This window comes from Paraburkholderia bryophila, assembly GCF_013409255.1.
Classification (GTDB): Bacteria; Pseudomonadota; Gammaproteobacteria; order Burkholderiales; family Burkholderiaceae; genus Paraburkholderia.
The window spans coordinates 1,202,499-1,259,384 of the sequence record NZ_JACCAS010000002.1 but is presented as its reverse complement, the minus strand read 5'-3'; the positions used below and the strand labels follow the sequence as shown (position 1 = coordinate 1,259,384).

The following is a 56,886-nucleotide window of genomic DNA, read 5'->3' as shown; positions in this document are numbered from 1 at the left end:
CGCGAAAGCGCCCGACGAAAGAAAATTAGTGGAGTATTGAGCATGACCGCACCAACCAGCCTGCCCACGCTGCAGAGCGAACCCCCGAAGAAAGCGAAGTCGATCGGCACGCGCCTCGGCTTGTCGAACTACCTCGGACTGCTCGGCGCACTCCTTGGCATGATCGTGCTGTTCTCGCTGCTGAGTTCGCACTTCCTGAGCTACGACACGTTCAGCACGATTGCGAACCAGATTCCCGATCTCGTCGTGATGTCGGTCGGCATGACCTTCGTGCTGATTATCGCGGGCATCGATCTGTCGGTCGGCTCCGTGCTGGCGCTCGGCGCGGCCCTGACCAGCGTCGCGGCCTTGCAGTGGCATTGGCCGGCGCTACCGTCGGCGCTGCTCGGCATGGCCGGCGCAACGCTGACCGGTTGCGTGACCGGCGCGATCACCGTGGCGTGGCGGATTCCGTCGTTCATCGTGTCGCTCGGTGTGCTCGAAGCGGCGCGCGGCGTCGCGTATCAGCTCACGAATTCGCGCACCGCTTATATCGGCGACGCCTTCGATTTTCTGTCGAACCCGATCGCGTTCGGCATTTCGCCGGCGTTCCTGATCGCGATCGCCGTGATGGTGGCCGCCCAGTTTCTGCTGACGCGTACGGTGTTTGGCCGCTACCTGGTCGGCATCGGTACCAATGAAGAAGCGGTGCGTCTCGCGGGCGTCGATCCGCGGCCCTACAAGATTGCCGTGTTCGCCATGATGGGCCTGCTGGCCGGTCTCGCCGCGCTGTTCCAGATTTCCCGGCTCGAAGCCGCGGACCCGAACGCCGGGCAAGGCATCGAGCTGCAGGTGATCGCGGCGGTGGTGATCGGCGGGACGAGTTTGATGGGCGGGCGCGGTTCGGTGACGAGCACCTTTTTCGGCGTGTTGATCATTTCGGTTCTGGCCGCGGGCCTCGCCCAGATCGGCGCGACCGAGCCGACCAAACGCATCATCACGGGGGCCGTCATCGTGGTGGCCGTCGTGCTGGATACTTATCGAAGCCGGCGTCGCGCCGCATAATTCGACCATTCGCTGAATGGTGAGCAGGAGAATGAACGTGTCAAAAGAGACGAAACAGGGCCGCGTCCTGGTGGTGGGCAGCATCAATACCGATCTGGTCGCGCGCGCGCCGCATCTGCCGCGTCCGGGAGAGACCATCGGCGGACATGAGTTCTCGCAGGTCGCCGGCGGCAAAGGCGGCAATCAGGCCGTTGCGGCCGCGCGGATGGGCGCGCAGGTGGCCATGGTCGGCTGCGTCGGCAAAGACGCGAATGGGGCCCAGCGGGTCAAGGATCTGGAAGCCGAGGGTATCGACTGCAGCGGGATCGAGGTGCATCCGACCCAGCCCACCGGCGTCGCGATGGTGACGGTGTCGGACGACGGGCAGAATACGATCGTCGTGGTGGCGGGCAGCAACGGCGAACTCACGCCTGAAGGCGTCGCTCGCCACGAAGCCGCGATCAAGGCTTGCGACATCGTGGTGTGCCAGTTGGAAACGCCGCCGGATGCGGTTCACGCGACCCTCGCGCTCGCTCGTCGGCTCGGCAAGGTCACCGTGCTGAACCCGGCGCCGGCCACCGGTCCGCTGCCGGCGGAATGGCTGCCGCTCGTCGACTATCTCGTGCCGAACGAGGTCGAGGCCGCTATCCTGGCCGGCCTGCCGGTCGAGTCGGAAAGCGGCGCACGACGGGCGGCCACCGAATTGCAACGCGGCGGCGCGCGCAATGTGATCGTCACGCTGGGCGCGCAGGGCGCCTATCTGCTGGTGGACGGCGGCGAAGGCAAGCATTTTCCCGCACCGCAAGTCCAGGCCGTCGACACAACCGCAGCCGGCGATACCTTTATCGGCGTGTTTGCCGCGCAGCTCGCTGCACGCCAGCCTCTCGAAGGCGCCATCAGCCTCGCGCAACGCGCGGCATCGATCTCCGTGACGCGCGCCGGTGCGCAGCCGTCCATTCCGAATCGCGCTGAAGTGGATAGCGCAGCCTGACACGGGCGCCTGTTGTGTGATGTGAGGCTGTCCGTACCGCCACCCTCCCCGGGTGGCTCGACGTTGATTTATCGACACCCTCCCGCGAGGGCGTTGCTTCGTTAATCACGCTCTAAACTGGACGAAAAACATGAAATCACAATGTCTAGGTATCCTGATGGTATCGGCGGTGCTAGCCGGCTGCGGAGGTAGCGTAACGGCTACCGATCCGCTGGCCACCGCGCCGAAAATCATCATCGACTCGGACTTCAACACAATGGGCGACGACGGTCAGCTCTTCGCCATGACCACGCAGTTGATGGGGCAAGGCAAGGTCAATCTGCTCGGGCTCACGGTGGTCACCGGCAATGACTGGTTGCTGCAGGAAGAATCGGATGCGTTGAAGGCCGTGGAACGCATGGGCGTGCAGAACGTGGTGGGCGTCTACGGCGGTGCGGACTATCCGCTGCAATACGACGTAGCGGGTATTCGCGCGCAGCAGGCGGTCAATCCCCAAGGCTATTTCGGCGCCTGGAGCCGGCCTGAGCCGACTCAACAGTCGCAGCTTGTCGCGCCGCCGGACGGCTTCGCGGTATCGACGAAACTGCAGACGCAAAGCGCCGCGGACTTCATGATCCAGACTATCAAGCGCTATCCGAATCAGGTGACGATTCTAGAAGTCGGTCCGCCGACCAATCTCGCCACGGCCATCATGAAGGCGCCGGAGATCGTGCCGCTGATCAAACAGATCGTCTACATGGGCGGCGCGATGGCGGTGCCGGGCAACGCGAACGCCGTGGCCGAGCTGAACTGGTGGTTCGATCCGCTTGCCGTGCGCACGGTATTGCAGACAACGATTCCGCAGGCCGTCATTCCACTCGACGTCACGAACACGGTGCCGCTCTCGCAAAGCGTGTACGACCAGATCGTCAACAACCCGAACAAGCAGACCGCGGTGACGAAGGCGTATGGCATTGCGAATGCAGGCGCGTTCGCCGATAACACCGATCTGTTCGACACGTTGACGATCGCGTACTTTCTCGATCCGACGTATGCCACGCAGACCAGGAGCGCTTACCTCGATATCGACACTACGAGCAGCGAAAATCAAGGGCATGTGACGGTTTATCCGGACCAGCCTGCGTCCGGTGCTTCGCCGAACAAGATCACGTACGTCACGCAGTTCGACAACAACCGGTTCTTCAGTCTCTATGTCGATCTGCTGACGCGTCCGGTGCCGATTGCGCTGCCGTGACACGGCTCGCCGACTCTCTCATGCGGATTGAATACCGTGCTGTTCGTACCGACGTTGCCTGACGAAAAAGCGGTAAGGTAGCGTCGGTGGTCACGAATGGCGGTGCCAGCTCTTTTCAGGTTGGCTTAAGAGACGGTCTTTCAAAGGCGATATGAACAATAAGAAATTGCTCCGCGTCGGATTGTTTGCTTGTGCGATAACGCTCGCGCTGTGGCGATGTTCCGCCATGGCGACGGAATTCGAGCCCACGGCGACGGACCTGCATGAAACCGTCGTGTCGGTGCCGATGACAGACAAAGGATTCTTCGGCACCCGCCAGCGCGAACTCGTCGCGACGACCTACATGCCCGACGGCGCCGGTCCGTTCCCGCTGATCGTTCTCAGTCACGGCAATCCGCCGAATGCCCGTGACCGCGTGAAGGTAGGCCGTTATCGCAAGATCACGCAGATTCGCGAGTTCGTACGGATGGGCTTTGCGGTCATCGTGCCGATACGTCGCGGCTATGGCGCAACAGGCGGTACGTTCGCCGAAGACGGCGGCTCATGCAAACGGCCTGACTTCGTGGCGGCCGGCGACGCGGCTGCCCAGGATTTGCTGGCCACGATCGCCTTCGCCGACACGCTACCGCAAGTCGACAAAGCCCGGGTGATCCTGGTGGGGCAATCGGCGGGTGGGTTCGCGTCACTCGCCGCGGCCAGCTACGCTCCCCCGGGCCTTATCGCCGTCGTCAATTTCTCCGGTGGCCGCGGCGGGCGCCCCGCCACCAATCCGGGCGACCCGTGTGGGCCTGACAGAATGGCCGAGGCCATTGGGCACTATGCGTCGACCATCCATGTTCCGGTTCTTTGGCACTACGTCCAAAACGACATGTATTTCTCGCCCGATGTCGTCCGGACCTGGTTCAGCGCGTTTCAGGCCGCGGGCGGTCAGGGACAACTGGTGATCGAGCAGCCCTTTGGCCGCGATGGTCACGGCATGTTCGCCGTGGACAGTGCGATTCCTATCTGGGAGCCGGGGTTCCAGAGCTTTATTGCTTCCGTGCTGCATTCGACGAATGCGGGAAATAACGCTTCGCTGGACGCGGTCAAATCGACGCAGTAGGCTAGACGTGCTGGACGACATAGCTTGGTGATGCTGGCCCTAACCGACAACGTGGAGCCGAAACATGCAAGTAAGCACGGAAACGCTCGTTGAGATGCTGCGAGAGGTCGAAGCCGACGACCCGATCGATTACGCCGACCTGCCATTCGGAGAGCAGGAACTCAGGCAGCTCGTGATGAGTTCTCTGGTTGAGCGTCACCACCAGGTCGAAGCCGGCAGCATGGCTGTGTCCGACATTCACGCGCTTTACCTGTTGAGCACCGCCAAGCTGGTGCTGGAAAACACGGTGCTTCACGCACGGCTGCTTCTGCTTCAGGGGCAGCAGGTGGATGTCCAGGCGCTGCTGGCTCCGTTCACGCTTAGAGGCAAGCCGTAATCGGAATACGGTTGCGGTTAATTCTGTCGCGAAGAGGGCAGCCACGTAACGGCGAAGCGAACCGCTATTTCCGGATCGCCCGCCTGACCGATGCGCTGCTCTTTCTGCAATTGACGCACAAACCGAACAACACCAATCGTCGCCCCGACACCGCGAACTCGAATTGCTCCGCGACGGCTTGCTGACGCGCCTCGATTTCAGCATCGAAGAATTCATGAACGCCGCCACACGCATTGCAAACGATGTGGTCGTGCGGATTGCCGTCATTCAGCTCATAGACCGTGCGGCCGTCACCGAACGCTACGTTGGACAGCAACCGCCCGTCCACGAGTTGAGCCAGAACCCGGTAAACCGTTGCCAGACTCATGTTGCGGGAGTCTTCGTTGAGACGCACGTAAACCGCCTCGGCCGCGAGATGTTCATGAGCGTGCGCCTGAAAAAATTCCAGCACCAGGACGCGAGGAAACGTGGGTCGCAAACCGGCTCGCTCAAGAATTCTGTGAGTGTTCATGGACTTGGTGGAAACGAGGACGGCGGGGCGGAGGGCGGCGAGGCTAGGCGACGCATTCAGGGGCGTCGTCGAATCGAGGAAATCGGGGGAATACCTTCGCTCTGTGGGCAGAGGGCGAACCGCCAGTGGCCGAACTATGCGTGCCCGCTCCTTAAGGGAACCTTAAGCGAGCGTTTCGAACGGCGAAAAGCCGCGCGATAGAAAGTCGCGCGGCGCGTTGGCCGGTAATCTGTATCGATCGGCGCGGATCGGTTGAATCCGCAACTTCAGCCGGTCTTCAGGCCGCGCGTATTGAACAGGGCATCAAGCCTTACCGCTCATCCTGTCCATGATCGTCAAAAGATCAGCGAGGGACTGCTTGCATTCGGCCGCGTCCGGTGTGCCGGCGCGCAATGCGCTCAGCGCGCGGTCAATGGCTTTGTCGACGGTGTGCCAGTCCGCGGCGGCGCGTGGCTTCAGCGACGGCTCGGCATCGTCCCAGGTGAGTTCGAGATCTTTGATTCGCGCTTTGCCGCCCGCGAGATCGCCCTTGTCGACAAGCGCCTTGGCGTCGGTGGCAATCTTGCGGAATGGCGTCAAATCGCCGAGCTTTGAGGCTTTGACCGACTCAGCGGCGTTGGCGGATAAAAGGCTGAGCCCTCGCGCGTCGAGATGGCCGAAGCTGATAGCGGAAAGGGCGATAAACGAAGCGATGACCGCTTTATTGAGCGTGGCTTGATTCATGATGGTTCTCTTCTGTTTGATTTGGCTAGGATTAGCGGCGGACTATTTGGAAGCTCGTTTCGAGGCAGGCGTGCTTACGGTTCGCGCCGCAGTCGCATTCGCGGTAGCGGTAGCGCTCGCGAAGATGACCAGTACGGCGATCGCGGTGAGAAAGAGCAGGCTGGTGTTGATGGTGCCGAGTCCGACGCCGCCATACGCCTGCGACTGGGAAAGCAGATCGCCGAACGAAGCCCCCAATGGCCGCGTCAGAATGTAGGCGAGCCAGAACGTCAGTACCGGATTGCTGCCGACGTAATAGAGCGTGCTGACGAGAGCGATGAGTGCACCGAATACGACGACGCCGATGACGAACCCCAAGCCCAGCGCTTCGGTGGCGAGATCGCCTGCTGCCGTGCCTAAAGCGAAAGTGAACAACACGGCCGCCCAATAGAAAAGCTCTCTACGCGTCGTGTTGATGGTGTGAATCGAAAGGGTGCGCTCGCTGCGATACCAAAGTCCGAACACCACGGCTAGCGCCAGCGCGAACGCAATCGTGCTCGCGTACAGACTCACGCCGAGCTTGTCGGTCAACGCGTCGGTGATCTGCGTGCCGACTACGCTGACCAGCACCACGGTCAGCCAGTAGATCCAAGGCACGTACTTGCGCGTGCGAAGCTGCCCCGCGAGCGCGGCCAGCAACAACACGAGCATCATGCCGCCCGTCACCGCGGTGCCGAGGCCGACATGCACGGCCAGATAATCCGCGCCGGTTTCGCCGACGGTGGTGGCCATGATCTTGATCGCCCAGAAGACGAGTGTCGCCTCAGGCACTTTGTTGCTCATCGTAGCCACACGATAATTCGCGGTCTCTAGCAAGGTGATTCTCCCGTTGATAAGCGCTCGGTTCGACGCGGTGATTCGCGCGATCACGCTCAACCAGTGCACCGACTATGCAACGAGGAACCTTATGCAAGCCTTATGTTCGGGCGTTGGGGAGCCGTTGCTACTCGTGGGCGGCCGCCGCCTGGTCGGCCACGGGCTTTGATACGCTACGACCGTGCGATACCTGTGCGGTATATCGTTGTTCAATCGCTATTAACGCGCCGCCCGATATTGCTTAGACTGCGTCTTTAACGCCAATCACTTTTCCAATCCACTCGCCGTATGCCTCGACAGTCCAATTCGTCGCCGGTTAAACCGCGCAGAGCGCCCAGCCAGCCCCGCTCCGAACGCATGGTCGCCACGTTGCTCGAAGCAGCCGCCCAGGTCCTCGAAAACAAGGGGCTCGAAGGTTTCAATACGAACGCGGTGGCGGAGCGCGCCGGTGTCAGCATAGGCTCGCTGTACCAGTACTTCCCCAGCAAAGACGCGCTCACGTTCGGGCTGATGCAGCGTGAAAGCGAAGGCTTCTATCAGGAGGCGCTGGCGGCGCTCGACCATGCCAGCGGACCGGTCGCGCTCGATCATCTGATTGGCGTATCGGTGCGGCAGCAGTTCGCGCGCCCCACGCTCGCGCGGCTGCTCGACGTCGAAGAGAGCCGGCCGGACATGCGCGCGGCGCTCTCCACGAAGGGCTCGATACGCGCCTTGCTGACGGAAATCCTTGCGCGTGACGGTCTACCGCCGCAAGAGGACACGTTGGTCGCCGCGCGCGATCTGTTGGCGATGATTCGCGGCCTCGTCGACGCGGCGGGCGAACGGGAAGAGACGGACATGGCCGGACTCATTCGCCGCGTGACGGCCGCCGTGTTCGGCTATCTCACGATGATGTCGGCCACGGACGCCGCCTCGGCGCGCGATTCTTCGGCTCCGCGCGCGGAAGGATCGCCGCAATCTCAGGATAAACGCGAGCAAGCCCCGCGCAAAACCTCCCCGCGCGCCCGGAAACGCCCGTAGCACGGGCCTGAGCGGTCATCGGTGCAGCGTCGGGCGACGCGAGTATTGAACGCGAGCTTTTACTCGTAACATTCTCCGTACGGAACGCAACGAGCGATCCGCATCAACGGAGATCGACATGACCGATATCACCACCATGAAGCTCAATCACATGAGCTTCCCCTCGTCCGACGTTAGCGCCACGGCGACCTTCTTCGAACAACATCTCGGCTGCACGGTAGCCGGCCGCGGCGGTAGCTGGTTTCTGAAACGCCCCGGATTCGACATCGTGATCGACAACGCCGCCGACCATCCGGTTGCGTGGCCGCACAACTTTCACATCGGCTTCGAACTGGGAACCCTCGACGACGTTCGCGCGCTTCACGACCGCATGGCCACGGCCGGCGTCGTGATGAAAACCGGCGTGTTCAAACACGAACGCGGCTCGCGGTTTTTCTGCGAAGTGCCCGGCGGCGTACTCGTCGAAATCAATACCCGGTCCGATGCCGACGAAGCGTATCGCGGCACCTTCGACCTTTGACATCTTCAATCGCATTTCCGCCAAACCTAAATGGCCGCGCGGACATGCAGGAGCTTTAGCCTATGCAAGTATTCGTAACCGGAGCCACCGGATGGGTCGGGTCCGCCGTGGTCCGTGAGTTGCTCGACGCCGGCCACCAGGTGACGGGCCTTGTCCGTTCCGACGACAAGGCGGCTGCGCTGGCTGCGACCGGCGCGCGGGTTATCCGTGGCACGCTCGAAGACCTCGACGCGTTGCACAGTGCCGCGTCGGCGGCGGATGCGGTGATTCACACCGCTTTCAACCACGACTTCTCCCGATTCGTCGAGAACGCCGAGCAGGAACGGCGCGCGATCGAGGCATTCGGAAGTGCGTTGCAAGGCTCGGACCGTCCGCTTCTCGTGACCTCGGGGCTCGCGCATATCGCATCAGGCCGTGCCGCGACCGAAGCGGACGTGCCCGACCCCTCTTTTCCCCGCAAGTCGGAAGCCGCTGCACGAGCGCTGGTGGAGCGCGGCGTGCGCGCCGCGACGGTCCGGCTCGCACCGTCGGTTCACGGTACGGGCGACCATGGTTTCGTCCCGATGCTGATCCGCATGGCGCGCGAGACGGGCGTGTCCGCCTATCTCGGCGAAGGCCTGAACCGCTGGGGCGGCGTGCATCGGCTGGATGCCGCGCGGGTCTACCGGCTAGCGGTCGAGCAGGGCGTGACCGAGTCCGTCTACCATGCGGTCGCGGATGAGGGCGTGTTGTTCAAGGATCTCGCCGAGGTGATTGGACGCCGGCTCGGCCTGCCGGTCGAATCGCGCGGCCGTGAACACTTCGGCTGGTTCGCGGGTTTCGTCGGCGCGGACATGGCCGGCGTCAGCGCGCGCACGCGCTCGCTGCTCGGCTGGTCGCCGACAGGTCCGGATCTACTCACCGATATCGATCAACCCGGCTACTACGCCGTCTGACGACGTGGCGCGGCGGCTCGCACGCCGCTTTGCGCCACGACATTCCCGGCCGCCGTTCGGCGGGCCACAAAGATTCTTCAAACGGCCCACAATATCCGCGATCCTGAAACGTCTTCAGACGCATGGAACCGCAGCCCACCCCGGACACGATGAAAGACCGAGATAGCGATATCACCGCGACTGTGGTGCGTGAGCGCATGAAGCTCGGGAATTTTATCCGGCGCCGTGTGCGCGATCCCGGCGAGGCCGAGGACATCTTGCAGGACGTCTTCTACGAGTTCGTGCAGGCGTACCGGCTTCCCGCTCCCATCGAACAGGCGAGCGCGTGGCTATTTCGCGCTGCGCGTAATCGCATCATCGACCGTTTTCGCAAGAAGAAAGAGCAACCGCTATCGGAACTCACCGACGACGGAGAGGAAGCCGATTACGAGTATCGACTCGATCTCGCGTTGCCCGCACATGACGCAGGTCCTGAAGCGCTGTATGCGCGCGCCGCATTGCTCGAAACCTTGCAGGATGCACTCGACGATTTGCCGCCCAATCAGCGCGACGTGTTCATCGCGCACGAGTTGGAGGGGCGCCCGTTCAAGGCGTTGGCAGCGGAAACGGGTGTCGCGATCAACACCCTGCTTGCGCGCAAACGCTATGCGGTGTTGCATCTGCGCGCCCGCCTGCAAGTGGTTTATGACGAACTGGATCTTTAAAGGAGTCGACGGATGAAATCTCGAATCAAATGTATTGCATTAGTGCCGCTCGTGGTGGTCGGCGTCGCCGTGCTCGGATGGGCAGTGATGACGTTGTGGAATTGGGTGGTTCCGGCGCTGTTCGTCGGTGCCCGCCTGATCGATTTCTGGCACGCATTGGGTTTGCTGATATTGAGCCGCATTCTGTTCGGCGGTTTCCGCGGACACGGCGGCGGCTGGCGCGAGCGGCGGCATTGGCGCAAATGGCAGGCCATGACGCCCGAAGAACGCGAGCAATTCCAGGCGACATGGCAAACCCGTTTCGGCCGACGCGAAGGAGAATGAACATGCGCCAGAAAGCGACCGCCGAGTGCAAGCAGGAGGCGGGTGTGATCGTGCCTGTGGTCGACCTGCGCCGCTGTGAAGGCAAGGGGGACTGTCTGGAAGTGTGCCCCGAGAACGTGTTCGAGATCCGCCGTATCGACGACGCCGACTACGCGAAGCTCGGCGCAATGAATCGCTTCAAGCTGCGGGTGCATGGAATGAAAGTGGCCTACACGCCGAACGCCGACGCTTGCCGTTCGTGCGGACTCTGCGTGACGGCCTGCCCCGAACGCGCGATCAAACTGGCCAGAGCATCGTAGTTGGCGTCACGCAATCGATTTTCCTGTCGATTCGCTGTCAATACACCTATCTGATAGACGCACCTGGTCAATACGGCCATCGCAGCGCCAGGTTCGCGCCATCTAAACTGTGTATGGCCGAAACCGTGCACGAGCAACCAATTCGTTCGGAATCTTGGAGAACGCACAGCCGGCGCCCAGCCGGCTGTTTCTATTTGCGGATACCCTCTGTGCGCCAGGATGAATCTATTCCAGTAGATCGAATAGGCAGTTGAGCTTGACATCTTTGCCTTCCAGAATGGCCACTCGGCCACTCACTCTCTCGTCGTCCCAATGCGCGGTTCCCCACGCCTGAATCAACCCGATTCATTGTGTTTACGTAATAATCGCGCAGCATACCGATCCACTTACCAACAAAAATGTGCAGGTCATGGCTTTCAGCGAACCAAGGTCTCCGTTTTTTAAGTGGATCGTCTCTTCCGCTCAGAACCTGAGCGCGGACAATCGGCAGGTACTGCTTGCCAATCTGTTCACACGCACCGCGTCGATCGTATTCGCGTCGATCTGTGAAATCAGCGTTTGCGCGACGGCGTTCTATCTTTATCCCAATGCGCTCTACGCCGGCTGGGGCGTGGCTGTCGTCGCGCTGCTGATTGCCCGCCTCGCACTAATCTGGTTGAACTGCACCCGTAGCGCTCGCGGCCAGCCGACTCCTACATCCGCGTTTCTATTCGCCAGCCTGCTCTGGAGTGCGCTATTCGGATTCGGTACGCTGCTGTGCAATACGAGCGGCGACGCGACACTATTCCTGCTCGGAAACGTTTGCGCTGTCGGCGTGATCGGTGGCCTGGCGGGACGCAATGCAGGCACCCCGCGGCTCGTGTTGCTGCAGATTACGTTCATTCTCGGGCTGCTGGGTCTTGGCGCGGCGCTGTCGCCCGGCTCCGGCAAACTCGTGTTGCTGTTCCAGGCGCCATTCTGTGCAGCCGGATTTTTCACCGTGGCGCTGCGCAGCAATCGCGACACGGTCGCCTTGCTGCTGGCGCGTGAAAATAGTCATCGTCTTGCCCGTCAGGACAGTCTCACGGGCTTGCCGAATCGCGCACGGCTCAGCGAACTGCTGCTGGAGCGCACCGAATTGGGCGCGTTGCGTGAGGATCAACAATTCGCGGTGCTGCTGATCGATCTGGACGGTTTCAAGGCGATCAACGACAGCCTGGGTCACGCGGCGGGCGATCAGATCCTTCAGGAAGCCGCAATCCGCTTGCGCGAAGTACTGCCGAGCGGCGATCTCGTCGGACGCCTGGCGGGCGACGAGTTCGTCGCCATTTCAGACGCAACGGGGCAAGCGCGCGACGTGCGTATCCTGGCGGATCGCATCGTCAAAACATTGGCACGGCCGTTCGCTTTGCGTGAGGCGCTGGTGCATATCGGCGCGAGCGTGGGCGTCTCGCTCTATCCGGAACACGCGCAGACGGGGCCGCAATTGCTGATCTGCGCCGACCGTGCGTTGTATTCGGTCAAACGCAGCGGCAAAAGCGCGTTCGCGCTGTTCGATGCCGGCAAGCATGCGTCGGACGAGAGTCTGAGCTTGCTGCGCAGTGACCTGGAAGGCGCATTGCAGTCATATAGCGGCTTGCGCATGGAGTATCAGCCGATTGTCGATCTCAGTAGCGGCGCGGTGTCCGGCCGAGAAGCGTTGATTCGCTGGACGCATCCCAGTCGCGGCGAGCTGCCGCCTTCCGCGTTCATTCCCACTGCCGAGCGTACCGGCCTGATTCTGGCCTTGGGCGAATGGGCGTTGCTGCAGTCCTGCAAGGAAGCCGCGACCTGGCAAGATAAGGTCACGGTCGCCGTGAATGTGTCGCCGGTGCAATTGCGGGAGGAATCGTTTGCTTCGAGTGTGGCGGCGATTCTTCGTAAAACGAAGCTCCCGCCCGTACGACTGAATATCGAGGTCACGGAAACCGTACTGCTGAATGACGACGTCGTCACCCGGCGCAACGTCGCGAGGCTGCGCGCATTGGGTATCGGACTCGCGCTCGACGATTTCGGCACGGGCTTCTCGACCATGTCGACGCTCGTGCGCTTCTCGTTCGACAAGCTGAAGATCGACAGTTCCTTCGTCAAGGAGTCGGTGCATCGTCGCGAATCCGCCGCGGTGGTTCGCGGGATCGTTGCACTGGCACGCGAAATCGGCATTCCGACCACGGCGGAAGGGATCGAAACGCAGGAACAGTTGGACTTCGTGCGGGTATGCGGTTGCACGCACGCTCAGGGCTTTCTGCTCGGCAAACCCGTGCGAGGCAGCGAGATTGCGCAAATCGACGAACCGGTTATCGCTCATTCAGCGGATAAGGAATGAGTGGCAACGGATGTTTCGCGCCGCCTTACTGCCCGCTTTTCGCCTTGCCCCACACCAGCGATTCAGGATGCTGCTCCAGATAGTCGGCCAATGCGTTTAACGATCGAAGTGTCTGCGTCAGTTGCGTGAGCGCCTCGTGCATATCCGCTTGCATCGGTGAGTCCTGTTGCAAGACCGCGTTAGCGGCGCTGAAAGTTTTCTCGGCGGAGGCCAGCGTGTCGCGCGCCTGCGGTGTCAGTTGCGTGTCGAGTTGCCGGAGCAGACGGTCGGCATTCTGCAACGCCTCGTTGAGGTTGTGGCCGAGTTGTTCGAACGGAACCTGATCAAGTTTCTTCGCGATGTCGGCGATCTGAACCTGGAGTTCTTCGAGCGTATTCGGCACGGTGGGTAACTCAATCGGCTGCACGTTCAAGTCGACACGCGCTGGCGGCGCTTTCGGAAACATGTCGAGCGCGATATACAACTGGTTGGTCAGCAGATTGCCCGTGCGCAATTGTCCGCGCAGGCCGCTCGCTACCAGCTTCAGCAGTAGGGCTTTGCCGGCATTCGTATCACTGTGCTGGACCGATTCCAGATAGCGCCGTCCGAGCCGTTCGGGATAGAGGTTGAGTGCGACGGGCAACGTGAATTCACGCGTCTTTGGATCGAATTCGACGCCGATGCGCGTTACCTCGCCGAGCTGAATGCCGCGGAAGTCGACTGGCGCTCCGACCGTCAAGCCACGAAGGGACTGCGTGAATTTCATCACGACAGGGGCCGCGGGACCGTCGGCATGACGCATGGCGGCGGCCTCATCCTGGGCAAGCGGGAAGGCGGCGCCATCTGGCGCGGCCGTGCCGATCGATTCGCCCGGCGGGGTCTGGAATGCAATGCCGCCGAGCATTACCGCGGCAAGCGATTGCGTATTGAGCGTGAGACCGTTCGCGTCGAGCCGTAAGTCGAGACCGCTTGCTTGCCACCAACGTGTATTCGTGCCGACGTATTGCTGATATTGCTGGTCGACGAAGACATCGAGCGAAACGCCGGTGCCGTTCTTGTCCAGCATGACGCCGCTCACCCGCCCTACCTGGACGCGCCGGTAGTAGACCGGCGAGCCGATGTCGACCGAGCCGAGCGAATCACCATGCAGGACATAGCGCGCGCCGTCGTCGTCTCTGCGCACGGCAGAGGGCGTTTCCAGTCCCGTGAAGTGGGTTTCGGTCTCTCGTGAGTGCCCCGCATCGACACCGATATAAGCGCCCGACAGCACCGTGCCCAGACCGGAAATGCCGCCGGCGTCGACACGAGGGCGGACCACCCAGAAACGTGTGCCTTTTACCGCGAAGCGACGCGCGTCCTCCGTCAGCCGTACTTCAGCCACGACGTGTGAGCGGTCCGATGCGAGCGTGATGGCCTCGACAGTGCCGATCTCCACGTCACGGTATTTGACCGCTGCCTTGCCGGCTTCGAGGCCTTCCGCATTGAGGAAGCGGATGGTGATGGCGGGGCCGCGCCGGCTCACCGACTGATAAGCCAGCGCGGCACAGATAAGCGCGGCGGCGAGCGGAATCAGCCAAACGAGCGATGGAAGCCGCCCGCTCGATGCTGCGCTGGCCGCGTCACTTGAGTTGCGCGACCAGCGCATCGGCGCCCTTCTCGATGCCGGTCTTCGACGCGGCGAGCGAACCGAAGCTCGCGCCGATATTCATCGGACTCGGATACTGCTTGCTGACATACGCGTTGATGAGGCGGTTGCTCGCCGCATCGTAGATTTCGACAGCGTAGATCACCGAACCGGTGAACGCACCTTCGCGGCCGCGCACCGTTTGGACGCCGTTATAAATTCCACCCGCAATGTCGAAGCGCGACAGCGTGCTGATTACCGGCGTGCTGGTCTTCGCGCCGGTCAGCGTGAGTTTCAGGCGCAATGTGTTCGGACCGGGAGCGGTAGCGATCTCGAAGCGGCCGCGCAGTTTTTCCGCGAAGCGGGTCTGCATGTAGCTCGCGAGCGCTGCTTTATCTTCGTCACGCATATCGCCGAACTGATTGTCGGCACCGCGATAAACGACGACTGGATCGATGATCACTTTCGTGTACTGCTGCCAGTCGGTTTGCGACGAGAAGCGATACGGCACGCGACCCGAGTCGTCTTGCGGATTGGGCCTTAAATAAGGCGCCGAAGCGATCCCCGAATAAGCGACTGGCGTCACGCTTGAACAGCCGATCAGCGCGACGCAAGCGGCCGCCATCAACACATGACGCACCTTTACTAATTTTTCCATGCCTATCTCCGTTTGCGGGTTCGAGCCTGTCCTTCCTGGCCGATCCAGGCACGACAGTTCATGGCGGGCTCAAGCCTAACATTGCAATTCCAGGATGTAAACCGACCAGACGGTTTGTTTGTGACGCAGATTGTAGGACGCGAAGCGATGTCGGCGCGTGGCCGACGCGCTCTTTTCAAACTTCTTTAGCGATTTTTTTGGTGGCGCGTGGTGCGCGTGCGCTGCGTGGTTTCGCTTTCGCCGCGGGTTTCACGGCCGCGGCGGACCACTGACTATCGTCGAGCAAACGATCGAACAAACGCCCGCGCTCCTTGTCGGAAAATGGGCTAAGTCCCAGCAGGCTCGTAAACACGAGACCTCGTGCGGCGGCCCAACGCAGGAGCGCCAGGTCCGGATCGGCCGCTTCGGCTTTGATGCTTTTGACCTTCTGCGCGCTCTTTTCGTTAGTGGAGGAAAGCAGCGTAGGGTCCTCGACCAAAGCCGCGAGAATGGCAAAACCTCCCGCCTGCGGGTTCTCCGCCGCTTCGCGCATGGTCGCGATCTCGGTCGCGAGGTTCGCCTCGGGCGTTGTGTCGACGACCTTCGCGAGATATTGCCGGGAGAAATTTTCGAAGTGCTCGATGTCGTGCTCGAGCAGCGCTTTCAGGACTTCGGTTTTCGTGCGGAACTGATGCATCAACCCGCCCTTGCTGATGCCGCTTTCGCGTGAGATCGCGTCGAACGTGAGCTGACCCGGGCCGTCGCGCGCGATGATGGTCAGCGCCGCTTGAAGCGCTGCGCGGCGGGAGCGTTCGGAACGAGTTGGGTTGTCCATAAAGTCTTTAGAGCGTTGGGGCGGCCTTGCGCGAGCGACGAAGGGTACGCTCGCGCGGCGGCCGAGGCTTAGGCCGATCGATCGCTCGGGCAGAGTTCAGGCAGAGCGACGATCGCGGATACGCATTCATTTTACAGGCCACGCCCGGACGGTCGACGCAGAGCGTGCGAGGTATCCTTCATAGGTTGAACACGGCGACTTTCGCACGCGCTTACTCCGACACTCAGGCAAACATGGAATCCACGCTGCAATTTCAACTCAGAATAACGGTTGCGCCCGGACTGGCCGATACTTTGCGCGCCGACCCGACGTACGCGTCGCACGCTGCGTTGCGTGATGTTCTGCACAAACACGACGCCACGCTGAAGTGTCAGTTCGATGCGTTCGCGGATTACGTCAGCGAGGCGGAGAAACTCGGCACGGAAAACTATCCGCTCTATCAGTGGACTCGCGAGACGATTGAACATCCGCAGAAGAAGGCGAAGTACCTTCAATCGTTCACGGTCTACGTGAACGGCGACGAGATCTACGGCAAGCTGATTGCGGATGAGATAGAGGTTGATCTGTTGAAGCTTGTTAGTGACGACGGAATCAGTAGCGTCTCCCGGTTCGATACGAATCCTGCGAACAATCCTCAGCCGCCGAAGCGATAGCACATCGCCGCCGACTTATCCGCCAATCGTCATGTTCAATTTACATTTGACGACAAGCCGCCGAGTTCGTGAGAGGATGCTAATTCACTTTTTTTCGAGGAGAGCGCCATGGGACTCTTGGACGAAGCAGGAAAGATTGCAGGGGCATTTGCCGCCGTTGAAGCAGCAGAAAAAGTGGATCCGGGCGCAGGCTTTCTGACGAAAGGCGTTGCGGCTGTAGCCGGTTTCGAAGGCGCCGGTAAGCTGGAAGAAATGGTCGAAAAGAAAGACGAACCGACGCAAGACGCCGCAGCCGACACGCAAGCCACCGACGACACGGCTCCCCAAGCGTGAACGAACGCAGGCCGCCGGAAACATGATCCGTATGACGGATTCATGCCCCGGCGGCCTCGCGATCAATGCAGCACTTCGTATCACTTCCCCCCGCCCTGCGCGCGCATCAATTTCCCTTTCATTACTGTGACCACGGCGCTATCAATGTCGGTCATCTGTAAGCATTGTTCGCCTGACATCAAAGCGGCCTGTTCTGGTTCGCCATTCTCAATCGCACGCTGATTCGCGGCATTTTTCGTACGACTGTTTTCATCTGGCTGTCATAGCTTCACGGCTAGGATCGCGGGTCACCTTCGTGGTGCACATTCAGCAGCACCCTTGCCGCCTACGCAGCCGCATGGTCTCTCCGCGTATTCGCCGGCATCCTTCCACCCCGATAGAAAAATACCAGACATGTCGAACAAGAAAATCGCCAATGCCGTGCCTCCCGAACAGGGCGCTTCCATCGTTTCGCGTCGTGGGTTTTTGAAGTTTGCCGGCGCCTCCAGCCTCGCCACTGCGGCGAGTACGTTCGCGTCGACGGCGCGCGCGGCGGGTAGCACGCCCGACGGCACGCCCGAGCAGATCCACCTGACGTGGGGCAACGATCCGTCGAGCGAGGCCACCGTGTCGTGGGCGACGCTGGCGCAAGCGGTGAAGCCGCAAGTGCGTTTCGGCGCCGCAGGTGGCACGAAGCACACGGTGCATGCTGTGCAAAGCACGTACACCGACGGCATCAACGGCGAGGTGGTGTTCGCGTATCACGCGCGTTTGCGTGACCTGAAGTCCGACACGAGCTACGAATACGAAGTCACCGCCGAGAACGACAGCAACGCGGCGCAGCCTTTCACGGCAAATTTCCGCACCGCGCCGCGCGGTCGTGCTGCGTTTCGCTGGACCAGCTACGGCGATCTCGCGACGCCGAATACCGGCTGGGTCTTGTCGTCGCCGCAAAGCCGTTTCGCGGTGCAAGCGGTCGAGCGTTTCGAGCCGCTATTCCATCTGCTTAACGGCGACCTCTGCTACGCCAATCTGAACCCGATGCATCAGCCGGATGTGTGGCGCGACTTCGGCAACAACTGCCAGACGTCGGCGGCCAACCGTCCGTGGATGCCGTGTCCCGGCAATCACGAACTCGAATTTCACAACGGCGAACAGGGCCTCGCGTCGTACCTCGCGCGCTATACGCTGCCGGACAATCACACGCGTTTTCAGGGCCGCTGGTACAGCTTCCGCGTGAGTTCGGTGCTGTTCATCTCGCTCGATGCGGACGATATCGTCTATCAGGACGCCGCCGCTTTCGTCGCCGGTCCGGCCCCGCTAGTGCCGGTCGCCAGCACCGGCAATCCGCCGATTCAACCCGGCACTTCGCTGTACGTACGCGGCTATAGCGACGGCGAGCAAACCCGCTGGCTGGAGCGAGTCCTTCGCCATGCCGCCGAGGACAACGAAGTCGACTGGATCGTCGTGCAGATGCATCAGGACGCGCTGAGTTCGTCGAAGACCGGCAACGGCTCGGACAAGGGCCTGCGCGAAGCATGGCTGCCATTGTTCGATCGCTACGGTGTGGATCTCGTGTTGTGTGGTCACGATCACGACTACGAGCGCAGCTACCCCGTGCGTGGTTGCAATCACAACAAAGGCACCGACATCGCGACGGGTCGTCCGGTCGATACGTTGCAGCCGAAGCCGGTAATGTCGGCGGTCTCGTCGGGCGCGTCGACGTTCGATACGAGCCACGGCACGATTCACCTGATTCTCGGCGGCGGCGGCACGAGCGCGCCGCTGGACGTGTACGGCGTGGACGCCGGCACGGGCATGCCGCAAGCGCGCCTGTTCACGCGGCCGAACCGTCCGGTTGCGGGCACGACGGCGGGCACATTCGTACGCGCTGGCGCGGATGCGGTTGAAGACGCGATCTGGTCCGCGCAGCGCGATACCGGCACTGGCTACGGCATCGCGGTGTTCGATCACGATCCGGGCGAGCGCGGCGGCGAGACCACGATCACGATGAACTACTATCACGCGCCCGGCGCGGACCAGACGCCGACGCAGAACTATGAGCTGTTCGAGACGATCGAGTTGAAGAAGAAACGGCGCGGATAAGGCCGGCAAAACGGCGTAGATCTTTTGTTACACGTCTTACGGACGTTTGTTTGGGCGGTTACAAAACGCTTTCAAGTTGCCGGTTATACTCGGCGCCGTCCTAAACACAAAAGAGCTTTTTTATGCCGAAGAAACTCGTTCAGATGCTCGCTATCGCAGTGCTCAGCGCTGCGGCCTCTTTGCCGGCAACGGCCAGTGATATGAACAACGCCCTTGGCGGCGCGCTCGGCGGTGTGGCCGGCGCTGCCCTGGGCGGTGCGGTCGGCGGCAGTACCGGCGCTATTCTCGGTGGCGCGGTCGGCGGCGGCGCGGGCGGTGCGGTGACATCGAACCGTCGTGAGCGCACGGGCGCGATTATCGGCGGCGCGCTGGGTGGCGGCGCGGGCACCGCGGCCGGCAATGCGATGGGCGGCCGGAGCGGCGGCCTCGTCGGTGCGGCGTTGGGCGGCGGCGCGGGGTCGGCGCTCGGCGGCAACATGTCGCGCTCCAATTCGTACTCGGACGACTATTCGCGCGGCTATCGGTCGGGCAAGCGGCATCATCGGCATCGTCACTACGATTGATGCGGTAAAGGGGACGCGGCGAGGGTCACTCAGCGTCCTCGCCTGAGTGGCCAATCCGAGCGACAGGTGGCCTGATTTAGCGTGTTGTTCGTCGGCGCGTTAAGCTCCTGGCAGTGGGACGATTCACGCGGCGAATGCCGCGAAGACGTCTCGCGATTCAAGGCCACCCTTCTGGAGACGGAAAAAAATGCTACGCGTTTATTGCGCGGGTCCGCTGTTCAACGCAGCCGAACGCGCGGAAATGGATTCGATTGCCCACACGTTGGAAGCCGCGGGTTTCGCGACGTTTCTGCCGCATCGCGATGGTCTGGAATTCGCGCGACTCAAACCGGAACTCGAAAAACTCGGCGCGTCGGTTGAAGAAGCCGCGCGGATTCTCGATCGTGCGATCTTCAGTCTGGATACCTATCAACTGCTGCAGCGCTGCGATGTCGTCGTCGCTAATCTGAATGGCCGTGTCGCCGATGAGGGCACGGTCGTCGAAGCGTCGCTCGCATGGCACGCGGGCAAGCCGCTGGTGCTTTTCAAGGCCGACGCGCGCTCCATGCTCGGCGGCTCTGACAATCCGATGCTCGGTGGGCTGGGCGATTTTCGGATGGTCGATCAGATCGCGGCATTGCCGCAAGCGATTCATGACGTGATTGCGCGAGGTCGTGCGGACGGTGTCGCGCAGGCGATGGAACGTGGCGCGACGATCGCGAGGCTTCGCGAAGGCAGCGACGATTTGAATGGGATCGCAAAGATCCTGTATAGCGATTCACGGGTATAAATGCGAGTCGCATAGATGTGGGGGTATTGCACGCGGCAAGCTATTAAGGTTTGCTGTGGGCGGCCGATAATAGGTGGGCGTCTTTTGTTCGCTATCACGGAACCCACCTTTTAAACACCATGGCTGACGTATCGAATAACAAAACCACACCGCGACCCGTTGTCATTTCATTCGTCGGCTATTGGATCCTGTTCCAGGTGCTCAGCGTCGTGGCGACAGGTTTTCAGGCTTTGGCCGGCGGATATTTCGGCAAGGTGGCGCTTTACCCGGGGACATCGCTGTCGATACCGTTGCAGTGGTGTGTACAGGCAGCCATGACGTATGGCAATTATCGTATCGCGCGTGCGCTCTTCGCCGGAGATCGGCGCGCACGACTTTGGTATGTCGGGCTTTCGGTCCTCAGCGCCGGATTGATGTTCGCGTTTGGTTCGACGCTGAAGTTCGAGTTCATTGTCGCGACTTGTGCTTTCAGTGTAGCGTTGATGACGACCCTGTTCGTGGGTCCCGGTGCCCGCTACCTCGAGTCGCCGGGCATGATCGAGGCGCCCTTTGCAGCCTGGAAGACCCCGCCTGTTCTTCTGCATATCGTCGCGTCGTTCGGTGCGTATGTCGTCATCATGGAAGTCTTCTCGCGACAGTTACCGCACACGTCAACCGGTTGGCTTGGCGGACCCAGGCCGCTGATGCTGGTCTTCGCCGCACTGCTCCTGCTATCGCATTCGCTGGCGCCTCGTACGCCAGGTCTGCCGAGGGAGACAGGAATCGTGCTCGTCGTCTGGTCCGGCTTTTCGACTTATATGTTTAGCGCGAGCGATTGGATGAGCCATGCCCTGTACCCCAAAATGTTGATCAACTGGGATTGGAGCGACGTCATTCCCTGGCTGATCAGTGCTGCTGCGATTGGCGTGGGTCTCCTGGTGTCGACCTGGGCGCGCGATGGCATACCGCCGGAACAGCCCACGTTCTAGCCGTCAATCCGGCGGCAATACCAACGCCCCACACCCCGTATCCGCGACAAACGTCGCCAGCAGTTTCGCCGGATGAACCGGATCGGAATTCTCGGCGAACACGTGAAGCGTGCCCGGCGGTTCGAACCAGGTCTGGCCCACGGCGTAATTGATTGCCGCTCCGCCGCCTAGTTGCGAACGCACCGTTCCTTGCAGCACGACGGCCGTCACCGAGCCCGGATGACGATGCGCCGGCGTGAACGCGAGCGGCGGATACTCGACGGTAATCGTCGTGATCGATTTGCCTGGCGCATTGGGCAGCGCCTCGCATGACAACACCTTGATAATCGACGCCGGCCGGCTCGCTGCATTGGCGTTCGCATTTGTATTCAGCGATCCGCTGGACAGCAGCGGACCGCTGCCCTGGGTACCGCCGCAAAGCGTGGCGAACCAGTCGAACGCCGAGCGAGGCGCCGCTGGACCGAGCGACAGCACGGCCACGGCGAGCGCTGCAAATAGCGCAGGCGTACCGGCCGTCAGATTCGGTCGGTACGACAAACACGACAGACACGACAGCATGCGCGCGTTCATACACGTGCCACCCGACGCAGGCTCGCTCGCCAGCGCAACTCACGTTTTGCCTTCGCGCTGGTGACTTCCGCGTCGTCTTGCGCGATGTTGTACACACCCGCAGCGCCTTGCTGAAGCGCAAGCAATGCCGCGTACGCCGCAGCCTCGACATGCAGCGGACTAGAGCCTTTCGGCGTATCGGCTCCAGTGCCTGGACCATAGATCTGTCCATATCGCAGCACCGTGCCATTCAACGACGCGGCTTCCAGCACCTGCCGCTCCAACGCCGCGACGCCACGCACGCTGATACCGCGCGCGCCTTCCGCATCGACATCGAGCGGCGACGTTTCGTCATACGGCGTAGCGCCTAGCCTATACGCCCACGCAATACTTTGCGCGATCAGCCGGTTGCTGCCGGCCGCGATGGCGGCGGCAATCAGGTTGCGCGTGCCCTCGTCGCGTATCCGCGCGTTGTTCCGCACGGCCTCGGCCATCCGGGCGGGATCGAGCCCGGCAGGCAGATCCGTGAGTTGATGAATCACGCTAAGTGGCGCGATGAAACACAGTGCGTCCCGCAGCGCATTCGCGTCGAATACATCGACGACGACCGGCACGACGCCTGCCGCTTCGAGTTGTTTCGCGCGCTCCGCACGCCGCGTGCTGCCGAAGACCTTGTAGCCCGCCTCGATCAGCAGCGGCGTGAGCGCTGCGCCAATCGCGCCGGTTGCGCCTGCAACAAATACCTTGTGTGCCATTCCTCTTCTCTCCCATAAGCGATAGCGAACGTCCGCGACGGCAAGCCGTGCTTCCGACGAAGAGCAGAATAGGGTTGTTAATGGTCGCCGAAAAGGTCCATTATCGAGAAACAGATTGAGCCAATTTGACGAGGAAGCGAGTGCGACGGGCAGAACAGATTGAACTTGCATTGGCGCCAAGACCGGACGGCGTGTCGCTGCAGCGTTGGCTCTATGACGAACTGCGCGCAGCGATCTTGAGCGGCCGCTTACCGCCGGGCGCACGGCTGCCTTCCACGCGCGATCTCGCGGCGCGCTTCGAACTGTCGCGCGGAACCGTGCTGGGCGCGTTCGCGCAACTCGACGCGGAAGGGTATCTGGCGGGCGCGGTAGGGCGCGGTAGTTTCGTCGCGGCTGAATTGCCGGATCGGCGCATCGACAGGGGTGATCGAGGCGAGCCAACGTCGATCAAGAAACGCGACGGACGCTCTTCAGTACGTGAAAGCAAAAGCAAAAACAAAAGCAAAGACGACGACAGCGGCGCGCAGCGACCCGCCGTGGTGCTTTCCAATCGCGGACGCCTGCTCGCCCGCAGCGCATTTCAACTGAGCGGTCGCTCGATCCCGGCGCGCGCTTTCCGCGCGAGCCAACCGGACCTCGACGCGTTTCCATTCGAACTATGGGCGCGCATTGCGGCCAAACGCGCGCGCCGCACCCGGCGCGATCTGCTGGGCGATGGCGAAGCACAGGGCTACCGGCCACTACGCGAAGCGATCGCCGGTTACGTGGGCATGTCGCGCGGCATCGCGTGTTCGGCGGATCACGTCGTGATGCTCGGCAGCGTCCAGCAGGCGATCGATCTGGCTGCGCGTCTGCTGCTCGATCCCGGCGACGCCGCGTGGATCGAAGATCCCGGCTACGTTGGCGCGCGCTTCGTGCTCGAGGCTGCGGGCGCACGCGTGATCGGTGTGCCGGTCGACCCGGGCGGCCTCGATGTGGAATGGGCGCGCCGGCATGCGCCCGACGCGCGTCTCGCATTCGTGACGGCCGGGCGGCAAGCGCCGCTGGGGCCACCGCTCGCGCTCGAACGCCGGCTGTCGCTGCTCGAATGGGCGCATGAGCGCGGCGCGGTCATCATCGAAGACGACTACGACAGCGAATACCGTTTCGCGGGCAATCCGCTCGCCGCGTTGAAGAGCCTCGACGACGACGGCCACGTGATCTACTGCGGCACGTTCAGCAAGCTGCTGTTTCCCGCGCTGCGGACCGCCTATGCGATCGTGCCCGACCGCCTGGTCGAGCCGTTCGTGGCCGCGTTGTCGTTGACGGCGCGACATGTGCCGCTGGATCAGCAATCGGTGCTGCACGAATTCATCGCCGACGGCCATTTTGGCCGGCATATCCGGCGCATGCGTGTGCTTTACGGCGAGCGAGCTGAGGCGTTGACGGCTCACGTGACGCGGCATCTTGCCGGCTTGCTGGAGGTGCCGCCGATCATTGCCGGACTCGACGCGCCGGCCTTCTTGCCGCGCGGCACCGACGACAACGAAGTAGTGCGTCGCGCGGCGCTCGAAGGCATCGAAACGCGAGCGCTGTCGCGCTACGCGGTCGACCGACCGGCGCCGGCGGGGCTGGTGCTGGGATTTGCGTCGGTCGGTGTCGACGATATTGCGTCAGGGGTGATCGCGTTGGCGCGTGCGCTGTCGTGAGGCTTGACAGTCAGCGCCGCCAAGGCTCATTCATCGCGATGGTTCATGACGACGCACTCGAGATTGCCGGCGTTGGCCGCGGCTGCCATCGCCTCAGGCAACGCATTCAACGGATAGACGAGCGGGCGTAGCGGTGCGATGTCGAGTAGTCCGCTGCGAATCAGGTCCAGCAGACGCCGGTAGGCATCGCGCGGATACATGAACTGGCCGAGGATCTCCCAGCCGTTCAACATCACTTCCGTGTACGGCACCGGCAGCGGCACGGTCATGCTGCCCATCACCACAAGGCGGCCGCCTCTCGACAGACTGCGCAGCGCGGCGAGCGTCATGTTCGGATCGCCCGCGTTGCCGACCATGTCGAACGCGAGTTGCGCACCGCCGCCGCAGACGCGGCGAATCGCGTCGCGGTCCGCGTCGACGTCGCCGGTTGCCGCGACTGTCGTGACGCGCCCCGCAGGGCCGAGTTGCGCTACGGCTTCGAGCGCACGCGCATTGCGCCCGAGCGCCACGACGCGTGCCGCGCCCATCGCGAGGGCAACCATGATCGCCGCTGTGCCGTAGGCGCCCGTCGCGCCCGACACGACCGCCGTCTCGCCTGCTGCGAGCCTGCCGCGCAACAGTCCACCGAATGGCACGATGCAGCGCGTCGTCATGGCGAGCTGGATAGCGCTCAATGGCGCCAGGTCGTCCGCGGGTGTCACGGCGCTGGCTGGAAACGACGCGTATTCGGCCAGCGTGCCATCCGGCCAGTCCGACTGCATCGGGCCCGAGTCGGGGCTGATGGCCGTGATGCCGAGCAGCATCTCCGCAGGCGTCGCGACGTTCTCCTGCGCGACGAAATGGGACGACAACACCACGCGCTGACCGGGCTTCAGATGCCAGACGCCGGGGCCCACTGCGTGAACGATACCGATACCGTTGCCGCCGGGAATGAACGGACGATCCGGCGTGTGATAGATCGACAGCTTGCCGTCCACGTAGTCTTTCATATACGACAGCAATGACGACGTTTCGACGCGCACCACGACGCCACCGGCGCGCGGTTCGGGAATGGGCAGGTCGATCAGGCTGAGTGTTCCACCGAGACGTTCGAGTTGCCAGGCTTTCATGCGAGTACTCCTTGATGAGGTTCAGGTAACGACGCGGATGGCGCCGTGAAAGTGAGCTCATAATCGCGCTGGCCTTCGTTGCTGGCTATAATCAAAACGGTCTGATTCTTATTCGATCGTACATTTATGGATGCTCTATCCGACGTACTCTCGATGCTGCGCGTGAGCAGTATCCTGACATCGCGATTCGAGGGACGAGGCGCATGGAGCTTCCGGTTCCCTTCGTATCAGCACATCAAATTCGGCGGCATGCTCGAAGGGCGCTCCTTTCTGTGGATCGAAGGGAGCGCGGAGCCGGTAGTGCTTGAACGCGGCGACTTCTACATGCTCACCGACGGTCAGCCGTTCTATTCCGCCAGCGACCCGAACCGGCCCGCGCTCGACGGTCCCGCCGCGTTTCAGCCGATTCGCAGCAGCAATGGCGTGGTGCGTTTTCAGGGCGAGGGCGATAACGAAAGCGTTAGTCTCGCGAGCGGCCGCTTCACGTTCGAGAACGACGTCAGCGATCTGTTGCTGCGGCACTTGCCGCCGTTGATTCATCTGCGCGCGTCGGATGTCGGCACGCATGCGTTATCGCGTGTGCTCGATCTGCTCAACTGGGAGACGGATGACTTGCATGTCGGTGCGGACGTGGCGCGCAGCGGTCTGGCGGCGCTCGTGCTGGTTCACGTGTTGCGCGCTTATCTGGCGTCGGCGCGACAGCCCGAAGGCTGGCTCGGCGCGTTGGCCGATCCGAAGATAGGCGGCGCGTTGTCGATGATGCATGCGCAGCCCGGCGAGCGCTGGACGGTGGAGAGTCTGGCGTCGGCGGTCGGGATGTCGCGTACGGCATTTGCGCAGCGGTTTCGGAGTCAGGTGGGGAGTGCGCCGGTCGAATATCTCGCGCAGTGGCGTATGACGATCGCGCGTTCCGCACTCAAGCATTCCGACGAATCGTTGACGGGGATCGCTTCACGAATTGGCTACCAGTCGGATACGGCTTTTAGTATCGCGTTCAAGCGGTACACCGGGGTGAGTCCGGGGAGATTTCGGGTGAATGCGCAGTCGGCAGAGGGGAGGGTGGGAGCGCCGGCGCTGGAACACTAAGAGCTTTCCCGACCTAATCGCACGCCAACAATGTATTGGACGCACGCATCGCGCCGCTGCATCCTTCCGGCATGAGTTCGAAACCGTGGGCTTGCGGTACGGAACATGACGAAGGAAAACAATGACAAACGAGAGACTGGCCGGCATTGGCTATGGATTAATTGCGGCTGTGATCTGGGGAGGGTTTCCGGTCGTGACGCGTCTCGGCGTCACGCATTCGACGCTGGATTCCTATGACATCGTTTTCGTCCGTTTCATCGTTTCCGGCATTCTTCTATTACCGGTATTGCTTCGAGGCAAGCTTAACGGATTGGGTCTTGTGCCCGCTTTGGTGATGGTCGTCGGCGTGGGTGCGCCTTATATCCTGCTAGTCGCTACTGCGTTGAGCCGCGCGCCGGTCGGCTATTTCGCGCTGACGCCCGGCAGCATGATTGCATTCACGGCCATTCTCGGCAGGTTCGTGATCAAGGACACGCTTTCCACGGCGCAGAAAATCGGCATTCTGACGGTATTGTTCGGCATGAGCATGGCCGCGTTCGATGTCCTGTCCAACACGGGCGGCGCGTTTTCCATCACGCTGTTTGTCTTGGGTGGACTGCTGTGGGCGATCTATAACGTCACCACGAAGCGATACGCCGTCAGCGCAATTCGCGCGACAGCAATCGTATCGGTCGGCTCGGCGCTTTTCTATTGTCCGTTCTATGTTCTGAGCCGAGGTTTATCGCCGCTCTTGCATGCGCCGATTGCCGCCATTGCTATTCAGGCGGTCTATCAAGGTGTACTGGTGTCGATACTGGGGCTTTACTTCTTCAGCAAGGCCGTTTCGATCCTGGGACCGGCTATTGGCGCGACGTTTGCCGCGCTGGTGCCGCTCCTCGCCACGATTGAGGCCGCGTTGCTGTTGAAAGAGCAACCTCATTCGCTCACGCTGGCCGGTATCGCGGTCGTGACGATTGGGATGGTTGCGAGTCTCGTCAAACGTTGGGATCGCCCGCGACAGGCGGCGTCGGCTTAATGGGTCGCGTTTTGCGTGCCGCACTCGGTGCGGTGTAGTCGGCGGTAAAGTTATCGAGTACTGCGGGGATTTCTCTTTCCAGCACGGTCATGATCACGCGCGTTCTCGACGGAATAGGACGCGCGCACAGCGCATTCAATTCAAAACCCGGCACGGTGTATCGAGGTAGCAGCCGAATCAAACGAGCGCTCCCAATCGCCTCGGCGCAGACGGGTTCCTGAAGCACACCGATACCCGCGCCCGCCAACAACAACTCGTAAACCGGCCGCCAATGGCTCACGCTGAGAGCCGGCGATACCGGTGCGGAGATCGGCGCTTTCTGTTCATCGAACAGCCTCAGCATGTCGTCGCCGAACAGACCCATCACGCGGATGAACGGATGCGCGATCAGTTCATCGGGATGATCCGGCAAGCCGTATTGCTCAAGATAAGCAGGGGCCGCTACCAGTACCCGCCGAACATGTCCCAGCGGACGAGCGATAAAACTGCCTTCCCCCAGTTGTCCCAGCCGCAACGAGATATCCACGCCCTCGGTGACGGGGTCGACCATCTGGTCGTTCAGTATCAGATCGATGTTGAGTTGCGGATGCTGCTCACGAATACCCAGCAGAATGCGCGGCAATACGATTTCGCCGAGACCTTGCGGCGCCGCGATACGCAACACGCCGCGCAGTGCGGGATCCTGTTGCGACACGGCGGCGCAGGCTTCATCTGCTGCGTCGATAACCTGCTTGCAGCGTTCGTAAAAGAGCTTGCCCTCATCCGTGCACGAGACGACGCGCGTGCTACGGCGAAGCAGTTTGACGCCGAGATGTTGTTCCAGCCGTTCAATACGCTCGCTAACAGCAGGCTGGCCAATGGCGAGGTCGCGCGCGGCCCTCGACATATTGCCGCGTTCCACTACCCGCACATAGATTCGCATTGCCGCCAATAGGTCCATGCGCCGTATCGTATCAGTTCCACCGATAGCTGTTATCGGCTGCGGAGGCCTACCGGCAGGGTTAGTGTGAACGTTACCGTTGCGGGTATCGAGTCATTGCCTACGGAGCGAGAATGTCCCTATCCAGATCGAAACTCAACCTCAAGCTTCTCGGCCCGTGTCTGCTCGCCATCGCGATCGATGCAATGGGATTCGGCCTCGTCTATCCGATGATGTCGGCGATATTCAACGATCCGCAGGCCGGTATTCTGGCGACCGATGCTACGCCGCAACTCCGCAACTTTTACCTCGGGCTGGGTTACGGCATCTATCCGTTCTTTATGTTCTTCGGCTCGTCGCTGATGGGCAATCTGTCGGATGGGTACGGTCGACGGAAGATCCTGTTGCTGTGCATTGCCGGTCTATCGGCCAGCTACTTTCTCATGGCGCTCGGCGTGTTTCAGGGCAGTGTCTGGCTGCTGCTCTTTGGGCGCGGTTTGAGCGGGCTGATGGCGGGTTGCCAGGGCATTGCGCAAGCGGCAATCACCGACGTGAGTACGCCCGACAACAAGGCTTACAACATGAGCATCATGTCGCTTGCGTTTAGCGCCGGTGTGATCGTTGGCCCGGTGCTGGGCGGCGTCACGTCGGATCGAACCGTCGCGCCGATATTCAACTATGGGACGCCCTTCCTGCTGGTCGGCGGACTATCGGCCGCGTGCGCGATCTGGACCGCATGCTCGTATCGCGATACGGCGCAGGCGGTGGGCGCGACCCGCATCGATCTGTTGTTGCCGCTGCGTATCGTCTATCAGGCGGCAATGCATAAAGAGGTAGCGTTTCTGTCGGTCGTCTTCTTTCTGATGCAGGTGGGGTATGGGCTGTATTTGCAGACCATCATGCTATTACTACAAACGAAATTCCACTATTCGAGCTTGCAACTCGGCTTGTTCAGCGGCTTGATCGGTGTGTGCTTCGTGCTGGGTCTGCTGTTCGTCGTGCGGCTCATGCTCCGGGTCTGGGGCGTGGTCGACATTGCAAAGACCGGCTTATTAATCGCCGGCGTGTGTCAGATCCTGTCCGCGCTATTTCCGCAGGAGATCGTGTTGTGGTGTCTCGCCACGCTAGTCGGCTGTTTCGACATGGTGGCGTACACAACAATGTACACCGCTTACTCCGACGCCGTCAGCGAACAACGGCAAGGCTGGGCGCTCGGTATTGCCGGATCAGTCATGGCGGTGGCGTGGGTGGTCACCGGCTTGTTGACGAATCTGCTGCCGTTGTTTGGAGAGACCGGGCTGCTTCTTGTCGGTGGTGTGAGCTTTGTGATCAGCTTCGTGATGATGAGCGCTTACGGCCGCCGCTCACGTACGGCGAGCCGTGCGGGCGCCAGCCTTTAATTTCTCCAAGCTCACTGCGCCGCGCCCGGTCGTCGCTTTCAAAGCGGAGGACGCTCCAGTTCGAGCCAGCGCTGCACTGACGGACGTTGCCACTGACGCGTAGCGTAGTCGGCCAATTTCTCTGGCACTGCGTCGCCGTTTAGCACGAGACGATTCAGCATCAACGCGAGATCCAGATCGGCAATGCACCATTCGCCGAACAGATTCGCTGAATCGCTGGAAAGCAACGTCTCGGCCAATGAGTACAACTTTTGAGCAGCGGCGTTGGCGGAAGCGGACAGCCGCGCGGCCGGTGCGCGATAGAACACGACCTCCGTGGAGCGCTCTTGCCGGATCGGCATCAGATCGCTGCGAAGCCACGCCTGTACCTGGCGCGCTCGCGCTTTGTGAAATCGCGCTTGCGGATAGATGGGCGTTTCGGGAAACGACTCGTCGAGATATTCAGTGATCGCCGACGACTCCGACAGAGCAAAGTCGCCATGTATCAATGTGGGAACGCGATGCGTCAATGATTGGGCTGCATAGCCCGCTTCATGATTCGCGTTTTTGGCGAGATCGATCGTGGAAAGCTCGAACGGCAAACGCTTCTCGTGAAGCGTTACGAAGACCGACATGGCGTAGGGGCTAATAAATTGCGCGTCGGTGTAAAGATGAAGAAGACCTTCTGGCAAAACACTCTCCTTGGGCGTTGAATTGGGCGGTTACCGGTAGAACACGTAGTCGGCAAGATAGGGCGAACTTCCGATCTGATGCTCAGTCGAGCACGGCGCCTGGGGCGCCAATCCGCCGACAGTGTGCAGACGCTGCACGTAGCGGACATCCGCAAGTGTGCCGTTAGCGCCGGTGCCATGCGTTTCAAGCAGCAGTTGGGGAATGCTTGCCGGTGTTTCGCTCGGTTGCTGTGCAAGCACATGACCTACGATTTTGCTACCGTCTTCCGCTTCCCAAGACGGGCCTGCGCCGTGACGAACCGCAGCATGACCACTCGTATCGAACAGTATCGCTTGCGGACTCTTGAACACCCATCCCAGACGATGCTGCGCGTCGAACTCGCACGAATAGTTTTGCACGCCGGACGCGGCCAATGTCATCGCTCGCGTACCTTGCGGCGGCGTAATGGAAGAGTTGGAGGAAGAACTGACGGGCGCGGACGACGGTGTCGCGCACGCTGCCAGCACAGACAGCATGGCGATTGCCAGGGACGGCTTCAGGAAACGCTGGGACATGGGTCTCACCTTGACGGGATGACGTGCAACGCCGAAGGACGGCCTGGCGGAGAAGCGGCCAGGCGAATTCGATAGTCCAGATAGTACGCGACGACAGGATATCCGCGCTGAGTTTGGCCGCTATCCGGCTGTCGTTATGGCCGATCTGTTGCGCGTCGCCATGTGTGAGACCTGCACTTCGCGCCGAGTAGCTTCATTTCGCGACATGCAGGCGCCGTTCGTCGCAACGCGATGGCGCGGCATCGGCATGCCCGCGAAGATGGCGTCACAGCAGGTTCACACCACAGATAGCGGGACGCCAACATGCCATCGACGAGCTTTCCATTGACCACGCGACGAACAAGATTCGTCGGTATGGCGGGAAATGTGATAAGCATTGACCTGTTATCTGAGTTATGACCAACCCCCGGATTCGATACTGCGCAATGAACCTACTTACGACCCCACCTCGATGGCTGCTGCGAACGCTTCGGGTGACGATTCCGACCACCGTCGGCAGCGCGTGGCTGTACAGCACGATCTACGAGGAGTCGTTCATGAAAGATCTGATGTACGCCTTTCTCGTCGTGTCGTTCACTCAGGCGCTGATCGTCGCGGGACGTCACGGGCTGTCCTACTGGCTGCGTAAGCGCTTTCCCGAGAACCTCGACGCGAAGCGCAACTGGCCGGGCTGGGGTTTGATGGCGCCGTGGATCGTCGGCTCGCTGATCGTGGGGTACTTTGCGGGCGTCGCTCTCGGCGATCTGCTCACGGGCACGCATCGCGAGCCTCTGATTATCGCGGCGGACACGCGAATGGTTCTTCTCAGCATTGTCGTGGCACTGGTCCCGGCCATCGGCATTAACTATTTTCTCTACGCACGTGCTCGCATGGCTGCCATGGAAACCCGTACACAAGCGGCACTGCGCACAGCGGCGGAAAATCGCCTGAAGTTGCTGGAGTCGCAGCTCGAGCCGCATATGTTGTTCAACACGCTGGCTAATCTGCGTGTGCTGATCGGCCACGACGCACCGCGTGCGCAAGGCATGCTCGATCATTTGATCGCTTATTTGCGGGCTACGCTCGAGGCGTCGCGTACCGGACTGCATCCGCTTTCAACGGAATTCGAGCGCATCTGCGACTACCTTGCGTTGATGCAGATCCGGATGGGCTCACGGCTGCAAATCCGGCTTGAATTGCCGGCGGAACTCGCTACGCTGCCATTGCCGCCTTTGCTCCTGCAACCGTTGGTCGAAAATGCGATCAAGCACGGCTTGGAGCCGAAGGTGAAAGGCGGCCGTGTCGAAGTAACGGCCATGCTTGAAGGTGGGTCGCTGATCCTCACCGTACGCGACACAGGCGTTGGACTCGACGCGCTGCCGGAGCACGGCGCACGCTTCGGCTTGCAACAGGTCCGCGAGCGCCTCGAAGCACTCTACGGCCACGCCGGCCACATCGAACTGATTCCCGCAACGGACAAGGAAGGGGGCGCTCTCGCGACCGTCACGCTTCCGTATCAACGGTAAAACCATCATGAAGACGACAGCTTTAATTGCGGAAGACGAGGCGTTGCTGGCCGCCAACCTGCAAGCCGAATTGCTCAGGCTGTGGCCTGATCTGGAGATCGTCGCCAGTGTCGGCGACGGCGAAACGGCGACGGAACAGGCGCTGAGTTTGCAGCCGGATATTCTGTTCCTCGATATCCGCATGCCGGGCATGACGGGTTTGGAGTGCGCCGAGGCGCTAACCGAAGATTGGCCCGAAGACGGCAAGCGCTTTCCGCTGATCGTGTTCGTGACCGCCTACGACCAATATGCGCTGCAGGCATTCGAACGCTCCGCCTTCGACTATGTGCTGAAGCCGGTGCAGACCGAGCGCCTCGCGAAAACCTGCGCACGTCTGCAAGAGCGCCTGCAAGACCGCAAACCGCCACAAGCGGCGGCCGCTTCGCTGAATACGGTTGTCGATCAGATGCGCGAACTGCTGGCCGCCGGTCAACCGGAACCGTCGCGCAGAACGCCTGCTGCGGCGCCGCTGCGCGTGATTCAGGCGAGTGCCGGGAACACGATCACGATGGTCCCCATCGACGACATTCTCTTCTTCGAAGCTGCCGACAAATACATTCGCGTCGTGACCGCTGAACGCGAGCATCTGATCCGCTTGTCGTTGCGGGAACTGTTGCCGCAACTCGATCCGCAGCGGTTCTGGCAGATCCACCGTGGCGCCGTGGTGCGCTGCGAGGCCATCGAGACCGCCCAGCGGGACGAGGCGGGGAAATTGACGCTGACCCTGCGCGGCAATCCGAGCCGGCTGGTCGTTAGTCGCCTGTACGCCCACCTGTTCAGGGGAATGTAAGGTTCGGGTCATTTCGTCGGCAAGAAAATAATTGGAATAAGCGGCGATTCGATGTGTTTGCCCTTGCATGGACGGCGGCAAACACAAGCGCCGCGAACGAGGGCACAAGGGTAGAGGTGGTGCCTTCGCCTCGCGAGCAGTACGCAGCGGTAAGCGAGCGAGGAGGGATTTTCAATCACGCAGATAGGACTCTTCAATCTCCAACTAGTTAGGCATCCAGATGAAAGCAAAATTTTTTATCGTACTCGCGCTGATCTTCGCTGCTTCGGCCGGCGTCATGACGCAAGCGTCCGCGAAGGAAGTCGCTCACACGAAAACACAGCAGTGTGTCGGCCCCGCAGGTTACTGCACGCCGTACTTCGGTAGCTAACGTGTCAACTTCAATGGGGCAATCGTTGCCCGGTAATTCACCACGTCTTAAAGGAAACTGAATCATGAAAAACGCTCTCGTTTGTTTCGCTCTCGCCGCTGGCGCATTGGCTACTCCTGTTCTCAGCTTCGCTCAATCCAATACGCCGGTGACGCGCGCTGAAGTGCGCGCTGATCTGGTACGTGTCGAACAGGCTGGCTACAACCCGTCAACGAGCGACGACGCCACCTACCCCGCCGACATTCAGGCAGCCGAAGCGAAGGTTGCCGCGCAAGACACGCAGCAAGCGACGCAATCGTCGTATGGCGGTGTAGCTCAGAACGGCAGCTCGTCGTCAGGCCGTCCGGTACATACAACGATGAACGCCGGTTGTGTCGGGCCGGTCAGCTACTGCAATCTGTACTTCGGTAGCTGAATAGTGCGTGCACAGGATCCTGCTACAAAGCCTGGGTAAGCAGCCTGGGTAAGCAGGATCCCACAGTGTGTCATTCGCTACGCTATTACGTAGTTTCAAAGCTTTAATTCAAGTTATCTCGCATAACATTCATCAGACATATAAAGATCCTGTATCGAGTGCCGATATAGCGACTGATAAAGCGGATGTCGGCCGGACGTCCTCTACTCCATACCAAGAAATAAGGCACGCTCGATATGACCACGTTGTCGCCGTTGAACGCCCTCCCAGCACTGGCAGTGAAGCCGCTATCGAATGCGACCGCTAGCGTCGCTTCCGTGAGCGCGACTGCTTCGCAGGAGTCGGTCACGACATCCGCATCGACCATCGTGACGATCCCGTCGATGATTGGCGTCGATGCACCCGTGGTCTACACGCCAGAAGGCAAACTCGCGAACGTTGCGCCAACTGTCACGTGGGCCCAAAACAGCACGGATGCCGTGACTTTGGCGATGGCGGGCGATTACATGTCGCAGTCCATTTCCGGTCAGTTCTACGGCCTGGGCAGTGCGCTGCTGGATCGCTTCAAGACGACGGGCAGCGATTTCTCCCAATCGGTCAATGTCGCATCGACCGGCGGAGTCAGCGGCTTAGAGCCATCGGCACAGGGTCCGCAAGGCGATATCAAACTGACGGTTAAGACCGCAAGCGGCGTCGAAGTGGATATCGCACTGGATAGCGGCGGCGGCACACTCGCGGTCAGCATGCACAGCAGCGGCAAGCTCAGCGATGCCGAGCGCAACGCATTGGCCAAAATGGCCGACGGTTTTCAGCACGCTATCGACGGCCTTAGCGCAGTACCGCCCACCGTCGACCTCAGTGGTTTGATGGACACGGACCCGTCGGTGTTGTCGTCGGTGAAGTTGCAGTTCAACGTCACCAATGACGGGTCAAACAATCTGGCAGTCGATTTTTCTACGAGCAGCGCCGCCAGAACCCTGAGCATCTCGGGCGCGGCGGGCAAGATGAACGTCGACGTCGACACCAGCAATTCCGCGCTGTGGGGTTCGGACGCGCAGCGCAGCCAGGCCATTGCAAGCTATCTGAAGCAGATCGACAACGCCACCGCGCGCGGTCACGGTAACGCGGCGTTGATGAGCATATTCAAAGATGCGTTCTCGCAGATGAACAGCAGTTACGGCACACCGTCGCAACAACTTGCCGGCACGGCCTACGCGCCTTGGCTGGCCCAGTCGGATCACGCGATGCTGACGGGCCTCGCTGATTTCAGCGCATCCGTGACCGAAACGCCGGTGTCGTCGAATCCGTTCCGTTTGGGCGAGGTCGATGCGTTCGCATATCAGCTATCGCAAAGCACCCGCAGCGAAGGCAATTTTCTGAGGGGCACGATCTCGCAAACTCAGCAATCGCATCTGAGCGCGAGCTATCACCAGGCGCTCACGGGAACCGGTGCGCCGGTGCTCAACACGTCGAAGACCTCGCAGAACTACTACTACATGCAGATCAACGACGACGCCGACAGCACCACCCAGATCGCCACTGAAAAAGGCAAGTTGCTGAGTGCGTCATTGAGCCAGTCGTCGAGTCAATCGACGCGTCAATCCGAATACGTGCGAGGTGCGCTGGTTTCGGATGTAACCACGCCTTCGAGTTCGTCGCATTCGAAAGATCTGCTGGCGCTGTTGAAGCCGCTATTCGAAAACGGACAGGCGGAACGCAATAGCGACGCGTGGCAGCAGGCTTTAGCCGGCATACACAGCATGGTTCTGCTGGGCGCGACGACGTCGTAAATCGCGCGTTAAAAATAGCGGCCGTTTATGACAACTTCAAGTCAGTACATGGCCGGTGCGATGAGCGCGCATTCCTGCTAACGCGTTTCGCGCTCAACGCTGCCGGCGTTGAATTGTGTGCTCTCCGTTTTGCCTTCTATCGGACACTTTTCCGACACGCGTGTGTCGTAACGTTCTACGTTTGCAACGAACACCGTTGCCTGCCAGATTCCCGACCGATCAGTTTGAAAGAGGCGCACATGCCGGCAAAACACGAGTCGAAGAAAAGCGAACCGAAAGACAGCGGCAAGAAAGCGAAGCGAAAGGAGCCGTATGAAGGCAAGGCGGCGGCTCGTCGCGAAGCGTCGGCCGCTACGGCCGCGCCTATGCCCGTGCCTCAGTCGGGCAGTGCCGATGCACCCGTCGCGCTGCGCGAGCGCGCGCTGACGCATCCCGTGTTCGCGCAGCCGCAACCGACCGCCGACCCGACTGTGTTTCGCGTTTCTCATCCATCGGATGACGCGGCGTACAAAGAGATCGATAAACTCAACGCCGAGCACAAGCTCTTTCCGTTGCCCTTTCCTGTGCCGCGCGGTGGCGTCGAACCGCAACTGTCGCTCGCCGAAGTGTTTGGCGGCAATACCGGCGCGGTCGATACGGTAACGGCGTCGGGACAGCTCGTCTTTCACGCGCTGGGTGATTGCGGCAATACAACGGGACCCGCCACGCAGAATGAAGTCGCCGACAAGATGACGGCAGACTTTGCCGAACCGAACGCTGCGGAGATCCCTCAGTTCGCGCTGTTACTCGGCGACGTGGTCTACAGCTTTGGCGAGAGCAAGTACTATTACGATCAGTTTTACGAGCCCTATCGCAGCTATCCCGCGCCGATCCTTGCCTGCGCGGGCAATCACGACGGCATGGTCTCGCCCGAGGCGCATGCAAAAAGTCTCGCGGCATTTTTGCGCAATTTTTGCGCGCAAGATTTTGTCGTGACACCGGAGGCGGGTGGTTTGTCGCGTACCGCGCAGATTCAGCCCGGCGTGTTCTTTACGTTCGAGGCACCGTTCGTGCGCGTGCTGGTGATCTACAGCAATACACTCGAAGACCCGGGTGTGATTTCGGATCCTCACATTGGGCGCAGTCAGCTCGACTACCTCGACGCCGCGCTCAAACGCGTGAAAGCGGAAAAATTCACGGGTGCGTTGTTGATCGCCGATCATCATCCGCCCTATTGCGCGGGCGGTCACGGTTCGAGTACCGCGATGCTGCAACAGATCGACGAGATCTGTGAAGCCAATGGCGTTTGGCCGCATGCGTTTCTTTCCGGACATGCGCATAACTATCAACGCTTCACACGCACCCGTCGCACGGACGGCACGCAGATTCCCTACATTGTGTGTGGTAACGGGGGCCATGGTCTGATCAAACTGGTGCCGAGCGGCACTGCACCGATTCGCGCGCCGCAGGTTTTGCAGGCGGCGTCGGCGAAAAGTGACCTGGTGGTACTCGAGAACTACGACGACACCAACTACGGTTATCTGCGACTCGTCGTTACCGCTTCGCAACTGCGCATTGAATACCATTCGGCGTCGGACGGCCTTACCGCGAAAGCGCCGAACGACTACGTTGCGGTCGACCTCGGCGAGCGCAAGATCGCGCATTTCGTCGCGGTAGATATGGGCCGACCGGGCGCCGCAAAAGCGGCCCGCGCGATGCTGAAGCGCTGAAGCATGGGTGCTCGTAGCCGGCCGTGCCGGATCGCTCGCGTAATCAGCGCTGTTCACCCAATGGCGTTGCCACGGACGCTCTCTTGACGAAGCCGCTTGCATTCGGTGTGACCGTACTTCTTGCCATAGTGGGCGTCGTCTTTGCGATTGGCGCGCCGTTCCTGCTGGGTGTTCATGCGACGTTGGCCGGGCTGCAGGCGGCGTCGCCCCGTCTGATCGTTATGCTGGCGGCGAGCGCATTCGTGAGTGCCGCCGCCAAGGCCGGCAAACAGCAGTTGATGCAAACGGCCCTGGGTCTTCGCATACGATTCCGGCGCACGCTCGCCATTACCTTCATTACCGACGCGGCGTTCCTCAGCTCTCCGTTCGGTGCGGCAGGCTATGGCGTAAATCTGGGCCTGTTGCAACGCGCGGGCGCTTCGTGGACGCAGGCCACTACCGTGGTGAGTGGCGATCAGGCGCTCGACCTCGCGTTCTTCACTGTTGCCGTGCCCGTTTCGTTCGTGTCGTGCATCGGCCTGATTGCCGGGTTGATTACGCCGAAGTCCTTGCATATCGTGGCGGGCGCATCGATCGGTGCTATCGCCGTAGCGTGCGTAATCTGGACGTGCCGACGAAAACTCGCGGAGAGTGCGAGCGGCGCGATCAGGCGCGTTGGTATGCCGACCCAGCCGCCTGCACGATGGACGGCTTTCGTCGCCAATGTGCGCGCCGAGTGGCGGCATCTGCTATCGGGGTCGCACTGGCGGCTCGGTGCGTTGCTTCTTTTGACAACGACGCAATGGCTGCTGCGTTACGGCGCGTTGTGGTTCATTCTGCTCGAACAGGGCTATTCGTTGCCGCCCGGTTTTGTCGTAGCCGTTCAGGCGCTGGTTTTGCACGCTGCGCTGTGGACCGGTATTCCGGCCGGCGGCGGTGGTGGCGACCTCGGTCTCGCCGCCGCATTCGGCGCCTGGGTGCCGCATGCCGCAGTCGGGGCGGCACTCATACTGTGGCGTTTCGCGACGCTGTTCTGTCCTCTCGTGCTGGGCGCCATCGGCATGCTTGCCCTGGCGCTGGCACGTGTTAATAGACGGAGTTGAACGTCACGCGTCGTTTCGAAGAAACTGCACGCCGCAGTCTATTGCGAACTGTCAGGGGTTCCTTTCATGCGTGTCGCGAAAGAAGCTCGTCCATGGCGGATCCGCAATTGTAGCAATCGAACCGTTTGCGTGATCAATGCAAGCGGATAAACCGCTTTCAGCAGATCCGCGATCATTCGCCATTCGGCGCGGACACCACGCCAGTAGCCGAGCTTTTCGGTTTTGCGGGCCTGGGTCACATGAGGCCAATGCGTCACCGCGATTCGCAGACGCCGTTCTATGATCAGGCGATTCATGAACACCTCGATCCCGAAACGCGGCAACGCCTGAATCTGTTCAAGGGCCGCATGCAGCAGCGCCTTCTTAACGACACGTTCCCCTGAAACGAAATCGAGCCCGATAGCGCGAAACAGCGTGAGGCTGTTTTGCCGCAGGCTGATGCTGACATCCGCACGCCCCTTGAGTACGGGCGCTGCCAGCGCGCTGATATGTTCGGCGGCGAGCCCTTTCAGATCGGCGTCGAGCAGCATGAGCAAGTCGCCTTGCGCCGCGGCAATACCGTCCACCATTGCCGCACTCTTGCCGCCATTCACGCCGCGCATGATCAGGCGCACAGAGGGAAACTGTTTGACGATATCCGCCGTGTCATCGTCGGAACCGTCGTCGACGACAATGACTTCGCCCAACGCAGGATGCACCGCGGCCACGGCGAGTACCTTTGCAATCCGTGGCGCTTCGTTATACGCGCAGATGATGCATGAAATGAACTGGGAATTGTAAGGGGACGGGCTGGCTGTCATAGTCGGGCAGAAGCCGCACCTCGATCGCAGTAACGACTGCGCAAGGCGCAATGGAAGGGTTCGCGCCTGAGTGTGAGTGATCGCAGGCACGAGCGCTTGAGACGTCGCTCCATCATACGCGAGACCCGGCCGTCTGGTTCACTACGCACAGAGGAATACGCTGCATTCACGCTGTGTTCGTTGCAGCGAATTACGCCGCCCACGAGATGTGCCACGCGGGCGTGAAGCCCGCGTGATGTTCTGAAATGTAGCCGGTGGCGCGGCCAATACCACATCAAGCTGCCTTGCGACGAAGCGCGGTTTCTTCCAGTTCGCGTACGAGTGGCAGTACTTTCTGCCCAAAGTACTCGACCTCCTCGATGAAATGCAGGAACCCGGCCAATATGAGGTCAACGCCCACGGCCTTCAGTTCGACGATCCGCTCTGCAATCTGACGCGGCGTGCCGATCAGATTGGTGCGAAAGCCGTCGTTGTACTGCACCAGATCCTCGAAGGTCGACTTCGCCCAGTTTCCTTCGCCTTCAGGAGACGCGCTGCCCGCCTGTCTGGCCGCGTCGCCGAAAGCGTGAACGGCTTCCACGTGCGCGTGCGCGATGATGTCGTCAAGCACGGCGCGCGCTTCTTCCTCGGTATCGCGCGCAATCACGAATGCGTTCACACCAATGCGCACCTTGTGGTCGTTATTCGCCGCCTTCACCTGAATGTCGTCGATCTGCAGTTTGAGATTTTCAGGCGTATTGCCGTTCGTGAAGTACCAGTCGGAGACGCTCGCCGCGTTATCGCGGGCTGCGCGCGAACTGCCGCCCTGGAAGATCTCCGGATACGGTTTCTGGACCGGCTTCGGACTCAACGTATAGTTGTTGAAGCGATAAAAGTCACCCCGATAGGTGAAGTTATCCTGCGTCCAGATACCTTTGAGCGCCTCGATGAATTCGCGTGAGCGACGATAGCGTTCGTCATGTTCCAGCCACGGTTCGCCGATCGCAGTGAACTCCCCTTTGAACCAGCCGCTGACCACGTTGATGCCGATACGCCCGCTGGAAATATGATCGATCGTAGCAATCTGCTTCGCGACCACTGCCGGACTCCACGGACCCGGCAGGATCGCGGCGAGTACTTTCAGCTTGGTCGTTGCGTGCAGCAAGGCCTGGCTGAACGACACGGATTCGTGCTGGTTGTCGGCGCCGTAGCCGGCTGTAAAACGGATCTGGCTCAACGCGTAGTCGAAGCCGGCGCGCTCAGCGGTTTGCGCGAGCTTCTGGTTGTACTCGACACTCCAGTCGGTGCGCTGTTCAATCGTGCTGACAACCAGACCACCGCTGACGTTCGGCACCCAGTACGCAAATTTCAACTCTTCCTGACGCTCGCTCATGTCGATTCCCTGTTCGTTCGAAAACCGGAGCAGACTCCGGTCGACCATCGCCACGGTTGGCGATGCACAGGTCGAATCTATGGCAGGGATGCGCCCTGGATCAATCAATTAAATCTGCTATCGATCGATGGAAAACGTGTGATTCTCATGCTCGAAAGTACGAGGCCGATGTCGTAGCGACGGTTTGCGTAGGACAACGTTGGTTCATACCATGCATTGCGTAGTCTGCGTATATGGAAAGCGCAAATCGATCTATTGGTGGGTGTGATTGTTGGTCGGTTCATGCGCGGTGGCGGCTTGATCCGCTTCATCGCGCGCTTCGATTTCGTGCATTCGCAGATGCGTTAGCGCGTGCGCGAGACCGTCGTGGGACAACTGCACTGCGGCGGCCTCAGCCGAAAACGTTGCGGGTTCAACGACGCGTTCGAACATTTGTGCCTCGTACGCCGACACGGCGGCTTTCCAATCGACGCCTTCGCCAAGAGTGCGGGCGAGTTCGGCCGCATCCAGCATCGCGGCGTTTACGCCTTCGCCGCCAAAGGGCGACATCACATGCGCCGCGTCGCCGATCAGCGTCAGACCACAACGATTCATCCAGCGGTGTCCGACCGGCAATGCGTAAATCGGCCGAGCTGCGAAGTGGTTGTTGCTGGCGTGAATCAACGCGAGAATTTCATCGGCGAATCCGTCGAACTGGGTAAGCAAGTCGCGTCGTATTGCTGCGGGCGATGAGAAATCGATTGTTTCGGCTACCCACTCTTGCGGGACGCGAAAAATCGCATAGACGCGGATGTGTGCGTTGCCGTTGCGCTGCGCGATCAGCGTACGGGCATCGCCGAGCGCCTCCATCTTGCCGCGGCCTACCAGCTTCGCGACATTGGGATGACTGGCGTCGACGTCGTCGATACCGAATTCGATGAACATCAGTCCGCTGTACTGCGGCATGTAGTGGGACAGTAGTGGTCTCACGCGCGACCACGTACCGTCCGCACCCACGACCAGATCGGCGCAAACGTCGTGACCGTCGGAAAAGCTCAACTGCCACATGCCTCCGTCGAACTGACGCAACTCGCGCAATTCGCTATTCCAACGCACGCGGTTGGGCGGCAGGGAATCGAGCAAGATACGACGCAGTTCGCTGCGATCGACTTCGGGACGATTTCCGCTCGTCGTGTTGGCGCTTTCGAACAGCAGCTTGCCCGTTTTGTCGAGCAGGCGCGACCCTTGATCGTCGTACCGCGCGATTCGCTGAAACTCCGCGTCGAGTCCGGCGCGCTGTAGTGCCAGTTGTCCCGACTCGTCATGCAGATCGAGCGTTCCACCTTGAGGGCGAACATCCGGGCCGGCCTCACGCTCGAACACGGTCGACGCAATGCCATAGCAATGCAGAATGCGCGCTAACGTCAAGCCGCCGGGGCCACCGCCGACAATCGCGATACGAGGGAATGCATTCATAAGCCGGCTCCAGATATATAATAGGTGCCTATGTAGTTTAAACATAGGCACCTATGTTTAGTCAAGAGGAATGCAATGCCGGTCAGAAAACAGCTCCCCAATCCCATGCCGCTTATCGGCTTGATCAACCGCGGCTTCACGCGCATCTTCGACGCACAGTTGCGCCAGCTCGGTTTCGCCGTTGGGCAGATTCCCGTGCTGAATGCGTTGAAAGGGGGCAAGGCGTTGCCTCAGTCTGAACTGGCGAGGCTTGCGAGAGTGGAGCAGCCCACGATGGCCCAGTTGCTGAGCCGCATGGAGCGCGACGAGATCGTCGATCGGGTTGCCGATCCTGCGGACAAACGTAGCCGGTTGATTTCACTGACGGCCGATGCGGAAAAACGCTTGCCGAAAGCGCGGGCGATTCTGTTTGCGGGAAGTGAAGACGCGTTGTCGGGACTCAGTGATGACGAAGTCACGCAACTGGTCGAACTGCTGGAGAGGGTGAATGCGAATATAGAACGAATGAGCGAGCAGGCGGGAGACGCCTGACTCGCTCTATCGATGCGCCGCCGCTGTGAGCGGCGGCGCGTCCGAGGTCTTCAATGACTGTCGACCTGGTTGTTGGCCAGCTTATTGACCGGTGTATCCGACCGGAACAGTCGAATTGGCCTTGGCGACCGTTGCGTTGCCCGACACGATGTACTGTGGTACTTCGGTGAGCGTCAGCGTGACCTGGCCGTTGGTGTAGGGCAGCGTGGTCATGTTGCCGTAACCGTCGATGTCCGTCACATTGCCCGAGGTACCGGCGTTGTCCACCGTCAGCTTGTAGCTGGTCGAGTAGCTCTGGCTATATACGCCGGCGCTCGTCGGCCATTGTGCATTGCTGTGCGCCCACGCCGCGGTCACGACCTTGCCATTGCCGAGTTGCTGGAACGAGTAAGCGTAGGTGCCTTGCGGCGTGCCGTTCACACGACCCAACGTATTCGTACCGTCGAGTGCGCGCGTCATCGTTGCGAACACCATGGCTTCCGGCTTCGGCGACAGGTTCGTCGCACCGAACGCACCTTGCGCGTCGTTCAGGTCGAAGAACGTACCGTAACCCACTTCACCCGGATAGTCGGGACCGTAGAACAGCGTCGTCAGTTGCGCGCCGCCACCCAGCACGATGATGTGTGCCCGCACGCCCACTGCTGCTTGCGCAAACAACTGGTTCTGCGACGGTACGGTAGGACCATAGTTGAGACCCGGATCGTAGCTCACGCCGGCTTCGGTGAAGAAGAGCTTCATGTTCGGCTTGCCCGCCTGCATCACTGCGCGCAGTTGCGTCATCTGATTGTCGAGCGCGTTGGCCTGATTCGCCGTGCTCGGGTCCGAGTCCTGCAACTCGGGCGGATGCGCCGGATAGGTGCCCGCATTCCAGTAGCCGTGCGTGGCAACTGCATCGATGTAATTCCACAGACCCAGCGCGCCGTACTTCTGCAGATAGCCGGTGGTACACGTGTCGCAGTTCGACGCGAACGGGTTCGCGGTGCCCATCACGACAGCATTCGGATCCGTCGAGTGAATGCCTTGATACGCCGCTTTGTACATGGCGACGAAATTTGCGTCGCTATCCGCCCAGCCGAGGCTCGGTTCCCACGTCACCTGATAGTAGTTGCTCTGCTGGTTCGGATAGTTCGCCGCGCGGATCTGGCTCGTGTCGGTGCCGACCTTGGCCATGAAGCCCTGGAACTCGGTCATGTTCGACGGCGCGTAGTAGCTGTCGTTGAACTGGCCGGTCTTCGAGTCCCATGCAGGGATACCGTCGAGACGCACGATGCGCATCTGATCCGGATTCGCCTTGTAGAACGGATCGAGGTCGCTCACGCTCGGCGTGTACGTGTTCGGACCATTGGGTTCCATGGCCGATTGCTCGCGATCGTCGATCGTCCACGTAATGCCCAGATCATGCAACGCGGCGATGTTGTCGTTGAATCCCTGCATGCCGAAGCGATGCTGATCCTGATGAGCGTATGTAACGGTGCCCAGTGCCGAGCTCAGGTTCGGCAACACGCCGAACGTTGCGATGCCCGTGGGACGCGTACCGCTGCTCGGTAACGTGCCGCCGTTCGAGCGCAGCGTCGCGGTGAGCGCGCCGTAGCCTGACCACGTCGACGTACACGGAATCGTGCTGGTTTGCACGCCGGTTTTAACCGCGAAGCTGCCTTGCGATTTGATCGCGCCGTTCGAGTCTGCGACGGACCAGACGACCGTGTCCGCGCTCGGGACGTTCGTCGTGATCGCGAGCTTGAATGCTGCGTTGTTCTGGAAAATGCGCATGCCGTCGGTGGTCGGCGTGTCGGCGCTGATCACGCCGTTGGCGGTGCCGCCCGCGGTTTGCGTCGGCGTGCTGCAGGAAAGCGTGGCGCTGCCTGGGGTGGGCGACGGGGTGGGCGTTGGTGTCGGGGTAGGCGTAGGCGTAGGCGTAGGCGTAGGCGTAGGCGTCGGAGCAGGGGCTGGAGCCGGTGCGGGCGCAGGAGCCGGTGCCGGCGTGGGAGTCGGCGTAGGCGTGGGAGTCGGAGCCGGGGTAGGTGCCGGCGTCGGGGTAGGCGTCGGTGTAGCGGCGACTGCCCTCACCCAGCATGACTTGCCGTAACCATAGGCGGGATCTGTCTGCGAAACCGCGCCGACATAGCAGCCGACGCCATTACTAAAGGTCTGCGGCGCCGTCAGCATGACCGATGGCGAATTGGGCGGGACCGCGCCGAACACCACCGAGCCCGTACCGAGGAACGAGCAGTTGCCGTTCTCCTGTCCGCACAGCTTGTACTGCTGGCCCGACACAGTGATGGTGCCGCTTTGAGCAGCCTGGGCGCTTTGCGCACCAAACGATGCCAACACCGTTGCCGAGGCAACGCCTAGAAGTTTCCAATATCTCATCATTGTCCGTGTATCGCTAAAAGCAGGTTTTCCCCGAGGAATCAGCAAGATCGATCAAAGTCGTCCGCGTTGGCGTTATGACTACAGAGAGAGGTCAACCAGAGAACGCGCTGAAACCGCGTTCATTGCTGATGAAGCCAGCGCTCGAGCGCGCCGTTGTTATGAGAACGAGAGCCGTTAGACAGCCGTTCGTGCGACGACCTGTCAGGCGATTGAATGCTTAACAATCAACCAAGTGTCAGTCGACGTTTATATTACGGAATACTTACTATTAACTACGAAAAACTCATTCGATAGAGCGATCTTGACGATCACACCTTTGAATAGGCAACGTCACCCATCGAGCGCGGCATGTAGCAGCGCTTCAGCGTACCCATTCGTTGCGTGAAAGCTCAGTCGACTTCCCAGCCGGCGTCCTCCGACTCGCGAACGCGCGATCGGATAAACGGCACAATCACTGATGACATGCCGATGACGTGACTCGTAAAACTTTGGCGAGGCATCGCGTTGATGCAGCGGCGTGCCTTGAATGTGAAAACAAATTTCTGGTAGGCCGCGCAGCGAGAGAAATCAGGAAAGCTGATGGTCTAGCTAAGTCCCATTCTTTCGCAACTGACGGCCTGGCGCCGATACGAACGCGGCGGTGCGACGGCAATTGAGGCGCGCCCAAAGATCAGACGTGACGCTCAACCTCGTGCGACCTGCACCGATGCAATTATTGCCGACACCGGTGTGCTTTCTCGTGCATCTGGTATTACTTACAGATGCTTTCGGCAGAGGAATTATAAACGTTTCATCGGTGCAACGTGGCGTGAATTCGAGGCGATAAGTGATAATGCCGAGAATCCGCCGCATGAGGTGTCTTATGACTAACCAAACGCACCATAGAGGAAAATCTCTGCCTCATGATCGGCGGGAAAAGATAAATCTTTGATTTGTCAGCAGATTGGTTGCGTTTGACAATTCATACGAAAGCGCGATGTTTAATATTATTAATATAAATATAAGTGCGCTATTTGAATGAGTCAAAGTCAGATGGGGTGCGAACAGATAATTCGCGTTGTGTCGCTTTTTTATTAAATATTTTATTGAATTCGCACCCTAATTTAATTAAAAAAATTCAGGGCGCATCGACGTTCAAGTGTAGCCGGGCGGGCGCGTTCACCATGGCCAACGCGCCTCCAATTCACTTCACTGCTCCCAGTGCTAACCCCTTCACCAGGAATCGCTGCAACCACGCAAACACGATCGAAACCGGCAGCGTCGCGCACAAGGTCGCGGCCATCACGAGATGCCATTCGACGACGTACTTGCCCGCCACCATATCGGTTACCTGCACGGTGAGTGTCTTGTTCTCCGGCGAGCGGATGAGCGTATAGACAACGGCAAACTCATTCCACGCATTGATGAACGTGAAGATGGCGGTCACCACGATCGCGGGTACGGCGAGCGGCAGGAAGACCTTGAAAACGGCCTTGGTGCGTCCGCATCCTTCGAGCCACGCGGACTCTTCCAGGTCTCGCGGCACCGTCTGAAAGTACGAGGACAACATCCATACGGCGAATGCGATATTGAACGCCGCGTAAGAGACGATCACGCCGATCTTCGAGTCGACCAGATTGCCATCGCCATAAGGGATCATCGCGGCGAGGCGGAACAAACCCACTACGAGCAGAATGGGCGACAACATCTGCGTGACGAGCAGGAACTGTCGATACAAACCGCGTCCGCGAAACGGGAATCTGGCCAGCGCGTACGCGGCGGGCAAGCTCACGGCCAAGGCGAGCGCGGTCGACAGCAAGCTGATCACCGTGCTATTGCGTAGCGCCACGCCGAAATTCGCCGCTTGCCACATGTCGACGAAATTGCTCCATTGCCAATGCACGGGCAGCCAGCGCGCCGGATAAACGAAAATCTCAGTGGCCGGTTTCAATGCCGTGAACAACATCACGGCAAACGGAAACAGCACCACCACAACCAGCGGCGATAGCGCGAGCCAGCACCACAGCGAGCGCTTCATCTTGATGCTGAGACTCATGACGGATCTCCTTCTTTCGCGGGCTGCAGGCGCAGATAGGCGATCGAGAAAACGAACAGCATGACGAGCATGATCAGCGAGACTGCCGCCGCTTCACCAGGACGTCCCAACCGGAAACCTAACTCATACAGATACGTGACGAGAATATGTGTACTGTTGTCGGGGCCGCCTTGCGTCATGACCCAGATGATCGGAAACGAGTTGAACACGTAGATCACATTCAGCAGGATCGTCATGTTGATGAACGGCCGCAGCAGCGGCATGGTCAGCTTGCGAAACTGCTGCCACGCACTCGCTCCGTCCATTCGTGCCGCCTCGTAGATATCACCGGGCACGGAGGACAACCCGCCGAGCAGAATCGTCACCGTAAAGGGTACCGAAACAAGAATGCCGACGGCGATCTCCACCGGAAACGCGAGCTCCGGTGTCGCGAGCCAATGGATCGGGCCGCTGATCAACCCCAGCCTTTGCAGCGTGACGTTGACCATACCGTAATCGTCGTTGAAGGCCCAGCGCCAGACCACGGCGGTCATGGTCAGTGAGACGGACCACGGCAGCATCACGATGGTGCGCGCTATGCCGCGGCCGTAGAAGTCCTGGTTCAGGATCAACGCGACCGGCACTGAAATCAGCACGGTGCCGCCCACCACGCACACGGTCCACACAACGGTTCGTCGCGCGGCCGCGAGAAACGCGGGGTCGCCGAAAATCGTATAAAAGTTCTGTAGGCCAGTGAAATCGCGAATCGCACCGAAACGCGAGACCTCGTGCAGCGATTGCCACACGATGTTGAAAATCGGATAGCTGATGATAAAGAGCGCGAGTACCAGACTCGGCGCAATCAGCAACCAGGGCGCCTGCAGGCGCGAAGAAGCGGAGCGGCTCATGGGTGCTCGATCGTAAGACGCGTTTGCGCTCATTCGCGCGCGCGCCGGGATGGGCCGGATAGTGCATTACGACCGAAACGCGCACCGCCTTCACAACGGCGGCGCGCGTTCCGTGTTCAGCAAATCACCTCGAGATCACTCAGCGATCAAAAACGAACGATCAGAACGAGCGATCAAAACACGATCAATGACCGAGCGACTTGTTCGCCTGCGTGGCTGCCGCATTCAGCGCGTCGGCCGGTTTCGCCTTGCCGAGGTAGATCGACTGCATTGCATCGGTCACGGCTTTCGCGGTGTCTTCCCAGCCGGTCACGGTCGGTGCGAAGCGAGCCGTCGGCAGCAACGCGACGAACGCTTTCGTATCCGGATCGTTGAATGCCGGATCGGTCGCTTCAGCCTTGGTGGTCGGCAGGAAACCTTCGGTCGTCGAGAACTCGACGCGCGGTTCCTTCGTGAACAGATAGTCGAGGAACTTCCACGCCGACTTCTTCACCTTCGAGTTCTTGAACATCACGATCGAATCGGTGACGGCGTAAGTGGCGTGCGTCGTGCCCATCGGAATCGGATCGATGCCGTACTTCAGGTTCGGCGCGTCTTTCTTGATCTGCTTCGACAGGAACGGTGCGGAGATCACCATCGCGACGCGGCCCTGTTTGAACAGGTTCTGCACGTCTTCGCGGCTATAGCCGGTCACGCCGGGTTGCGTAAGACCCTGGTCGATCATCGACTTGTACAGCGTGGCCGCCTTGATGCCGGCCGGCGAATTGAACGCCGCCTTGCCGTCCTTGCCGACGACGTCGCCGCCATTGGTCCACAGCGCGTAGTAATAGTAGACGTCCGTTTCGATTTCCTTGCCTTGCAGACCGAAGCCGGCAATGCCCTGCGCCTTCAGTTTCTTCGACGCGTCGATCACGTCGTTCCACGTTTTAGGACCGTCGGGATATCCGACCTTCGCCAGCAGATCCTTGTTGTAGTACAAAGCGCGCGCGGAAGCCGCGATCGGCAGACCGTACACCTTGCCGTTGATTTCGCCCGGTGCGAGGAACGGACCGATGAAGCGGCTCTTGAAGCTCGCATCCATGTAACCGTCAAGCGGCTCAGCCACGTCGTCCTTCACGAAGTCGAGCAGCCAGCGTGTGCCGACAATCGCGAGGTCGGCATTGGCGCCGCCCGAAATGTCCGTCTGGAGTTTCTGTTGCAGCGTGTCCCAGTTCACGTCTTCGATCTTGATGGTCGTGCCGGGATTGGCCTTCTCGAAGTTGCGGGCCATTTTCTCGAAGTACGGCGCGGTCGCGTCGCTGTAGTGCGCGACCGTGACGCGGACCGTGTCGGCGTGAGCCGCGACGGCGATACCTGCAAACGCGAGCGCCACGGCAACTTTGCCTAGCGCGAGGGAAGCACGGGCATGCAACGACATTCTCTCTCTCCTGTTGTCGATCGGAGTTGGCGCTTGAGCGCTGGCTCCGGTCCCATCCGATGATGGTGGGGTGGTCTACTGCCGTCGCCGGCCGCTTTGGGTTAAATTGTTTGAAAAAATCCTACATGACGCAAAATAGCTTGTCACGTAGGGTCTGCCATATTTTTTTGCAGCCGGTTTTGTGCATAAGATGCTGTAAAGCAGGGGTATTCTGCGTAACACGAAGTCACGGATACCCAATCTTCGGGATGGCTAGACAACTGGCCGGCATCGAGTTTGTAGGAAATTTACATGCTAATCCGGTGCGCATGACCAGTTGATGAGCGAGGCGGACATGAATCGTGTGGTTTTGGTAACGGGCGCTTGCGGCGGTATCGGCGGCGTGTTGTGCAGGCGTTTCGTGGAGCAGGGCGATACCGTGCTGGCGCTCGACATCGACGCGGCCGCGCTTCAGGCCTTGACTGCGGAACTCGGCGACGCGCACGTCACGCCGATCGCGGTCGACCTCGGCGATGCCGCCGCGGTGCAGCAAGCGGTGGCGGCCGCGGTCAAGACGCGCGGTCCGGTGGATGTGCTGGTCGCCAATGCCGGTGCTGCGCAAGGACTGACGCTCGCCAGCACCGACGCCGCGAGTTGGCAACGCGACATTCATCTGAATCTGAACGGCACGTATCACACGGTGGAAGCGGTGCGGGCGTCGATGATCGAACGCCGGCGCGGCGTGTTGGTGCTGATCGGCTCGGTGAACGGCATGGCCGCGCTCGGGCACCCGGCGTATAGCGCGGCGAAGGCAGGCTTGATCAGCTACACGAAAGCGCTGGCCATGGAACTCGGCCGCTACGGCATTCGCGCCAACATCGTGTGTCCGGGCACGGTGAAGACGCAGGCATGGCAGGCGCGCGTCGACAAGAACCCGCAGGTGTTCGAGGACCTGAAGAAGTGGTACCCGTTGCGCGACTTCGCGACGCCCGACGACATTGCCGACGCCGTGCAGTTTCTCGCGTCACCGATGGCGCGCGTGATTACCGGCGTCGCGTTGCCGGTGGACGGTGGTCTGATGGCCGGTAATCGTTTGATGGCGGAAGAACTGACGCTCGAACAGATCTGAACACAACGGCACGACGACACAACGGCATAGCGACACCCGGACAAAAAACCCGCAACCCCGGTCGAGTCAACGAAGCAAGACGATGAGGACAGCATGGCAGCAGTGCAACTGAGCGGCATCTTCAAACGCTATGGCGACACGCAAGTCGTGCACGGCATCGATCTCGACATCGACGACGGCGAGTTCGTCGTGCTGGTCGGTCCGTCGGGCTGCGGCAAGAGCACGCTGATGCGCATGGTGGCCGGTCTCGAGGAGATCAGCGGCGGCGATCTGATGATCGGCGGCACGCGGGCGAACACGCTCGCACCGCAGCAGCGCAATATTTCGATGGTGTTCCAGAGCTACGCGCTCTATCCGCACTTGTCGGTCTACGAAAACATCGCATTCGGGCCGCGCATTCGCAAGGAATCGTCGGCGAGTTTCAAGCCGCGGATCGAAGCCGCCGCGAAGATGCTGAATCTCGGCGGCTATCTGGACCGCTTGCCGCGCGCGCTCTCGGGTGGCCAACGGCAACGCGTGGCGATGGGCCGCGCGGTGGTGCGCGAGCCGTCGCTGTTTCTGTTCGACGAACCGCTGTCCAATCTCGACGCCAAGCTGCGCGTGCAGATGCGCACGGAAATCAAGGCGCTGCATCAGCGCCTGAAGAATACGGTGATCTACGTCACACACGATCAGATTGAAGCGATGACAATGGCCGACCGCATCGTCGTGATGAACGCGGGGCGGATCGAGCAGATGGGTCGTCCGCTGGAGTTGTACGATCGTCCGGCGAATCTGTTCGTCGCGAGCTTTCTCGGCTCGCCGTCGATGAATTTTGCCGAAGGCGTGGTGGCGAGCGGCGCGCAAGGCCAGGGCCTCACGCTGAAACTGACCGGCGGCGGCGAGATCGTGCTGGAAGGCGCGTCGGCTTCGGCGGCGGTCGGTGCGAAGGTCACGCTCGGCGTGCGCCCCGAACACATCGAAACCATGGCGCAGACGCCGGACGCCACGATGGAAGTCGAAGTGGTCGAGCCGACTGGCGCGGAGACCCACTTGTACGGGAAAATAGGCGGCAGCACGTGGTGCGTGACGACTCGCCAGCGCTCGAAAGTCGAGCCTGGCCAACGTGTCGCGCTGCGTTTGCCGGCGGAACATATTCATCTGTTCGATACGGAGAGTGGACGCAGGCTGGTCTAAGCCGCGTGTTGCCGTCCGATTGCGATTGCGACTGCGACGCGGATTCATTTAACCCGTAAGAAAACGCTAGGATGTCCCACGTTTTCCGCTCCGCAGGACGTCCACCGCCCCGAAGGAAGTCCCCTTCGGCGGCCGGCGCGAAGCGACAAGTCCGAGGGCGCTTTTAAGGAACACCGGGTGTCCGCACCGAACTTGATTCCCCACATCCGCAGCGCGTTGGCGAATTTGCGGCCTGCCGAACGCAAGGTCGCCGATATGGTGCTGAGCGACGTCGACTTCGCCATGCGCGCGAGCATCACCGAACTCGCTCAGCGCGCCGACGTGTCCGAGCCTTCCGTCACGCGTTTTTGCCGCGCGATCGGGGCCCACGGTCTGCGCGACTTCAAGATGCAACTGGCGCAGAGCGTGGCAGGCGGCATGCCGTACGCGTCGACCGCGGTCGCGCGCGACGACGATGTACAGACCTTGATGGACAAGGTGGGCGAAGCGGCCATCGACGGCATCACGCACGCTCGCGGCGCGCTGGACCCCGCAGTCGTGGAGAGCGCGATCGCGGCGCTGTCGAGCGCGGGGCGCGTGTTCTTCTTCGGCGTTGGTTCGGGTTCGGGCCTCGTGGCGCAAGACGCGGCGTTGCGCTTTTTGCGGCTCGACATTGCGTCGACCGCCTTTACGGACGGTCATTTGCAGCGTCTTTACGCGGGGCTGATGGAGCCGGGCGATGTGGCATTCGCGATTTCGCATTCGGGCCGCAGCGTCGAAGTGAATGAAAGCATACAGATCGCGAAGGAGCGCGGCGCGACCACCATTGCGCTGACCAACGTCGGTTCGCGGTTGGCGTGGCTGGTCGATATTCCGCTGCTGCTGCGCGTGCCGAGCCCGATCGATCCGAATACGCCGGGCGTGTCGCGGCTCGTGCATCTGTGCATCATGGACGCGCTCGCGATCGGCGTCGCGCTTAAAGCCGGTCCGAAGACGCTTGAGAAGATGCGCCATGCGAAGGCGCGGTTGGCGTCGCATGAACCGGAGGCGACCGGGGATTGATCGTCACGTAGCCGTATTGGAACCTGGCGACGTTCGCCCCGCTTGTTGCGTTCCGCATTAATCCCATCTCCTGGCTATCGGCAATGCCGCTCTGAAACGCCAAATATTCACACTCCCGCCTCACCACCGTTTTACAACGGACAGCGCTCGCCCTAAAATCCGCGGCAATAGCTCGATCTGCGAGCACGCTGCAGAACGTCAAATAAAGCAATCCGGGAGAACAATGAAAAAACTCATCGCCTTAGCCGTGCTGTGCCTGCCCTTGTTCGCCCATGCCGACGCCGATACCGATGCGAAGGCGGCTTGCCAGGCCAGTCTGAGCAAATGGATGAAAACGCTGCACCCCGGCCGCCAACTCGATAGCGAGCACGCGGCGTGCAAGGTCTGGCCGGCAGATCCGTCGCTGACGCTGGCCGTGCAGCCGATGCCCCAGGCCGGCGCCACTGACGATGAAGCCGTGTACGACGTCGAAGTACTGGTCGCGGATAGTAAGTCCGGCGCGATCGTTGCGCATTTCTATGAACCGTCGGCGATTACGTCGGACGCGATTCGCTTCAGTTCGATCGATCTCGACACGGCGCGCTATCAGTTGACGCCGCAACTACGCGCGTTCGGCGTGCGCGTGACGTACGAGGGTTCGTCGCGCGTCAATCCCTACGAAGCGCAGGCGCTGAGCCTGTATGTACAGGACGGCCACACGCTGCGTCGCGTGCTCGACGACATGCTCGTCGCGAACGACTCCGGCGAATGGGATGGCAATTGCGCGGGAACGTTTTCGTCGATCGCGCGTTCGCTCGCCGTCGGTCCGGCCAACGACTCCGGCTATGCCACGTTGCGCGTCGGCGAAACATCGAAAGATCGCGTGAGCAAGCAGACGAGCAGCGATTGCGTGTCGAAGGAAAGCAAGCCGAAACGCTCGACCACCACGCTGAACTACAACGGCACGGCGTACAGTGTGCCGAAAGCCCTGCACTATGAGTGACGGCGGCGCATCGCGACAAAAGCGGCGCACGTTCGCCGTTTTTGTCGCGTTGACGCTTGTCGTGCTGATCGCTGCGTGCGGCCGTTCGGTGACGCAGTTGCCAAACGACGCCTATGTCTGGCAGCGCAAATGGACGCCGTCAGTCAACGCGGCGATCCAGCAGAGCCGTGGCCTGGTGCAATCGTGGCATGTGCTCGCCGCCGAGAAAGACAGCCGGAACGACTGGACCGTCGTGTCGCCGGACTGGGCGACGCTCGCGGCAGCGGGTGCGCCGATCACGGCCGTGGTGCGAATCGACGGCCAACTCGACGATCTGGATAGCTTGCCGGTCGCGCGCATCACTCAACTCGCCGACGACTGGAAGCAACACGGCGCGCCACTCGCGGCCATCGAAATCGACCATGACTGCGCGACCTCAAAGCTCGCGGCCTACACGCGGTTTCTCGCCGCACTGCGCGCGCGACTCGATCCCGCCATCAAGCTGACGATCACCGCGCTACCCACCTGGCTCGACAGCCCCGCGCTCGACGCGCTCCTGACGCAAGCCGACGCCTCCATCCTCCAGGTCCACGCGGTCATGAACCCGGCGCAGGGCCTGTTCGATCCGACGCAAGCGCGCACGTGGTTGCACGCGTTCGCGCGACGCACCCAGCGGCCATGGCGCGTCGCGTTGCCCACTTACGGCTCGCGCGTGACCTGGGGTGACGATGGTCGCGTGGCCGGCATTGAAAGCGAACGTCCGATGCTGCTCGCGAACGGTTTCGCGCAAGGCCTGTCGCATGAACTGGTCGCGCAGCCCGGGCAGATGGCGGCGTTCGTCGCGCAGATTCAACGCGACGAATTGCGCGGTCTGGCGGGCATCGTCTGGTTCCGCTTGCCCACCGACGCCGACGAGCGCGCGTGGAGCCTGACAACCTGGCGCGCTGTCTTGAGCCGCGCGCCGTTGACTTCAGCGATGAGCGTCGACGTCCATCCGAACGCACAGCGAGGGGGATTGTTCGACGTGTCGCTAGTGAGCAGCGGCAACGCCGATGCGACGCTGCCGGCGGTCGTGCGCACCGACGCCGCTTGCCAGGCCGCGGACGGCATCAACGGTTATGCACTCGATTACGACGCGCGCGGCATGCTGCTGCGTCGCGTACAACCCGGCTTGTTGCGCGCGGGCATGCGCCGCGACATCGGCTGGCTTCGCTGCGGCGAAACCGATCACCACAAGGTCTCCGTTCATGTTGAACCGTAAATATGTCGCATTCGGCGGTACCTTCGCGCTGCTGGCCGGCGCTGTGATCGTCCACGCATGCGGACCGTTTTTTCCGCTGCAATTGCTCGACAATCGCGCGGGCACGTTGTCGGGCACGCCGAACAATTCGTTCGCTTATGAGGTGGCGCGGCTTGTGACGCCGAGCGATCATTTGCTGGCGCCCGAAGCGGTGCGGGTTGCGGCGGGTGCGCAAGCGGTGGATCCGGCGAAGGCAGTGTTGGCCGGCTTGACGCCTGCGCAGATCGCAACGCTTGCCGCGATGGCCAAAGCTGCCGACGGCGATGCGGCGTATGCATTAGGAACAGGTGTGCCTGACGCGCAACGTCTCTATGCCGCGGCCGACGTGGACTATACGCACGCGCTGACGGGTTGCGCGAGTACGGCGGTTGCGTCGGCGTCGTCGGCGGCCTCCGGCTCGTCGGCGCCAACTGCCGATGCGGCGGCGGCAAGCGCGGCGGCTTCGAGCCGCACGGCACCGAGTCAAACCGCGCCCGACTCAAGCGATGCATCGTCGAGCACCGCCGCCGAGCCATCCGCCTGCGCCAGCAAAGAATCCCTCCTGACCCGCGCCACGACCCGCCTCGAAGCGGTCCTTGCGTTACCCGGCTCATCCGGCGCGCCGCGCTCGGTCGCCGCAGCAACCGAACTCGCGGCGATTGCCCAGGCGCGTGCCGACACCTGCACCGATGCCGACACATGCAAGACCCTTACCGCCGCGTTGCCGGCGGCCTACGCGCGCCCGCGCGCCCTCGCCGCGAACGGCGCTCCCGACCCGCAAGGCCTCGCGGTCGCAAGTCTCGGCGATGAAGCGCTGACCTATCTGATCAATCCGAAATCGGACATGCAGTGCGATTACCGCAGCTTCCTGAACGACACGCCCTGTGCGGCGGCGATCGCGCCCGCGAACCTGAAGCGGGCCATCGGCCTCTATGCGCAACAGGCGGCGCGCGGCGGCGTGAGCGGCGTGGAGTCCCTGCAATTCATCGCGGCCTGGGCGCTGGCCGGCAAGGCAGGCAAGACGCGGGTCGCGTCGCTGATCGACGATCCCGTCGCGCAACGTCTGCTGGTGGCGTATGCGCTCGCGCGCGAAGGCGATATCGTCAACGATCAGCCGGCGAGCGCGTACGAGTACTACGGCGGCTACGACAACAGCTTCGGGCCGACCGGCTATGCCGATGCCGCGCGCGGCGACCATGGCATCAAACCGAATCCGGCGTTGGCCTCGTTGGTGGAGGCGATCCGGCAACGCGGCATCGATCATGTAGCGGGCGCCGATCGTCTCGCCGCGCTGGCTTATCGAGTCGGCCGCTACGACTTCGCCGGCATGCTGGCAGCGCGTGAGCACAGCGCGCTGGCTAGCTGGGTGAGCGCGAAACTCGCGTTGCGCCGGGGCGATACGGCCGCGGCCGTGCAGGCGTATGCGCAGGCCTCGAAGGGTTTTCCGGCCGCCGATTCGAGCGTGGAGCCGGCGGGCGTGCGGCTGATCAAAGGCGAGCAGGCCGTGCTGACCTTGTCGCGTGGACAGTATGTCGAGGCGCTCGGTTATCTGTTCGACGCCGCGTCGCGCCGCAACGATGTGAGCGCGAACGAAGAC

General features: G+C 61.2%; 56 protein-coding genes (2 of these 56 running past the window's edge). 37 read left to right on the top strand and 19 right to left on the bottom strand.

Annotated features, from left to right (window positions below):
• The 6 genes from GGD40_RS26835 to GGD40_RS26810 all read left to right on the top strand — a co-directional run.
• On the top strand, positions 1-40 hold the 3' end of the coding sequence (locus GGD40_RS26835) for a sugar ABC transporter ATP-binding protein (protein WP_179745683.1). The gene continues 1,574 nt to the left of window position 1, outside the view; 40 of the gene's 1,614 nt are visible here — the last part of the coding sequence; its start codon lies beyond the left edge, outside the window; it ends in the stop codon at positions 38-40.
• A gap of 2 nt (positions 41-42) precedes the next feature.
• Positions 43-1,044: an ABC transporter permease gene (locus tag GGD40_RS26830; RefSeq protein ID WP_179745682.1), complete on the top strand. Its 1,002-nt coding sequence runs from the start codon at positions 43-45 to the stop codon at positions 1,042-1,044.
• Positions 1,045-1,081: 37 nt separating this feature from the next.
• Entirely contained in the window at positions 1,082-2,014 is a 933-nt protein-coding gene (gene rbsK / locus GGD40_RS26825; RefSeq protein WP_373565366.1) for a ribokinase, read from the top strand.
• A gap of 130 nt (positions 2,015-2,144) precedes the next feature.
• Positions 2,145-3,248 carry a nucleoside hydrolase gene (locus GGD40_RS26820; RefSeq protein WP_179745681.1) on the top strand — a complete coding sequence of 368 codons (1,104 nt, stop codon included), beginning with the start codon at positions 2,145-2,147 and terminating at the stop codon, positions 3,246-3,248.
• A gap of 226 nt (positions 3,249-3,474) precedes the next feature.
• Positions 3,475-4,350 carry a dienelactone hydrolase family protein gene (locus tag GGD40_RS26815; protein ID WP_179711542.1) on the top strand — a complete coding sequence of 292 codons (876 nt, stop codon included), beginning with the start codon at positions 3,475-3,477 and terminating at the stop codon, positions 4,348-4,350.
• Between the two features lie 64 nt (positions 4,351-4,414).
• Complete coding sequence (locus tag GGD40_RS26810) at positions 4,415-4,726, top strand: hypothetical protein (protein ID WP_179745680.1); 312 nt, start codon at positions 4,415-4,417, stop codon at positions 4,724-4,726.
• Positions 4,727-4,790: 64 nt separating this feature from the next.
• On the opposite strand, the gene GGD40_RS37420 is transcribed toward GGD40_RS26810, so the two are convergent.
• The 3 genes from GGD40_RS37420 to GGD40_RS26795 all read right to left on the bottom strand — a co-directional run bounded on the left by GGD40_RS37420 (position 4,791) and on the right by GGD40_RS26795 (position 6,782).
• Positions 4,791-5,237 (bottom strand): Fur family transcriptional regulator, encoded by a 447-nt coding sequence (locus GGD40_RS37420; protein ID WP_179745679.1) that lies wholly within the window; start codon positions 5,235-5,237, stop codon positions 4,791-4,793.
• 303 nt (positions 5,238-5,540) lie between these two features.
• On the bottom strand, positions 5,541-5,960 hold the full coding sequence (locus GGD40_RS26800) for a histidine kinase (RefSeq protein ID WP_179745678.1): 420 nt from the start codon (positions 5,958-5,960) through the stop codon (positions 5,541-5,543).
• Between the two features lie 42 nt (positions 5,961-6,002).
• The gene (locus GGD40_RS26795; RefSeq protein WP_179745677.1) at positions 6,003-6,782 is read right to left on the bottom strand and encodes a COG4705 family protein; all 780 of its coding nucleotides are present in this window, start codon (positions 6,780-6,782) and stop codon (positions 6,003-6,005) included.
• Between the two features lie 390 nt (positions 6,783-7,172).
• On the opposite strand from GGD40_RS26795, the gene GGD40_RS26790 reads away from it, so the two are divergent.
• From GGD40_RS26790 to GGD40_RS26760, 7 genes are all read left to right on the top strand, one after another.
• Entirely contained in the window at positions 7,173-7,835 is a 663-nt protein-coding gene (locus GGD40_RS26790; RefSeq protein WP_306456600.1) for a TetR/AcrR family transcriptional regulator, read from the top strand.
• Between the two features lie 118 nt (positions 7,836-7,953).
• Complete coding sequence (locus GGD40_RS26785; RefSeq protein WP_179711555.1) at positions 7,954-8,355, top strand: VOC family protein; 402 nt, start codon at positions 7,954-7,956, stop codon at positions 8,353-8,355.
• Between the two features lie 62 nt (positions 8,356-8,417).
• Positions 8,418-9,290, top strand: a complete 873-nt coding sequence (locus GGD40_RS26780) for an SDR family oxidoreductase (protein WP_179745675.1) — start codon at positions 8,418-8,420, stop codon at positions 9,288-9,290.
• 122 nt (positions 9,291-9,412) lie between these two features.
• Entirely contained in the window at positions 9,413-9,994 is a 582-nt protein-coding gene (locus tag GGD40_RS26775; RefSeq protein ID WP_179711556.1) for an RNA polymerase sigma factor, read from the top strand.
• A 12-nt stretch (positions 9,995-10,006) separates the two neighbouring features.
• Positions 10,007-10,318: a hypothetical protein gene (locus GGD40_RS26770; RefSeq protein ID WP_179711558.1), complete on the top strand. Its 312-nt coding sequence runs from the start codon at positions 10,007-10,009 to the stop codon at positions 10,316-10,318.
• A gap of 2 nt (positions 10,319-10,320) precedes the next feature.
• Complete coding sequence (locus tag GGD40_RS26765; protein ID WP_179711560.1) at positions 10,321-10,617, top strand: 4Fe-4S dicluster domain-containing protein; 297 nt, start codon at positions 10,321-10,323, stop codon at positions 10,615-10,617.
• A gap of 409 nt (positions 10,618-11,026) precedes the next feature.
• Positions 11,027-12,961: a putative bifunctional diguanylate cyclase/phosphodiesterase gene (locus tag GGD40_RS26760; protein WP_179745674.1), complete on the top strand. Its 1,935-nt coding sequence runs from the start codon at positions 11,027-11,029 to the stop codon at positions 12,959-12,961.
• 25 nt (positions 12,962-12,986) lie between these two features.
• On the opposite strand, the gene GGD40_RS26755 is transcribed toward GGD40_RS26760, so the two are convergent.
• From GGD40_RS26755 to GGD40_RS26745, 3 genes are all read right to left on the bottom strand, one after another.
• Positions 12,987-14,585, bottom strand: a complete 1,599-nt coding sequence (locus tag GGD40_RS26755) for a PqiB family protein (RefSeq protein WP_179745673.1) — start codon at positions 14,583-14,585, stop codon at positions 12,987-12,989.
• A complete protein-coding gene (locus tag GGD40_RS26750) occupies positions 14,560-15,222 on the bottom strand; it encodes a DUF3313 domain-containing protein (protein WP_179745672.1) in 663 nt (220 codons plus the stop codon). The genes GGD40_RS26755 and GGD40_RS26750 overlap by 26 nt, the downstream gene beginning before the upstream one ends.
• A gap of 175 nt (positions 15,223-15,397) precedes the next feature.
• Positions 15,398-16,036: a TetR/AcrR family transcriptional regulator gene (locus tag GGD40_RS26745; protein ID WP_179745671.1), complete on the bottom strand. Its 639-nt coding sequence runs from the start codon at positions 16,034-16,036 to the stop codon at positions 15,398-15,400.
• Between the two features lie 233 nt (positions 16,037-16,269).
• Here GGD40_RS26745 and GGD40_RS26740 point away from each other — a divergent pair, with 233 nt between their 5' ends.
• From GGD40_RS26740 to GGD40_RS26715, 6 genes are all read left to right on the top strand, one after another.
• Positions 16,270-16,689 carry a hypothetical protein gene (locus GGD40_RS26740; protein WP_179745670.1) on the top strand — a complete coding sequence of 140 codons (420 nt, stop codon included), beginning with the start codon at positions 16,270-16,272 and terminating at the stop codon, positions 16,687-16,689.
• A gap of 108 nt (positions 16,690-16,797) precedes the next feature.
• Positions 16,798-17,022, top strand: coding sequence for a hypothetical protein (locus GGD40_RS26735; RefSeq protein WP_179745669.1), 225 nt, complete (start codon positions 16,798-16,800; stop codon positions 17,020-17,022).
• Positions 17,023-17,415: 393 nt separating this feature from the next.
• Positions 17,416-19,107 (top strand): purple acid phosphatase family protein, encoded by a 1,692-nt coding sequence (locus GGD40_RS26730; protein WP_179745668.1) that lies wholly within the window; start codon positions 17,416-17,418, stop codon positions 19,105-19,107.
• Between the two features lie 122 nt (positions 19,108-19,229).
• Positions 19,230-19,670 (top strand): hypothetical protein, encoded by a 441-nt coding sequence (locus GGD40_RS26725; RefSeq protein WP_179745667.1) that lies wholly within the window; start codon positions 19,230-19,232, stop codon positions 19,668-19,670.
• A gap of 187 nt (positions 19,671-19,857) precedes the next feature.
• Positions 19,858-20,439, top strand: coding sequence for a nucleoside 2-deoxyribosyltransferase (locus GGD40_RS26720; RefSeq protein ID WP_179711576.1), 582 nt, complete (start codon positions 19,858-19,860; stop codon positions 20,437-20,439).
• A 119-nt stretch (positions 20,440-20,558) separates the two neighbouring features.
• Positions 20,559-21,407, top strand: coding sequence for a hypothetical protein (locus GGD40_RS26715; RefSeq protein WP_179745666.1), 849 nt, complete (start codon positions 20,559-20,561; stop codon positions 21,405-21,407).
• Between the two features lie 3 nt (positions 21,408-21,410).
• Here the strand turns inward: GGD40_RS26715 and GGD40_RS26710 are convergent, their stop codons facing one another.
• Together GGD40_RS26710 and GGD40_RS26705 are read right to left on the bottom strand one after the other, a co-directional pair.
• Positions 21,411-21,977: a cupin domain-containing protein gene (locus GGD40_RS26710; RefSeq protein ID WP_257030590.1), complete on the bottom strand. Its 567-nt coding sequence runs from the start codon at positions 21,975-21,977 to the stop codon at positions 21,411-21,413.
• Positions 21,974-22,711 (bottom strand): NAD-dependent epimerase/dehydratase family protein, encoded by a 738-nt coding sequence (locus GGD40_RS26705; RefSeq protein ID WP_179745665.1) that lies wholly within the window; start codon positions 22,709-22,711, stop codon positions 21,974-21,976. Before GGD40_RS26705 ends, GGD40_RS26710 begins: the two co-directional genes overlap by 4 nt.
• Positions 22,712-22,851: 140 nt before the next feature.
• Here GGD40_RS26705 and pdxR point away from each other — a divergent pair, with 140 nt between their 5' ends.
• Positions 22,852-24,399, top strand: coding sequence for a MocR-like pyridoxine biosynthesis transcription factor PdxR (pdxR, locus tag GGD40_RS26700; RefSeq protein WP_179745664.1), 1,548 nt, complete (start codon positions 22,852-22,854; stop codon positions 24,397-24,399).
• Positions 24,400-24,425: 26 nt separating this feature from the next.
• On the opposite strand, the gene GGD40_RS26695 is transcribed toward pdxR, so the two are convergent.
• Positions 24,426-25,508, bottom strand: coding sequence for a zinc-binding dehydrogenase (locus GGD40_RS26695; RefSeq protein ID WP_179745663.1), 1,083 nt, complete (start codon positions 25,506-25,508; stop codon positions 24,426-24,428).
• 126 nt (positions 25,509-25,634) lie between these two features.
• Here GGD40_RS26695 and GGD40_RS26690 point away from each other — a divergent pair, with 126 nt between their 5' ends.
• Together GGD40_RS26690 and GGD40_RS26685 are read left to right on the top strand one after the other, a co-directional pair.
• Positions 25,635-26,594 carry an AraC family transcriptional regulator gene (locus tag GGD40_RS26690; RefSeq protein ID WP_179745662.1) on the top strand — a complete coding sequence of 320 codons (960 nt, stop codon included), beginning with the start codon at positions 25,635-25,637 and terminating at the stop codon, positions 26,592-26,594.
• Positions 26,595-26,715: 121 nt separating this feature from the next.
• On the top strand, positions 26,716-27,609 hold the full coding sequence (locus tag GGD40_RS26685) for a DMT family transporter (protein WP_179711589.1): 894 nt from the start codon (positions 26,716-26,718) through the stop codon (positions 27,607-27,609).
• On the opposite strand, the gene GGD40_RS26680 is transcribed toward GGD40_RS26685, so the two are convergent.
• Positions 27,569-28,549, bottom strand: a complete 981-nt coding sequence (locus tag GGD40_RS26680; RefSeq protein ID WP_179745661.1) for a LysR family transcriptional regulator — start codon at positions 28,547-28,549, stop codon at positions 27,569-27,571. The two genes, GGD40_RS26685 and GGD40_RS26680, sit on opposite strands and share 41 nt — an antisense overlap.
• Positions 28,550-28,662: 113 nt before the next feature.
• Between GGD40_RS26680 and GGD40_RS26675 the strand changes: the two genes are divergently transcribed.
• A complete protein-coding gene (locus GGD40_RS26675) occupies positions 28,663-29,928 on the top strand; it encodes an MFS transporter (protein ID WP_179745660.1) in 1,266 nt (421 codons plus the stop codon).
• A 38-nt stretch (positions 29,929-29,966) separates the two neighbouring features.
• Here GGD40_RS26675 and yfcF read toward each other — a convergent pair whose 3' ends face one another.
• The gene (yfcF, locus tag GGD40_RS26670; RefSeq protein ID WP_179711595.1) at positions 29,967-30,599 is read right to left on the bottom strand and encodes a glutathione transferase; all 633 of its coding nucleotides are present in this window, start codon (positions 30,597-30,599) and stop codon (positions 29,967-29,969) included.
• A 30-nt stretch (positions 30,600-30,629) separates the two neighbouring features.
• Complete coding sequence (locus GGD40_RS26665; protein WP_257030588.1) at positions 30,630-31,154, bottom strand: DUF3455 domain-containing protein; 525 nt, start codon at positions 31,152-31,154, stop codon at positions 30,630-30,632.
• A gap of 425 nt (positions 31,155-31,579) precedes the next feature.
• Here GGD40_RS26665 and GGD40_RS26660 point away from each other — a divergent pair, with 425 nt between their 5' ends.
• From GGD40_RS26660 to GGD40_RS26630, 7 genes are all read left to right on the top strand, one after another.
• Positions 31,580-32,659 (top strand): sensor histidine kinase, encoded by a 1,080-nt coding sequence (locus tag GGD40_RS26660; protein WP_257030587.1) that lies wholly within the window; start codon positions 31,580-31,582, stop codon positions 32,657-32,659.
• A gap of 7 nt (positions 32,660-32,666) precedes the next feature.
• A complete protein-coding gene (locus GGD40_RS26655; protein WP_179711598.1) occupies positions 32,667-33,488 on the top strand; it encodes a LytR/AlgR family response regulator transcription factor in 822 nt (273 codons plus the stop codon).
• A gap of 220 nt (positions 33,489-33,708) precedes the next feature.
• Positions 33,709-33,858 (top strand): hypothetical protein, encoded by a 150-nt coding sequence (locus tag GGD40_RS26650; protein WP_179711599.1) that lies wholly within the window; start codon positions 33,709-33,711, stop codon positions 33,856-33,858.
• A 64-nt stretch (positions 33,859-33,922) separates the two neighbouring features.
• Entirely contained in the window at positions 33,923-34,273 is a 351-nt protein-coding gene (locus GGD40_RS26645) for a DUF4148 domain-containing protein (RefSeq protein ID WP_179745659.1), read from the top strand.
• A gap of 236 nt (positions 34,274-34,509) precedes the next feature.
• Positions 34,510-36,063, top strand: coding sequence for a hypothetical protein (locus tag GGD40_RS26640; RefSeq protein ID WP_257030586.1), 1,554 nt, complete (start codon positions 34,510-34,512; stop codon positions 36,061-36,063).
• A gap of 239 nt (positions 36,064-36,302) precedes the next feature.
• Entirely contained in the window at positions 36,303-37,772 is a 1,470-nt protein-coding gene (locus GGD40_RS26635; RefSeq protein ID WP_257030585.1) for a metallophosphoesterase family protein, read from the top strand.
• Positions 37,773-37,855: 83 nt separating this feature from the next.
• Positions 37,856-38,854, top strand: a complete 999-nt coding sequence (locus tag GGD40_RS26630) for a flippase-like domain-containing protein (RefSeq protein ID WP_179711603.1) — start codon at positions 37,856-37,858, stop codon at positions 38,852-38,854.
• A gap of 38 nt (positions 38,855-38,892) precedes the next feature.
• Here the strand turns inward: GGD40_RS26630 and GGD40_RS26625 are convergent, their stop codons facing one another.
• The 3 genes from GGD40_RS26625 to GGD40_RS26615 form a co-directional block, all read right to left on the bottom strand.
• Positions 38,893-39,654, bottom strand: coding sequence for a glycosyltransferase family 2 protein (locus GGD40_RS26625; protein ID WP_179713942.1), 762 nt, complete (start codon positions 39,652-39,654; stop codon positions 38,893-38,895).
• A 274-nt stretch (positions 39,655-39,928) separates the two neighbouring features.
• Positions 39,929-41,026, bottom strand: a complete 1,098-nt coding sequence (gene sfnG, locus GGD40_RS26620) for a dimethylsulfone monooxygenase SfnG (protein WP_179745658.1) — start codon at positions 41,024-41,026, stop codon at positions 39,929-39,931.
• Positions 41,027-41,278: 252 nt separating this feature from the next.
• On the bottom strand, positions 41,279-42,526 hold the full coding sequence (locus tag GGD40_RS26615) for an FAD-dependent oxidoreductase (RefSeq protein WP_257030584.1): 1,248 nt from the start codon (positions 42,524-42,526) through the stop codon (positions 41,279-41,281).
• Positions 42,527-42,556: 30 nt separating this feature from the next.
• On the opposite strand from GGD40_RS26615, the gene GGD40_RS26610 reads away from it, so the two are divergent.
• Positions 42,557-43,012, top strand: coding sequence for a MarR family winged helix-turn-helix transcriptional regulator (locus tag GGD40_RS26610; RefSeq protein ID WP_179711607.1), 456 nt, complete (start codon positions 42,557-42,559; stop codon positions 43,010-43,012).
• A gap of 81 nt (positions 43,013-43,093) precedes the next feature.
• Here GGD40_RS26610 and GGD40_RS26605 read toward each other — a convergent pair whose 3' ends face one another.
• The 4 genes from GGD40_RS26605 to GGD40_RS26590 form a co-directional block, all read right to left on the bottom strand.
• Positions 43,094-45,385: a hypothetical protein gene (locus GGD40_RS26605; protein ID WP_179745657.1), complete on the bottom strand. Its 2,292-nt coding sequence runs from the start codon at positions 45,383-45,385 to the stop codon at positions 43,094-43,096.
• Between the two features lie 1,183 nt (positions 45,386-46,568).
• The gene (locus tag GGD40_RS26600; protein WP_035559971.1) at positions 46,569-47,420 is read right to left on the bottom strand and encodes a carbohydrate ABC transporter permease; all 852 of its coding nucleotides are present in this window, start codon (positions 47,418-47,420) and stop codon (positions 46,569-46,571) included.
• On the bottom strand, positions 47,417-48,307 hold the full coding sequence (locus GGD40_RS26595) for a carbohydrate ABC transporter permease (protein WP_179711610.1): 891 nt from the start codon (positions 48,305-48,307) through the stop codon (positions 47,417-47,419). The genes GGD40_RS26600 and GGD40_RS26595 overlap by 4 nt, the downstream gene beginning before the upstream one ends.
• A 184-nt stretch (positions 48,308-48,491) precedes the next feature.
• On the bottom strand, positions 48,492-49,724 hold the full coding sequence (locus GGD40_RS26590) for an ABC transporter substrate-binding protein (RefSeq protein ID WP_035559964.1): 1,233 nt from the start codon (positions 49,722-49,724) through the stop codon (positions 48,492-48,494).
• A gap of 334 nt (positions 49,725-50,058) precedes the next feature.
• On the opposite strand from GGD40_RS26590, the gene GGD40_RS26585 reads away from it, so the two are divergent.
• The 6 genes from GGD40_RS26585 to GGD40_RS26560 form a co-directional block, all read left to right on the top strand.
• Complete coding sequence (locus GGD40_RS26585) at positions 50,059-50,832, top strand: SDR family oxidoreductase (RefSeq protein WP_179745656.1); 774 nt, start codon at positions 50,059-50,061, stop codon at positions 50,830-50,832.
• A 93-nt stretch (positions 50,833-50,925) separates the two neighbouring features.
• Complete coding sequence (locus GGD40_RS26580) at positions 50,926-52,008, top strand: ABC transporter ATP-binding protein (RefSeq protein ID WP_179711612.1); 1,083 nt, start codon at positions 50,926-50,928, stop codon at positions 52,006-52,008.
• Between the two features lie 177 nt (positions 52,009-52,185).
• On the top strand, positions 52,186-53,049 hold the full coding sequence (locus GGD40_RS26575; protein WP_035559958.1) for a MurR/RpiR family transcriptional regulator: 864 nt from the start codon (positions 52,186-52,188) through the stop codon (positions 53,047-53,049).
• Positions 53,050-53,272: 223 nt separating this feature from the next.
• Positions 53,273-54,031: a hypothetical protein gene (locus tag GGD40_RS26570; protein ID WP_179745655.1), complete on the top strand. Its 759-nt coding sequence runs from the start codon at positions 53,273-53,275 to the stop codon at positions 54,029-54,031.
• On the top strand, positions 54,024-55,271 hold the full coding sequence (locus tag GGD40_RS26565; protein WP_179745654.1) for a DUF3142 domain-containing protein: 1,248 nt from the start codon (positions 54,024-54,026) through the stop codon (positions 55,269-55,271). Before GGD40_RS26570 ends, GGD40_RS26565 begins: the two co-directional genes overlap by 8 nt.
• Positions 55,258-56,886, top strand: the 5' portion of a protein-coding gene (locus tag GGD40_RS26560) for a hypothetical protein (RefSeq protein ID WP_179745653.1). It continues 1,083 nt past the right edge of the window; 1,629 of the gene's 2,712 nt are visible here — the first part of the coding sequence; the start codon lies at positions 55,258-55,260; the stop codon falls past the right edge of the window. Before GGD40_RS26565 ends, GGD40_RS26560 begins: the two co-directional genes overlap by 14 nt.

Coding starts and splice junctions, on each gene's coding strand:
- GGD40_RS26800 (WP_179745678.1), bottom strand. CDS start 5,960: ATGAATCAAGCCACGCTCAATAAAGCGGTCATCGCTTCGTTTATCGCC.
- GGD40_RS26625 (WP_179713942.1), bottom strand. CDS start 39,654: ATGACAGCCAGCCCGTCCCCTTACAATTCCCAGTTCATTTCATGCATC.
- GGD40_RS26775 (WP_179711556.1), top strand. CDS start 9,413: ATGGAACCGCAGCCCACCCCGGACACGATGAAAGACCGAGATAGCGAT.
- GGD40_RS26735 (WP_179745669.1), top strand. CDS start 16,798: ATGGGACTCTTGGACGAAGCAGGAAAGATTGCAGGGGCATTTGCCGCC.
- GGD40_RS26615 (WP_257030584.1), bottom strand. CDS start 42,526: ATGTTTAAACTACATAGGCACCTATTATATATCTGGAGCCGGCTTATG.
- GGD40_RS26695 (WP_179745663.1), bottom strand. CDS start 25,508: ATGAAAGCCTGGCAACTCGAACGTCTCGGTGGAACACTCAGCCTGATC.
- sfnG (WP_179745658.1), bottom strand. CDS start 41,026: ATGAGCGAGCGTCAGGAAGAGTTGAAATTTGCGTACTGGGTGCCGAAC.
- GGD40_RS26595 (WP_179711610.1), bottom strand. CDS start 48,307: ATGAGCCGCTCCGCTTCTTCGCGCCTGCAGGCGCCCTGGTTGCTGATT.
- GGD40_RS26725 (WP_179745667.1), top strand. CDS start 19,230: ATGCCGAAGAAACTCGTTCAGATGCTCGCTATCGCAGTGCTCAGCGCT.
- GGD40_RS26795 (WP_179745677.1), bottom strand. CDS start 6,782: ATGAGCAACAAAGTGCCTGAGGCGACACTCGTCTTCTGGGCGATCAAG.
- GGD40_RS26650 (WP_179711599.1), top strand. CDS start 33,709: ATGAAAGCAAAATTTTTTATCGTACTCGCGCTGATCTTCGCTGCTTCG.
- GGD40_RS26815 (WP_179711542.1), top strand. CDS start 3,475: ATGGCGACGGAATTCGAGCCCACGGCGACGGACCTGCATGAAACCGTC.
- GGD40_RS26655 (WP_179711598.1), top strand. CDS start 32,667: ATGAAGACGACAGCTTTAATTGCGGAAGACGAGGCGTTGCTGGCCGCC.
- GGD40_RS26760 (WP_179745674.1), top strand. CDS start 11,027: ATGGCTTTCAGCGAACCAAGGTCTCCGTTTTTTAAGTGGATCGTCTCT.
- GGD40_RS26830 (WP_179745682.1), top strand. CDS start 43: ATGACCGCACCAACCAGCCTGCCCACGCTGCAGAGCGAACCCCCGAAG.
- GGD40_RS26640 (WP_257030586.1), top strand. CDS start 34,510: ATGACCACGTTGTCGCCGTTGAACGCCCTCCCAGCACTGGCAGTGAAG.
- GGD40_RS26685 (WP_179711589.1), top strand. CDS start 26,716: ATGACAAACGAGAGACTGGCCGGCATTGGCTATGGATTAATTGCGGCT.
- GGD40_RS37420 (WP_179745679.1), bottom strand. CDS start 5,237: ATGAACACTCACAGAATTCTTGAGCGAGCCGGTTTGCGACCCACGTTT.
- GGD40_RS26605 (WP_179745657.1), bottom strand. CDS start 45,385: ATGATGAGATATTGGAAACTTCTAGGCGTTGCCTCGGCAACGGTGTTG.
- GGD40_RS26780 (WP_179745675.1), top strand. CDS start 8,418: ATGCAAGTATTCGTAACCGGAGCCACCGGATGGGTCGGGTCCGCCGTG.
- GGD40_RS26765 (WP_179711560.1), top strand. CDS start 10,321: ATGCGCCAGAAAGCGACCGCCGAGTGCAAGCAGGAGGCGGGTGTGATC.
- GGD40_RS26745 (WP_179745671.1), bottom strand. CDS start 16,036: ATGGACAACCCAACTCGTTCCGAACGCTCCCGCCGCGCAGCGCTTCAA.
- GGD40_RS26820 (WP_179745681.1), top strand. CDS start 2,145: ATGAAATCACAATGTCTAGGTATCCTGATGGTATCGGCGGTGCTAGCC.
- GGD40_RS26785 (WP_179711555.1), top strand. CDS start 7,954: ATGACCGATATCACCACCATGAAGCTCAATCACATGAGCTTCCCCTCG.
- GGD40_RS26705 (WP_179745665.1), bottom strand. CDS start 22,711: ATGGCACACAAGGTATTTGTTGCAGGCGCAACCGGCGCGATTGGCGCA.
- GGD40_RS26580 (WP_179711612.1), top strand. CDS start 50,926: ATGGCAGCAGTGCAACTGAGCGGCATCTTCAAACGCTATGGCGACACG.
- GGD40_RS26660 (WP_257030587.1), top strand. CDS start 31,580: ATGAACCTACTTACGACCCCACCTCGATGGCTGCTGCGAACGCTTCGG.
- GGD40_RS26600 (WP_035559971.1), bottom strand. CDS start 47,420: ATGAGTCTCAGCATCAAGATGAAGCGCTCGCTGTGGTGCTGGCTCGCG.
- GGD40_RS26770 (WP_179711558.1), top strand. CDS start 10,007: ATGAAATCTCGAATCAAATGTATTGCATTAGTGCCGCTCGTGGTGGTC.
- GGD40_RS26665 (WP_257030588.1), bottom strand. CDS start 31,154: ATGTCCCAGCGTTTCCTGAAGCCGTCCCTGGCAATCGCCATGCTGTCT.
- GGD40_RS26720 (WP_179711576.1), top strand. CDS start 19,858: ATGCTACGCGTTTATTGCGCGGGTCCGCTGTTCAACGCAGCCGAACGC.
- GGD40_RS26710 (WP_257030590.1), bottom strand. CDS start 21,977: ATGAACGCGCGCATGCTGTCGTGTCTGTCGTGTTTGTCGTACCGACCG.
- GGD40_RS26610 (WP_179711607.1), top strand. CDS start 42,557: ATGCCGGTCAGAAAACAGCTCCCCAATCCCATGCCGCTTATCGGCTTG.
- GGD40_RS26585 (WP_179745656.1), top strand. CDS start 50,059: ATGAATCGTGTGGTTTTGGTAACGGGCGCTTGCGGCGGTATCGGCGGC.
- GGD40_RS26810 (WP_179745680.1), top strand. CDS start 4,415: ATGCAAGTAAGCACGGAAACGCTCGTTGAGATGCTGCGAGAGGTCGAA.
- GGD40_RS26635 (WP_257030585.1), top strand. CDS start 36,303: ATGCCGGCAAAACACGAGTCGAAGAAAAGCGAACCGAAAGACAGCGGC.
- GGD40_RS26750 (WP_179745672.1), bottom strand. CDS start 15,222: ATGGAAAAATTAGTAAAGGTGCGTCATGTGTTGATGGCGGCCGCTTGC.
- GGD40_RS26790 (WP_306456600.1), top strand. CDS start 7,173: ATGGTCGCCACGTTGCTCGAAGCAGCCGCCCAGGTCCTCGAAAACAAG.
- GGD40_RS26565 (WP_179745654.1), top strand. CDS start 54,024: ATGAGTGACGGCGGCGCATCGCGACAAAAGCGGCGCACGTTCGCCGTT.
- GGD40_RS26570 (WP_179745655.1), top strand. CDS start 53,273: ATGAAAAAACTCATCGCCTTAGCCGTGCTGTGCCTGCCCTTGTTCGCC.
- GGD40_RS26690 (WP_179745662.1), top strand. CDS start 25,635: ATGGATGCTCTATCCGACGTACTCTCGATGCTGCGCGTGAGCAGTATC.
- GGD40_RS26680 (WP_179745661.1), bottom strand. CDS start 28,549: ATGGACCTATTGGCGGCAATGCGAATCTATGTGCGGGTAGTGGAACGC.
- GGD40_RS26645 (WP_179745659.1), top strand. CDS start 33,923: ATGAAAAACGCTCTCGTTTGTTTCGCTCTCGCCGCTGGCGCATTGGCT.
- GGD40_RS26675 (WP_179745660.1), top strand. CDS start 28,663: ATGTCCCTATCCAGATCGAAACTCAACCTCAAGCTTCTCGGCCCGTGT.
- GGD40_RS26590 (WP_035559964.1), bottom strand. CDS start 49,724: ATGTCGTTGCATGCCCGTGCTTCCCTCGCGCTAGGCAAAGTTGCCGTG.
- GGD40_RS26755 (WP_179745673.1), bottom strand. CDS start 14,585: ATGCGCTGGTCGCGCAACTCAAGTGACGCGGCCAGCGCAGCATCGAGC.
- GGD40_RS26730 (WP_179745668.1), top strand. CDS start 17,416: ATGTCGAACAAGAAAATCGCCAATGCCGTGCCTCCCGAACAGGGCGCT.
- GGD40_RS26740 (WP_179745670.1), top strand. CDS start 16,270: ATGGAATCCACGCTGCAATTTCAACTCAGAATAACGGTTGCGCCCGGA.
- GGD40_RS26715 (WP_179745666.1), top strand. CDS start 20,559: ATGGCTGACGTATCGAATAACAAAACCACACCGCGACCCGTTGTCATT.